Raw genomic sequence first — 57,671 nt, forward strand, 5'->3', positions numbered from 1 at the left:
CAAGCGCCATTAATCGGGTTGGACATCGATTTTGACCTGACCATTATCCAAGAGCTTGTTGATGCTCTTGAGCAGCACCAGCATAGTGAAATGCCTAAAACGCAAGATAACGGCCGTGGTGTGGCGGTGACGAAAATCACCCCTGGTATCAGAGATTGCATTTGCCGTTTGTTAGGCTGCTTGAAAGATCCTTTAGATGCCCGTGTATTAGGCAAGCAATTACTGCGCGAGTTTTATTTTCATTTACTGAAGAGTGAGCAGGGGCATTTACTCGCACAATACTGTAAGCAGGATAGTGCATTATCGAGGGTGTCACGGGTGATCACCCACGTACAATCGCACTACGACCAGAAGCTGGCGATTAATGATTTGGCCGATATGGCAGGGATGAGCGTGTCTGCTTTTCATCGAGCCTTCAAGCAAGTCGTAACGGATCCGCCTTTACAGTACATCAAAAAAATCCGACTGAATAAGGCCAAAACCCTGATGTCGCAAGATGGTATGCCGGCAAATGTCGCTGCCTTGAAGGTGGGTTACGAGAGTCCAACCCAGTTCAGCCGCGAATTCAAGCGCTACTTTGGTGTGCCACCAAGCAGGGTATCTCATATAGGAACATTCTAAGCGTGTTAAGTATTTTCTTATCCTCTGAAATGAAACGTTACAAATAAAACAGTGTTTTCTATTTTAAGGTTGTGTTCGGTTTGTTGGTGGCGGTATTGGTTATCAGAATGATGCGATTAAACAGGATATTGTTGGCAATAAGTCATCGAAAAATGCAGAAGATATGACGTATCAACTACGTGGTGGTGTGGTCATTAACGAACAGCACCGTTTGATGGGTACTTACAGCTACTTTAGCGATGATATTAATGGTTTGCTAGGTGAGCGAAAGCAAACACAAAATATGTTCCTTGCCTCTTATGATTACTTAATCCCAGTTCATCAGAAAATCAATCTATTTGCTGGTGTGTCAGCAGGTTTTGCTGACAATGAGTTCAAAAACAAGATTAGCGGTATCACTGTAGACTCAACGGATTTTGTTTGGGGAGGGCAGGTGGGTGCACAATTTAAGATCAGTAATAATTGGTCGACAGATCTAACTTACCGACTGCTTGATCAAGACTATGACAAGATTGGTAATGAAGTTGACTATACCCAGCAGGTTGTTTGGTCTGTTGATTACAAATTTTAATCTATTCTGAATGGATATTGAAAAGAGGACATATTGTCCTCTTTTTTTATTTTTAATGTTTATTTTGTTTTCTATTCAGCTTACGTTTTGCTTTGTGAAAATTAATATAAAAGAATGGTTTTGATTAATTTGCATTTAGTTGGATTAATAACCTTATTGAGCAAAACATTGGTTGTTCAGCATGAGTTAAGATAAAAAACGATGTTTTATATCTTAAGTTCCCGTTCAGCAAATAGGCGTATAGTGATTGGCAAGCAGAAGATATTATATAAGACTTATCCGGCGCATTATAAAAGTTATGAATAATGAAGCTTGGGAGTCCAAGGAGAAATACATGAAAAAGATCACAGCAATTTCGACGTTAGTACTGGCAGTAATGGCCGCTTCACCAGCATTCGCCGCTGATACACAATGGTTTGTCGGTGGTGGTGTAGGTTATCAAGAAGACAACGTGAAAGGTGCAAACGCCCAGAATGGTGAAGATGCCACGTACCAGCTGCGTGGTGGTGCAATCATGAATGACCATCACCGTGTTATGGGTACCTACAGTTACATGGACAAGTCATCACAAAACATGTTCCTAGCTTCTTATGATTACCTTGTACCTGTACATCAGAACGTAAATCTATTCGCTGGTGTTTCAGCGGGTGTGGCAGACAGCAAGATCAGCGGCAGTAGCTCCACTGATTTCGTTTGGGGCGGCCAGGTTGGTGCGATGTATGAAATCAATGATAACTGGTCAACGGATTTGACATACCGCTACCTTGATCAGGACTACAGCAAAAACGATACTAAGATTGACTACTCTCAGCAGGTTGTTTGGTCTGTTGACTACCGTTTCTAATCGTTTACTCGATAAAGCGCTAGTACGAACATCAAAAGGGAAAGCGATTGCTTTCCCTTTTCTGTACTCTAATTACCGCTGAGCAACAACACCGGGCGAATATAAATTCACTGTCTTGTTGTCATAGATACTGCTATAACTAATTGTATTAGAATTATATAAGTCAGGATTCAAGGATGAAGCTACAGATTATAGGGTTAATGCTAAGTAGCATGTTGGCAGCGCCAACGTTCGCGACCCAATTGGAAGGTGGTACTTGGTTATGTAAAAGACCTGATACTCCGGAGAATATGTTGGAGACCACGTCGTATCAATTTATGTCTGATGGCACAATTCACTCAGAAGAGTGGCTAAGGCGTTCTGAAAACAATCAAGTACAATTAGAGTTTAAGTTGGCGGTAGACTATAGCTACTTTCATAACGGGTTAGATTATGTATTGAAGCCGATAAACTTGACTCGAGATATTGTGGTCGATAAAAACAATGTTAATCCATTTAATAGCGATGCCCGGCGAGACTTGCTAGGCTACCGTATATTCTTTCAACCCCAGTTCGAAAGCACCAATCGCGCAGCTTTTGTGATGCGCCACCATATCACTCCCGATGAACGTTTTACCCTGAATTGTTCTCGTCAAACATAGCGTTTTTGTTGTTCAATTATATGGGGCTGCGATGACTGCGTTCCAGTAGTTTTTCCTTATATTGGGTGGGGGTTTGTCCCCTTTGGCGCTGAAAGGCCTTGCTAAAACTCTGGACACTTTTATAGCCGAGTTCTTCGGCAATGTCTTTAACACTCAGATCGGCCTGCATATATTTTATTGCTTGGTTACACAAGACATAACTGGTAATTGAACTGAAACTCCAGCCAAATCGGTGGAGCCGGCGTTGGAGTTGCTGTCTTGATAAGTTGAATTTGTCCGCCACAAAGTCCAAGCTGGGGTATCCATAGAAGCGGGAGTAATTGATCATTTCGTACATCATCTTCGCCACATCATGGGCCTGAGGCATATTGAGAAATTCATCCAACTCGAGATTTGATAGCATCATTGGACGTGTGAGCTCAAAAGGGAAGTTATTGCCATGCTCAAGAATAGAAATATCTAACCATACTCGGGTAGAGGCACTATTCCAGCGAATATCACAGCCAAAAAACAGCTCGAATTCCCCGTTACCACAAGGCGGTCCACTTAACTCTATCCTCAGTGGGTGGTAATTCTCTCCCATAAAGTAGCGTAGGGTATTGGTGAACATGATGGCCATGCGCACACTGTCTTGAAAGCGGCCTCTTCCTGATGAGAAATGATTGTTATAGGTCCACTTGATGATTTTGCCTGACAATTCACCGTGAAATGTTGCTCCTGATTGCAAACAGGAAGTGCCATAATTGATGCGTCGGAAAGTCAGTGCTAACTCAGGGGTGGATAGAAACCAACCACCAAGTTTATCCATATTATCAAAGCTAATATCTTTCGCCATCTTACTGAGATAAGCACGATTGCCAATCACGTGCTCGAGATCTTCCAGCCATTGGTTGAAATCAGAATAGGGTACCAAGGTCATAGGCTCTTCGAGCAACTTTGGTGGTACGCCCAACTCACTCAACGTGATCCCGTAATGTTTTTGTAAGGCGCGAACAAAAGGTTGGAAAAAGATTGATCGCACAAAGGCAGCCTGAAATTGAGAGTCTGGAAATGGCATCGCTGCTGCTCGCTCTGGTGTGGTCTGATTGTGTTGATATTGTACTTATATTGAATCAATCTATCCGATGTTGTGATGTTTGTCACTTTTTCTTACACAATCTCATTAACAACAATAAATTTTAAAATGGCCAATGCCTTCCAGTTCTTTGACGTGTGGCTGTGTATTGGCTTACTGATTATGCGTTAGTGAATTGGGAAACTGTTATGAGTCTCGTCAGCATGCCTTTCGTCGACAGTGGGGTTGATACCGCGCTGCATGTCGTCGCCGCCGTTATTTTGTTTGGATCCATCGCTGCAGCTGCTTTCGGTTTTTGGCGTATCCATGAATTGCCGATACAAAAAGCCCACAAGAGTGAGCACCATCAATTGGGGTTGATAACCGCCCTGACCTGGATTGGTTTTATTTGGCATTGGGTTTGGGTCGTGGCCGTAATTATCGCTTTCGTCGATGGGGAGCAAGCGCTTCGCCATATTCGTAATATCTGGAGGGAGAAAGAGGTGCCCTCAGGATCTGAGCCGGTGATCATGAGTAAAGAGGAGGCTGAAAATGCTTGAGGGTTTGGCGGTATGGTCACTCTTTATCTACCTGCTGCGATTAGTGGGGATGCCATGGAATAAATTCACAAAAATGTTTTCCTATCTTGGCGGTTTGGGGTGGTTGGTATTTGTCTGGATTGGTTTGATCACCTTCGCTCCGATGGATATGTCCGGTGGCTCACTTGTGCAATCGCCACACATTCAGCTGCGTCCGGGGTCGACCAACATTAAAGGCCATGTCGACGAGATTTTGGTTCGTCCGAATGAAAAGGTGAAAAAAGGCCAGCTGGTTTACACCTTGGATGACGAACAATACCAGATCGCGCTCAAGAAGGCGGAAACACTGCTGGACTCGGCAAAGGTCGCGCTGTCGATTTCACATGAAGATGTACTCATTGCTAGGCAAAATCACCATGCAGCGATGAAAGACATTGAGATCGCAGAGAATGAGATTGAAGCGGCCAGGGAAGATTTGGAGTGGAAAGAAACGACACTACGCCGTTATCAAGAGCAAGATAGGGTGGTTAAGCACACCATTACCGAAACACAAATGGATGAGCAACAAACGGCCGTTGATGTCGCTCGGGCTAGGCAAGTGACCCTCAAGTCGCAGTTGGATAAAGCGAGGGTGTCAGCCCAACGTGCCCAGCTGGATGTTGAAAAGTCTGAATTGTCTGTTGAAAGCCGTAAAGTGGATGTTGCTAACAAGAAAGAAGATGTCGCCCAAGCGCAGTGGAATTTGGACAATACGCGGGTATACGCGCCTGCCGATGGGTATCTGACCAACTACATTATGCGTGAAGGCCAATATGTTGGCGTCATGCCGCGGATTCAGATGTATACCGACGAGAAGTATGTCTTGATGCGAGTAAACCATCAGGCGATCCGCAATGTAAAAGTCGGACAACAGGCTGAGTTCGCCTCACCGGTCTATCCGGGGAAGGTTTTTAGTGCTGAAGTTGAAGGCATTATTGAAGCTACGGGCGAATCTCAGGGCAGCTTGCTGGCAAGAGATGACAATGTTCGTCAAACCACTGGCCAGAATGCACTGAACAAACACCACTTTGTTCGCTTGAAATTGACGGAGCCCGGCGACTATGACATCCCTGTTGGCTCCGTAGGCCTAGCGTGGATCAGTGCAGAGAAGCCGATTAGTTTCTTGGCATTTTTAGATGTGATTCGCGGCATTATTATTCGCATGAAGTCCCAGATATTCTTTATCTGGTCGATGTAAGACAAACCGGGAGCTCAAAAAGAAATACCCGACGAGTTCTCTACCGAGTACCGCTCTGGGATAACAAGGTTCTCCGAAGCTGAGTTATCCCACTTTTACTACGACAATGCTGACCGTAGTTGGCTGCAATTCTGCTAGGCTAAGGAATTGCAGCTTTTTTTTTGCTTATCATCCCAGTATTTCTAACCAAACCAAACCAAACCAAGCTCTGCCTCCTAAATCCTATAACTTGATATATAATCGTGGATTACATGGAGTGTTGATCATGCCTTTTGTATTCCCGATAACTCAAATCTATCCTCGAGCGCTTTCCTGTCCCAAGCGATCATCTTACTTGCTTGTCTTCAGTGTCATGACAGCGCTGTTTTATCCTGTTGCCAGTACGGCGGCTCTGCAACAAGAGTTTGAGTTTGGTGACTCAGCAGACTATGTCCGCTCACTCCCTGATGCCTTTGACTGTTCAGCCCTCTATCAAGCGGATGTAGCAGAAGAAAGTGAGCAAGAGGGAGTCGCCTTTTGTTTTGATGAAGCGAACTTATTTCATACTGAAGGGGGGATGCTGACCGCGTTTATGGCTGACGGTGCTGTGGGTAAAGTGGCGTATACCCTTGAGATGTCACCGTCCAACTACAGTGCCGTGCTGTCTGGTCTGCGTCGCCTGAATTACGTATTCACCCAAGTTACCGTTGGTAATGAAACTTTGGATGTACTATCAGGACTTAAGCTATTGGACAGGCAAACACTTGATGACCAATTGTTTACCTTAGCCAACCACGCTGATTTCTCTGTTCCGCGAGAATTTATCCTTCTCGATCACCGTAGTTTCAAAAGAGCTCTCAAGGCCGGAATTAAGAGTGTCGACAGTTTGTTGAACGACAAGACGGCTCAGCGTGGGTTTGAACGCTTAACCATGGTGCACATAAGGGTGAGCAGTGATGAAATCCTGCTGCAGGCAAGCCAACCATTTGCGGGCTAGTGCCTGTGGCGCAAGGTCGAGTGATAGGGCGTTAATCCTTCCGCAGTTTGTTGATCGTCGATATAGGTGTCGGGAAGCGGTTTACCACCCAATAGGTCGAGATGATAAAAGTCGTAATCGTCGCCATTTGAATAAATAGGGTTGCTTCGACCGATAATAGCCCACTGCTCATAGCTGCGTAGGCAACGAGAAAGGAAAACTCACTGGCTTGACTGAGCCTTGCACTTAGCTCATGTTGCATCGTGGGCTTTTCTTTGGCGATCTTTAGGGCAATGGAGAATCCCCAATACTTGATAACAACCAGTAAACCGCCAAACGCCAGACCAAAGAAGGTATAGGTATTCCAATCACTGAAGTCCATTCTTGCACCAATGGCGAAGAAAAATAAGATCAGAAAGAATTCACGCAGTGGTTTTAAGTGGACTGAGATGGCCTGTGACACCCGACTGGTGGCAATCGAGATCCCTGCGATAAACGCCCCGCTTTCATAAGATAACCCCATCTGATGACTGAGTTCAGCCCAGAAGAAACACCACGCCAAGGTGGTGAGGAAGCTGTACTCCTGAATGACGTCAAATCGCTGGAAAAGAGGCAATATAATGTAGCGTACACCGATAAACGCGAGAGTGCATATTGCGACAAACTTACCCAGCATCAGCAGGAAACCGATCAATATGGCATTGCCACCGTCCATATTGAGAAAGATGATCACAGTGATCGCGATGATGTCTTGTACCAGTAAAATACTGGTGATTACTTCCCCCATACGTTGGTGGTGAAGCGTTGTTGTGGGGATCAGTTTTAAGCCAATGACAGTGCTGGAAAACATCAGTGCAGCCGCACAGATCACGGCATCTAGGAGCGATAGTTGAATGGCTAAGGAAAAAAGAAGAGCGGCGGTAAAAAAGAAAGCACAGGTGCCAAGGGTGATAATGGCACTCTCTTTGAATAAGTTGAGTAACTTGTTGGGCTGTAAGTTCAAACCGATAAGAAATAGCAGCAAAATAACGCCAATATTACCAAACTGAGTGATGTGTTCGGGATGGGGGACTAGGTTAAGACCATAGGGGCCAATGATAATACCGGCTGCAATATAGGCCAAGATGATCGGCTGGCTAGCGTATAAAAAAAGCGTACCGAGGATCGCAGCACTGATAATAATCGCGCATAGTTCAAAGATGAACGGTGCTAAATCAATTGGCATCCCATTAAACCCCAATAAGGAACCCTTGCAAAATGGTGTCACATAAGTTTGGCCTAAGTTGTTATGATGCGCCTAGCGTTTGGTCTGTATCTCGACAATGCCACGTTTGGTTATTCCGGCCAGGTCTGTTTTTGTATTGCCGACACTTTTGTACCTGAAGGTAATCTGTCTTAGGTTGCGGGCCTGGTGGCGGGGGACGGATATGGCGCGACTGGTTTTGCCCTTGAGAAGAATACCCAAGTCATCGGTGACTATTTGACTGCCGTCACGAAAGTGCAACGAGATCGATTCCATATTAATAATGCCTTGCTTTGACTTGAGGCGCACTTGCCGGATATCGCGATTATGCCGGTTGATATTTACCCGGTCGGTATCCTCCTTGTAGGTAACACGGCGCTCGGTTAAATGCTCCCAGTCTTTGGCGAAGGCTGGTTGGCTGAAAGTAAGAATCAGGGTAAATAAAAGTAATAAACTTCTCATTGAAAACACCTTAATGCTTGCATGTAATTTAATGATTTTAATGGGTATTGTGTAACTTGCACTCACTCTATATATGTTGGTGTGGATTGAACAGGCAGCCCTGTCAGAGTTTGGTTAAACCGTATTTTTCTGGTGTAAATGTGGTCGGTTATCGTGCACCTAGTTGTTTGTTAAGCTCTCAGCAATCCCAATGATGGGAGGATTACTGACAGTTCTTCTAATTATATTTATTGGCGCTTAGGATGATGGATATGCCCGGTTCAAATGTCTCAGTTTTCGACTCAACCCTATACTCTCCACTATTTACCCAACATGAAATGAAGGGGATATGGTCTGACGATAACCTTATCCAATCTTGGCTAACCTTTGAAATCACAATAGCCAGAGTTCAGGCCATACAGGGGCTCATCCCACAGCAAGCCGTTGTGTCTATAGAGGCGGTCTGTAATGCCAGCAATATCGATTGGCCTCGCTTGGCGCAAGATACCCAAACCGTTGGTATGGCGATCAAACCTTTGGTTGATCAATTGACAGAGCAGGGCGATGATCACGTTAAGAAATACCTGCATTGGGGCTGTACCACCCAGGATTTGCTTGATACCAGCTTGGCAATGCGGGTAAAACAAACGCTGGACTTGGTGCGCACTCAGCTAGTTAGCTTGGGCAATCAACTTGAAAAAATGGCTATTGCCCATAAGCACACCGTGATGGTCGCGCGAACCAATTCGATGGATGCCCTACCGACAACGTGGGGGTTGCAGGTAAGTAGTTATCTTCAGGAAATAACTCGCCACATTGTGCGCCTTGATAATCTGTACCCTAGGGCAACTACCGGCATGTACGGCGGGGCGGTGGGGAATTTGTCATCCATTGGCCCACAGGGACTGGCTGTCCGTAAGGGGCTATTTGCTGAACTTGGCCTGACAGAGCCGAAAGGTTTGGGGAATGCCAGTTTGGATAACATTGCCGAGTTGATCCAGTTCTTTGCATTGGTGCACGGTACCCTGTGCCGAATCGCCAACGATACCGAAACCATGGGACGAGCCCCCATGGCTGAAGTGCGAGAAGGCGAATCAGGAGGAGGTTCGAGTACCATGCCGCACAAAGCCAACCCGCGTGCAGCCAATATGATCCAAACCCTGTCACGTATGGGCTGGATGTACGCCAGCAGTGCGCCGAACCTGATGGATCAGCATGATGTGCGTTCTGCCTCAATGCGGGTATTGAACTGGAGTCTGGTGCCGGAGTCGTCATTGGCGGTCTCCACGGCATTAGAGCGGGCCCAGCGGCTGGTAGCCAACCTTGTTGTCAACAAGCCGCGGATGCGTGACAACTTCGAGGCCTCCCGCAACTTTATCATGTCGGAAGCGGTGATGATGAAAGTGGCCGATAAAGTCGGCCGAGGTGAAGGATATAGCAAAGTCAAAGCGGCCATTGCTAACGCGCATGATACCGGCAGCCTGGCAGATGTACTTAAGCTGGACGGTGAGGTTTCAGCTATTTTGTCGCCAGACGAGATTGATGACGCTTGCAACCCGCAGCTTTACCTCGGTTGCAATGATGCACTTATCGACGAGACAGTTGCGCAATATCGACAACTGCTGAGTTAGTTTGCGTTGCGCGAATCTGACCTCTAATCCTCCTCAGAGCGAGTGTGCTTACACTCGCTTTTATTTGCCATATCAAGGCAACACTCTACCCTTATTGTTTATGGCATAAGACTTTTCACTGACGCATATTACTAGCCAGCTAGGTTATTTACATATCGCTCATTTTCCCGAGCTTCAATTTGCGTGATGTACACCACAGTTATTGATTTTTAGAGTTATTACTCTAAAATTAGCACATCAAGCCAAATAACAGGCATATAGGTATTTTCACAATGAAATTAACGCCAGCTGCTGTGCTCACCTGCTGGGCGATGGTGGTTATACCGGCATCTGCAGGTGCCAATAACATTATTGTTAATAACCCACATGGCGCTTCCTTTAGTACCGAGACTGCACCTTCGGCTCAACATCTGGTCAGTTTCCTCGATGCTTGGCAGGTTGTGGTTAGCCAAAATGATGGCCTTGCTGCTGAGCGTGCCAACATTGAGCGCCGCCAAAACATGCAAGATGCCGCGCGGGATTTGTATCTACCCTCCATCAGCGCAACGGCGAAGTACACCCGGCTCGATAAGCCGGTAGAAATTAAACCTTCCGATTTAATAGATAGTATGCCCATAGGTGGTGTTGTCCCTACTTTGCCACTTATCGACCAGCTTTTTACATCCCAGCTGACTAAGCGGGAGGTGTTCACCAGCTCGATTCGAGCTGTATGGCCGATTTTTACCGGTGGACGTATCACCGCGGCGCAGGATATAGCGAAAGGCCAAACTGAAGAAGCAACCCAATTGCTTGCCATGAAGCAGCAGGCAACCTTTGAGGATCTCTCCAAGTTCTATTTTGGTGTTGCCTTGACCCAGCAGGTTCTGGACACGCGTATCGAGGTTGAAAACGGGCTGAAACAGCACTTTGAGCGCGCGCAAAAATTAGAGCAGCAAGGTCAAATCGCTAAAGTTGAGCGCCTACAGGCGCAAGCCTCTTACGATAAAGCACGGGTCGATCGCCAGAAAGCCCAGCGAGATATGGAAATTGCCCAAGTTGCATTGACTAAACTGTTGAAAGTAGAGGCGCCTGCTGTGCCGAGCTCTTCACTGTTTGTGAACCCGTCGCTTCCTCCCATGTCTGCGTTTATCGATAAGACATTAGCGGGCTATCCGGGCTTGCAACTTCTGGATGCCAAGAAGAAACAAGCTCAGGGTTTGATGGCGGCAGAAAAGGGTAAATATTACCCAGAAGTGTACCTTTACGGTAACTACAACCTCCATGAAGACGATACGCTTGCAGCCAAAACGGCGCCGGATTGGGCGATTGGCGTAGGGGTGAATATTCCACTTCTCGACAGCTCTGGCCGCTCAGGCAAAGTGAAAGCGGCACACAGTGCCGTCACCCAAGTGAACTACCTTCGAGCACAAGCCGAGCAAGATCTCACGGTACTGGTCGAGAAAACCTACCGAGAGGCGATGCAGTCTTTAGAAGAATATAACGGGTTAGCATCAAGCTTGGAGCTTGCCAAAGAAAATGTCAGTTTGCGCGAAAAAGCCTTTAGCCAAGGTCTGTCTACGTCATTGGACGTTGTTGACGCTGAACTGTATCTGGCCAGCGTGAAAACGCAGCGAGCCGCTGCTGCTTATCAATATGTTATCTCTTTGGCTCGCTTGTTGGCAGTCAGCAGTGAAATCAATAATTTTAAACAATATCAGCAATATCAAGGGTTAGAGGTTCAGTCATGAGAAACGGCAAATCAAGTGCGAAGGTGTTCGCTGCTGCTGTGTCAGTTACCGCTGTGGTTGGATGGCTGGGCTATCAGTTTTGGTTAGCCTATCAACCAGCGCCTATTCGTATGCAGGGCCAAATTGAAGCCCAGCATTACAACATTTCTTCCAAGGTACCGGGTCGTATCGCTCAAGTGCTGGTACGCAAGGGCGATAAGGTGGCGAAAGGGGATTTGATTTTCACGCTATCGAGCCCGGAAATTGATGCCAAGCTTGAGCAGGCCCGTGCCGGCGAGCAGGCTGCCGATGCGATGTCACAGCAGGCACAAGCCGGTGCTAGGGAGCAGGAAATCGCTGCAGCGCAAGACCAATGGCAGAAAGCCAAAGCCGCCGCGACCTTAAGGCAAAAAACGTATCACCGGGTGGATAACCTTTACAAAGAAGGGGTGATGGCAGAGCAAAAACGCGATGAAGCCTATACCCAATGGCAAGCAGCACGTTACACCGAGCAAGCTGCCTATCAGATGTACACCATGGCTAAAGAAGGGGCGCGGGTAGAAACCAAGCGTGCTGCAGCGGAAAAAGTCCGTATGGCTGCGGGGGCGGTGGCTGAAGTCGAAGCTTATGCGGCCGATACTCAGATCGCCAGTTGGTTTGATGGTGAAGTAAGCCAAGTGCTTTTGCATGAAGGTGAGCTAGCACCTCAAGGTTTCCCCGTCGTGAGCGTTGTGGATATGGACGATGCCTGGGCGGTGTTCAATGTTCGCGAGGATAACCTTAAACACTACCAACAAGGCACCGAGTTTACAGCAAGAGTACCGGCGCTGGGTGAGCAGGCATACACCTTCAAGGTGACACATGTTGCTGTGATGGGTGATTTTGCCACATGGCGTACAACAGATGCGGCGCAGGGTTTTGATATGCGTACGTTTGAGGTAGAAGCCCACCCAACAGAACCGGTGGCAGGACTTCGTGTCGGTATGAGTGTGATTGTAAGCGAATGATGATTCAACTCGCTCGTGAATGGCGACTGATCCGCAATGAGCGCTGGCTGTTGTCAATGACAACATGGCTGCCCTTGATGCTGTTCGCAATCATTTGGGGGATCTTCTCAGCAGGTATCGCCAGAGACTTACCGATAGGTGTGGTCGACTTGGACCACAGCCAAGTATCGCGACAGCTGATACGTTATTACGATGCTAATCCAACTCTGGCGGTCTCCAAAGCCTATACCTCGGTGGCAGAGGGGAGCCACGCTCTCCGAGGCGGAGATATTTATGCGCTGGTGGTGATACCAACCAATTTGGAGCAAGACACTAAGTTGGGGAAATCACCGACGGCGACTGTGTTTTATAACAGCCAGTTTGTGCTGATTGGAAAATTGGTGAACTCTGCGGTTTTGCAGGCTCAGGGCACCCTGAACGCACAAATCGATACCATGAGAAATATGGTTTCTGGGAGCCGAGTTCCCCAGCAAGCTCTAGGACTGGCTGTTCCGGTCACAAACCAGATCACGCCGCTGTATAATACCAATAGCCATTATGGCCAATTTTTGGTGTCGGCCACGATTCCGGCTATTTGGCAAATCGCGATAGTGATCACCACGATTATGGCTTTGTCGGCAGAGCAGCGAAGTGGAGGACTTAACGCTTGGTTGGGGACAACGCCCAACAGCCACTTAATGGGTAAGATCATCCCCTATACCCTGCTGTTCTTGATCCAAGGGCTTATTTTCCTTGTGGCTCTGTATGGGGTACTGGGTTGGCCAATGCATGGGCAGTGGTGGATTCTGTTATTGGCCCAGTTGCTAATGGTGCTGGCATGCCAAGGTGTGGCCTGCCTGTTCTATTTGTTTACCCTTGATGCGACCAAAGCCATGAGTTTGGCTGCTGGCTTTACCGCCCCGGCTTTTGCCTTTGTGGGGGTGACCTTCCCCGCAACAGATATGCCTACCTTTGCGTTGGCATGGCGGGCTATGCTGCCAGCGAGCCATTATTTGGATGTCCAGTTACATCAAGTAAACCATGGAATGACCGCTCTACAAGCAATGCCGCAACTGCTGTGCCTGTTGGCTTTTCTGAGCACCTGGGTGCTGGCGACTTGGCGAGTAAACGTATTAAGCACAAAGCATGAGGGGGGCATATGAGTTGGCGTTCATTGTTTAAGTTTGAACTCAAGGCCATTTTCACCAACCCATCGATTTTGTTCACTGTGTTTGGCGGGGTACTGATTTACTCGTTCCTCTATCCGTTGCCCTATACCAACCAGCTGCCGCGAGAACAGCATATTGTGGTGGTCAATTTGGATCAGTCGGAATTAGGGCGCAAACTCGAGCGCATGGTTGATGCGACGCCGCAGGTGATGATCACCGCGCGGGCAGAGTCGATTGACGCGGCCAAAACGTTGGTGAATCAAGGTGCAGCCCAAGGACTGTTGGTGATCCCAAAGGACTTTCAGCGAGACGTCTTGCTCGGTAAAAGTCCAACCTTGGCCTATGGTGGTGATGCCGCATATTTTCTAGTGTATGGCACTATTGCAGAAGGGATAGCAACCGCTGCGGGGACGTTGGGGGCAACGGTAAAAATAACCCGTATGGTAATGGCGGGTAGCGATCTGACACTGGCTGCTGAGCATTACACGGCGATTAAGCTCAATGCCCAGCCGGTGTTCAACCCGACAATGGGTTACGTGAACTATGTGGTACCGGCCGTCTTTGTATTGATCCTTCACCAGACACTGTTGATTGCAGTAGGTTTGCTGGGTGGCGGACAAAATGAGTACCTGCGGGCGGGTCAAAGTGGCTACTGGCTGCATTATCCAGCCAGGCGGGTGGTGCTTGTCCGTGGCATAGTGTTTACCCTTATCTACTTACCTTTAGTGATGTATTACTTTGGGTTCAGTTTCAGCTATTACCATATCAGCCGATTAGCGTCGATCATGGACTTGGCTATGATCACTATGCCATTTTTGTTGGCCGTGATCTTTTTGGGGATGATTCTGGGCCAGTTAATCCCAAGGCGAGAGTTGGCAACGGTGGTGGTCTTGTTGAGTTCGCTGCCGTTGGTTTTTTCGACAGGGTTTATTTGGCCCGTTGAAATGATCCCGGCACCGATAACATGGCTCGCGCAATTTGCGCCATCAACACCGGCGATTAATGCTTTTTTGCGCATTAATCAAATGGGGGCTGACTTTGACCAAGTGCTGTCCTTGTGGGGGCAACTATGGTTACAAGCCGTTGTTTATGGTGTTATTGCAGCAAGGCTAATGCTAAAAGTTAAACGCAAAAATAAGCTGGCGATTGAACGGTAAGTCAAAAGAGTGCGACTATTTTTAGTCGCACTCTTTATTTGATAGGGGGGATTTTCCTACTACTCGACTTTAACCAAAATACTTGAGTCAGTGTGAGAAACAGACTGACCATAAATATCCAATAGTGTGGTTTGCGAATAAGTTAGCTTGTCATTATCGATATGAATGCTCATCGTGAAGTCTGTGGTTTTCGCGTTTTCTGTCATGAAGTTTGATTCAGCGATTCCACGGTCAGATGCTACCAGCGTCATTTGATCACCAGCCGCACCTTCGGCGGTAACACAGGTGTTCCTTGGTACACAAAATGAGTTATACACTTTTTGGTTAGCTTTATCATAGACAAAGTAGCCACGCTGATCGTGGAATTTCGAATCATCCGTTTTACGGAAAACTTCCTGCTTGTAATACAGTGCAACAAGGTACTGCTCACTGGCATTAGTGGCATCTGCAGCCACTTCAAAGGTAATGGTTTCATAGAAAGGTGTGACGGCGGGTGAACCAGCTAGTACATTTAAGTCTTTCTGGGCTGGTGCAATATCGACACCGCCAGCATCGGCAGAAATCCAGGTCCCGACCAACTGGGCGAGTGGACCGAAGTCCATACCATCGATAACTGTGTTTTGATTATCATCAGCAAAAGCGGGTAGAGATAAAGCCGCCGATACGCCAAGAGCAATAATTGTGTTTTTCATTTTGAGCTTCCTTTTGATTTTTTATTTGAGATGAATTCATTCTTGTTATGGCGGTTACTTTACATGAATTAATGCTGGCTAATTATTGATCTGTGTTAATTATTGTTTTTGTAGATAATATTCTGCGCTCTCATATGTAATAAAGGAATGCTGCAGGAATGATTCCTTACATTTTGACGTATGGCGAAATATTTTGTGAGGTTAAAGTCGATAGGAATGGGTAGAGGGGAATAATACTTGAGTGTTAGTAAAAGCCATCCAAGCGAGAGATGGCTTTATAGTTTGGTCTGTTGCTAGAATAATTCGACTTCGATTATTTGAGTAGAAGTGGCAAATATTGAAATATTTTTGCTAGATAGATCTGTGTTAATACTTTCTGATTTCGATGAGAAAAAGACTTCAACGGAACAGGTGCTAAACTCTGTTTTCAAATCGTCAATATTTGTGTCGAAAAGCAATGCGATATTTTTGTGGTAATCGTCAGTGAGCATCCCTTCACCATCGCGAGAGTCGATATGTTTTGCGAGTGCCGTTATATCATCAACATTATATTTGCATATGAGGCTTTCTAAAATATATTCATAGGTGTGGTTGGCGCTCTTATCAAGAGTGATTGAAACCTCTTCACCATTTACTGTGCCCGAAGCACCAAAAGTTTGTGGCAGTGAGTCTAGGCTTCCCTCTGAGACAAATTCATCGTTTCTGGTATATCTAAATTCATAACTGCTGGCATTATTGGGCAGGGTATAACTGTAACTGGTGCCAAAATTAATTGAAAAATCTTCAGTTAGTGTGACCTTTTTACCATCAGCGAAGAGCTCAATTTTATCCTTGTGATCAATGAATAACCCTTTCTGCGGGTTGCTATAATTGTATATTTTGGTCGTACCGTAAACCGAGTGATCACTGCTGTCGACAGTGATGTTCGTATTGAAATTCAATTGACTGGTATTGTGGCCGCTGCTTGCTTCTGAGTTTTGGGTTGTTGCAGGAAGACTAATGACACTGCCAGCGTTTGCCGTGTTGTCGTTAGTCCCTTCGCTTCCTCCTCCACCGCCGCCACAGGCAGTAATGAATAAGACAGGTAATGAAGCAATTAAGCCTTTTGATAATGTATTCATCTAAGTCCCTTTTGTTGATACCCTTATCTAAATATCAATACTAGCAGCCGCTAAAATGCATTTAACTGCTTGGTGTTTATTACGGTTTTATTTTCATGAAGTGCCTCGAAACTTTGCAAAATAGCAGCGGTAAGCACTAGGTGGACTTCACAAATCAATAAGCGCAGGAGCAGGAATTGAGTGTATTTTGACTGAATGATAAAAGGTTGAGCGAAGGATGAAATAACACCATTTCATCCCTCAATACTATACTAATTTATTCTACTGCAGTGGGCGCTTGATAAGCCTTGGTGCCCCATAATGGAACAGTTGAAAGGCTATGTTTGAAACTTCCCTCAGTTTCTTTAGTCGTGTAAGACAAGTAGAGCAGAGTTTGGCTATCAGCATCATAGATCCGTCTTACCTTCATCGTTTTGAAGAAGATACTCTTCGACTTTTTAAAGACCACTTCACCCGATTTTGACTTGTCAATTTGAGCGATCATTTCAGGGGTAATATCACCTGTTTGACGGCAGGAAATAGAGCTGTCACTTGGATCGGCAAGGCTTAAATTAGCTTCGACAGAGGCGATATGACAAGTGACACCTGTCACGACATCATCTTTTAAATGGCCGATTTTTATGTCCTTCATGGTGAACATACCCAGCGAGACATCTCCGACTTCGTCTCCAGAGCAACCGCTTAACATCGTAGAAGCAGCAAGCAGTCCAGCCAGCAGTAATTTGGATTTCATTATTATTTCTCCATCATTTTTTACCATGATAGCAGCAACTTGACGCTAATTTCTAATTCCGATAATAGATAGCCGTCATTATTCTAATCGCAACATGCGGGTTTGTGCTTCATCATATCGTCGTAATTCGCTCATTTTTTTGCCGTAAAAGTGCCACGGTTCGGTCATCTGCCTGTTTCATAATTTTCATTCACTTGTTGAATGAATAGACAGGAAAAAAGCATGGATGTGACAAGTCCTTTTCGGCTGCCTCGTAAAACGCCATTCGGTGTGGGGGAGCATGTTACTGAGTGGGCAACAGGGCTAAAGAAACTGAACCAGTTCTACGCGGCTCGCCCTGTTGGTGGTGATATGGGGGCTTTTCTCCGCTACGCCTTGGATACGCTAGGAATTCAATACTCGATTCAGCAAGGATCGCTTGCCCAATTCCCGGCTATTGGGGCGACTGTTGTTGTGGCTAACCATCCATTGGGCTGCGTGGAAGGCGTCATACTGGCGGAGTTGATAAGGTCGGTGCGCAAAGATATTAAAGTATTGGCGAATCATTACCTGAAAACGCTGCCTGAATTAGATGAGCTGTTCATCGGGGTGGATGTATTTGACGGACCGCAAGCGGTAAAGGCCAATATCAAAGCGCTGCGAGAAGCTCAAAGGCACCTTGCCAATGGTGGTTTACTGCTGATGTTTCCGGCTGGGGAAGTATCGGCATACAATCGCAAAACACGCAGTATTACTGATAAGGAGTGGAGTCATTCAGTTAGCCGTTTGATCAGCAAAAGTAAGGCGACAACGGTCCCTGTCTATATTGATGGCAAGAATAGCCGAAAGTTTTATATGGCAGGCAGGATCCACCCGTTGCTAAGAACATTGATGCTGGGGCGTGAGCTGCTCAATAAGCGTGACCGGCAAATCGACCTCGCGATTGGTGAAGCAATTAGCTACAAAGAGATCAAAGGGTTCGAGGACAGCAAGCAGCTGGTGAATTATTTAAGACTCAATACTTATTTACTGGGGAGTCAGCTGAAGAGCTTAAAAAGGCCGAAGATCTCAACGATTGATATTGACGCCGAACCTATTGTTTCACCCGTTTCGCCCGCGATACTGTGTCAAGAAATCAGCCAGCTTAATGAGGGTGAGCACCTGCTTTCATCTGGTTCATTTGACGTTTATTGTGCGTCGGGTCCGCGTATCCCTTCAGTCATGGCCGAGCTGGGCAGGCTGCGGGAGATTAACTTTCGTGCGGTCGGGGAAGGGACAGGAAAAGCGACGGATATTGATGGATTTGATCAGTATTACCATCATCTATTTGTCTGGGATCGTGACCGGCAATGTTTGGTTGGAGCCTACCGGTTGGGTTTGGTGGACAGGATCTTGGCTTCGGAAGGGGTGGGTGGCTTGTATTCTCGTACTTTGTTCAACTACGACGAGCGGTTTATTCACCAGCAGGGAAATGCGATAGAGTTGGGACGTTCGGTCATTGCTGCTGACTATCAAAAGAGCCTTAGTGCCTTGATGCTGCTTTGGAAAGGTATAGCGACGTTTGTCTATCGCCATCCACGCTACACTCATTTGTTCGGACCTGTGAGTATCAGCAATGATTACAGCCCAGAAGCGCGGCACTTATTGGCCGAGAGTATGGCTGTGCATCACTATGATATGAAAAGTGCCGAATTGGTCTCTGCGAGTAACCCTCTGGTGCAGACCGTCCCGTTATTCTGGCAAACCGAGATGCTGTCGTCGTTGGCAGACATTCAGCTGCTATCCAAGGTGATATCCCGTCTCGAGGGAGGTAAAGGCGTTCCCGTGTTGCTGAGGCAGTATTTGGGGCTGAATGGTAAGTTGGTGTGCTTCAACGTCGACAGTGATTTTAATGATGCACTTGATGGCCTGATCGTGGTGGATTTACGTGGAGTGCCTGCTAAAACGCTGGGCAAGTATATGGGCAAGTCTGAAGTGCACGCTTATTTTGCGCAGTGTGAATCAAGTCAATAGTGTTACTTACGCTATAGGCTGGGGGAAATGTTGCCTTTCCCCCGCTACGTTTCCAATTATGCGTCTTCATTTTCTTTAATATGGCTTAGCTGCCATAACTTTTCAGCTTTGGTGCCTATCAGCCAGAAGCTTAGTGCCAGTATGGCGAAGAAAACCGTTTTATGCATTGCGTCCCAGAAATACTCGAAGTAACGGGTGTAGAGGTTGATCAACAAGAAGGTGATACCAAAGCTACGGGTTAGCTTATCGGCATGTTTGATACCGTGGTAAAGCAAACCGATACATACCAAGCCAGATAGTATAGCCCAAGGCAAAAAAGAGACTTGCGACACCTTCGACCAGGCCGATGCACTGGTGTGGTTACCAAACAATGAAACCAGCCATAGCGCGAGCATCAGGTAAAACAATCCAATGAACCGTGTAGGATCTTGCAGATAGGCAAATTTATTAACAAGCGATAATGTCTTTGCCTGAACGCCAATTGCTTTTGTTGCTGCGGACTGTTTACGGCCGAACCACCATGCGGTAGCCAGCACCAGCAAGCCGATCACGACAAGTCGCCATGCCATATTAAGGCCCAAGAAATAGCCAGATGGCTCGGCAAAATAACTCGTCTGTTCTAATCCCCATCCAGCAAAACTCAGCAGGGCGAAGATCCAAACCAGCATGCTGGATAAGCGGAGTCCGACGACACCGTATACCACAGTTAGAATCAGTAAATAGATAGCGTCATGGACGTCGCTGAACCATGCGGTTTCTCTCAAGAACCCAACGGATACCGCTGTCCATAATACGCCAAAGAAATACATGGCTTCATTGCTAAAGTACTTCTCGGGGTAGCGATGTCGGCGTTTAATGCCAAAGGTAAATGACACGGCCGCTAAAATAGCGCTGATGACGGACAGGACACTGGCGGGTGTATCAATCAAGGTGGCCAATAAAGCCATGAGGTAGTCATCTGCCAGTAATATACCAATGGAGATAATGAAGCAGGTAATGGCAATCCAAAATGAGTAGACCGCCAGTAATTTCCAGTCAAAGCCTACTACTTGATAACTCCTGCGCAGTGATTTAGCCGTATCAGCGTTGATCTGCTCATCTTTCTCCCACTGAGTTATTGCCTCATTGAGGGTTTTGGCTTGTCGCTTATTAATTTTCATCATTAGACATAATTGGGTTCATGCAAAACACCGCGCAGCCAAATAGCTGCGCGGAAAGAGAGAAACCGGCAAGGGACTATTGGCTATCTTCGTTAGCTACTTCTTCTGGCGTGAACGTTAAAATATGCTGTTCTGATGTTAGGGTCAGAATATTATTTTCCAACGCGGCACTGTTCCACTCTTGAAGTGACTGGGTCATGATAGCTTCGATTGTGGCCTGATCATCTTGAATACAGGCCATTTTAGTGGAACCCATACCAGTAAGGCGAATACGGTTATTGTCTGCCAGTTCAATTTGGCCAAAGAACCGGTTACACCCACCAAACCCAGAGACCTTCATATCTGCATCGACAGCCATACCTGGTAAGGTGCGAGGTTCTGTAATGGTAATGTCTTTACCGTCAACCTTCGTCAGTACCCAGCTGTGTTGTAGGTTCCTGGCTGAAAAACCGAGCTCTGAATCTGTATCACAACCGGTTAGGGTAAATAACAAGGGTACCAAGATAAATAGCCACTTTTTCATATACATTACCTCAAAGGTTTGCCGTGTTAAGGGCTTAAATCAACGATATCGTTAAAGCGTTGTTTTGAATAATAGTAGCACTACCAATCAGTTATCTCGAAAGATCAATAGTGACCCCGGCCAAAAAAGTTGACTTCACCTTGCTGGTGATGGAATCCACTTTCTTTATCCATATCAAACTGTTGTAGTGCCTGCTGTGCGTCGCAATAGCTGCCATGTTGAGCAAAAGCTTCACGGCTAGTGTCTATGGCTCTTTCTGCCATTCTGCGTTCATCAGGCGTTGTCTGGCTATCACTGAACAGGATCTGCTGTTTTCCGAGTAAGTTTTCCATTTCTCTCATGCATATACGCTCGTTGTTGGCGAGTACGTTGCTCGCGACGACCAGCGGTGACAATGAAATAGAAATAACAACGAACAATACTCTTACAATGAACATTTCAGTGAGCCGAATTTGGAATGGGTGAATTATAATACACTGTTCATTAAATGCAAGTGAACTGATATTTGTCTGTTTTTAAACAGTATTACTAACTTGGTACCGACAGCTGGTGGACCGTGCCTGAAAGGGTTAGCGAAGCGGTAGTTTTTCTAGGCATTGGCGGCATAAGCATGTACTTGGCGGCAGCCCTGAGGTATCGCGCTTGGTCAACTCGAAGCACCAGCATGTGTCTTTACCCGCGCTGATTTCGCAATATGCTGGCTGGCCGCACTGACTGCAGGTATGTGTGAATTGTTGACCTTGGATCTCTTCTATTTTTTGTTCTTGCTCTGACTCGCTCATGGTACACCACGCTGTTAGTTCAGTCATCGTTCTGTGGCATCCACTGCAGATACCGTCATTGTTTTTACATTTTGCAACGCAAGGGGTTTTCACGGCTGCTATTACTTTGTTATTTGCTTGATGCGCACAACATAACATATCCCCAAGTGACTTCAAGTTACAGGATTCAGAGCCTCATCAATGGGTTCAGTGCCGTTGCTGAACCCAGTGCCCTTAAGTAATCAACGGTCCGTTAATGGTTACCGTTTCGCTTTCGCCAAATCGTCATCTCCGAGAGTGAGTGTTGGAACTTGCGTTTGGTTTCCCTGATCACGAACGGAATTTCCTTCACGGCGATGAGCTCAAAATGGGGGATCAGTGTTTCAGTGAGTCCGTCGAGGGTAGTGAAGTTTTCCCCATTTACTTTGACCCCGCCAAGCCAGTGCGCTTTCTCTGTATATTCTTCCAACCACGTATAGGGAGACGTTATGACAAGGTACCCGCCAGGATTTAAGCGTTGGTGGATAGTGCGGAGAAATTGCCGAGGATTGCCTAGGCGGTCAATCAGGTTCGACGCGTAGATCAAGTCATAGTGTGTGAACTGTGGCTTGAGGTTGCAGGCATCTCCTTGCACAAAATGGATTTTGTTGGCGACGTCCTGATAGCCCATTTCCGTTAAGGTGGCACATTTGAACTCGACTAAATCCCCTTCAGTTTTGATGGTATAACGTTTTTCCCCTTGCTCAGTGAGCGAGTAGGCTTGCTGTATAAAGCGCGCCGAGAAATCGATACCATCGACGTGATCAAATGTTTTCGCGAGCTCAAAAGATGCGCGACCTACAGAGCAGCCAATATCGAGCGCCCTCTGGTGTTGAGTCAGCTGGATCTCTTGCAAGCTGGCCTGGACGCCATGAATACAGAAATTGGGTACGGCAAAATATTCTGCCCCGTAATGAAACTCAAGATACTGTGAGATCAATTCGTCGGTTTCATAAATATTTAAGCTCGCCATTGTTTCGGGTGCCTGCCGAGACTCAACGTACCTGAATCCTGCATGCTGGTAGAAATGGCGTCGAAAGGCATATCGCGAGGCTTTGATCGATTCATTTCCTGTGGAAATCCAAGATCCGCCTTTTATGAGGTTATGCTTGCCATCAAATGTAGGGGTAGAAAAATCATCGTATAAGGGGTGGACCTTGAAGCCTTGAAAACCGTCGATATTGGTTTCTGTCCATTGCCATACGTTGCCAATGATGTCGCAAAACCCCTCGTGCTCAAAACGGTCGACAGGGCAGGAAGAGGCATAGTAACCGAGTTCAATGTTGCCCGGTGCTTCGTCCCATTGCGGCGAATCACTGTCTATGTTTTGTCGCAGCAGATACCATTCCGCTTCGGTGAGTAGGCGGATAGGGCGTTGCGCCTGCTCGGCTTTCCAGTTACAAAAAGCTTTGGCTTCAAGCTGGTTCACCTCGACAGGCCAGTTTAGGGGAAGTGGTACTTCAGACGTCAAGTTCCGCTGGTACCACTGCCCGTTTCGTTCTCGCCAAAAACGAGGCATCTTTGCTTGGGTATAGGCTAGCCATGCTTTACCTTCCTCATTCCAGTAGCGCAGATGGCGATAACCGTCTGCTTTGATGAAGGTGAGAAACTCTTGGTTTGAAACAAGGTACTTGGAAGCCTTGAAGTCCGCGACGTGATAGGTTTGGTTGCCGTACTCGTTATCCCAACCATAGGTGGCTTCATCTTCGTTTTTGCCTAGCGCCACATGGCTGCCAGCCACGCTGAGCAAACTGTTTTCCGGTGCGTTGCTGGTATCGCTGCAGGCTGGCCAGAGGGGAGAAGGGGTCACATCGTCAAGGGGTAATTGGCGAATGATGACTGACGAGGTTTCAAGGTGGATGCGCTCGTGCTCAATCCCCATCAAGATGATCCACGCAGGGTCATCCTCGTTGATCGGCAGAGTGAGCGGAAGTTTATCAATGACTTGATTGACAACAGCCTTCACACTGTTTCGATATTGTTTGACCTCAGTGACACTCGGCCATTGGTAGTGGGTGTCATCAAGGTCATCCCATGACATCTCATCGACACCAATGGCAAACATGGATTCAAAGTTAGGGTTGATTCGATGCTTGATGTACTTACCCAGTTTGAGCTTGTTGATGTAAAAGGTGGCAGTGTGACCAAAATAGAAAATCAATGGGTGACGCAGAGGTTCGGCTTTGACAAAAAAAGCCTTGTCATTATTGACCACACTAAACAGAGATTCATAAAGCTCCCAGGTGTGATTAAAGGCAAGTTTGAGCTCCTGACGCTTTTGTTCAGTGTCGTGACCAGTTAGCGGGACCGTACGGGTAGCATGCATTGGAATCTTATCCATTGAATCGCTTTCCTTTTCAATTGTTTTTTAGACAGCTAAAACTAAAGATAGTCAAAGATACCGTCGGCCATGAACTTAATATAAGTGAATGTAAATTATCGCCTTAGTAAGAATGTGTGGTGTTATTTTATCGGCATAAAAGTCTAAAAATTTTGCCATAATGATGAGTATATTGCTGGCAGCATGGGGGGGTAGATGGGACAGGTTTCTTCTAAGAAGTGGCAGATACCAACTTGGACACTGGTCGCTATCGGTTTAATTCTTAATATTGTTTCGGCTTTGCTAACGAATTTTTATATTGATGATTTAACAAGGCAGTCGAATGAGATCGCCCAGCAACAGCAAGATAATGAAAAGCTGATCCAGCTAATATGGCAGCAAGTTGAAACCGTCGAGCGTAAGCGAGAGCATGTCTTGGTGATCTTGAATGTTGCCGAGATGATGCAGTCTGCGCTGCCTCGCGAGGTAGCAGCGCAAATTGAACAGGATATTGCCTATTGGCTACCGGATAAACCTGTAGAGCTATCGGTTGAGAATGTCCCCAAGTTGATGGAGGCTCTTAACGATGTGCAAGGCGAACAACGGGATAAAATCAACGAGTTGTATTTGGCCAATCAAGAGCTGATCAATAACAATGCGCATAAGATGAAAGCTATCTCCCGGTTGAGGAATCTGGCACTGTTTCTTCAGGTCCTTGGCCTAGCACTGGTATTGGCAAGGGATCTTAACTGGAGGGATAAGCGGTAGTTTTGTGTGGGTGCTCACAAAACTAAAAGTCCTCCGAAGAGGACTTTTGCATATCAAGGGGTATTCAACTATTTGTTAGTGGAGTGGAAAGCGAATCGGGAAGATTTTTTTCCATCCTCTGTAGTTGCTTTATATTTGATTGAGCGAGAGTTTTCCAACGTTAATGGGATGAATACTCGACCATTTTCGTCAGTTTTATAACTCTGGCGTTGCTGAGGGACGTTGGCAACAGAAACAGACGCGTTTGCCGCTGGCTGTCCATTTTCGGTTACGGTTATCCATGCACCGTTGTGGGTATCTGCCACACGGATATCAGCAAAGGCTGAAGAAGACATTACAATCACAGCAGTTGCAGTTAGTACTTTCAAGCTAGACATAATCTTCACCTCGTTATCTATGGCTTCGGCCATATTGTTGTTAGTGTACTTATGAGTGTTACTAAGTTCACGTTCAACCTATAAGACCCGCCTTTAAATCGTATCTTTCATTCGATTTATTATTATTTTTCTAATTGATTAAAAATCAGTGCGTTAATACTTCAACTTTTTTTTCCATGAGCATTAAATGTAGCTCGTCGCAAAAGAGAGTTTGTGTTGCTTGTGCGAATCAGCCCATCTACCTCAATTTCATTATAGCTATTGGATTTCACTAAAAGGCACAATTTTTATACCTTTTGAGCCTACTGTTATGACAAATAAAGGAAAATAACGGAAAATTCGCTATTTATGAAAACCCTATACGCTAAATGTTTTCCTTAGGATCACTTGATAAATGAAATCAACAGTTAAATAATTCAATTATAAAATAAACTCAATCACACTGAATTTTATAAAAAAATTCGTAATAGGAGAGGCTCAACCGAGCAGAAGGTGAGGGCTTTCCCCTACGATGATCCTCCCTCCTTTGTTTGTGATAATAAAAATCACTTGTTTTTCATTTGTTTATGTGATTTTTATAATAGCTATTCAGGTTGAAGGATTACATATAAAGGGAGGCATATGTTGATTAAAATTAGGCATGTTGAGAAAGGGGATATTCCTGCAATTCGTAATATTTACGCTGGTCGAAGTGCTTACAGCGGTACATTACAGTTGCCTCACCCGTCGCTGGAAATGTGGCAGCAACGGCTGGAAAACTTACCTTCTAATGTATACAGCCTCCTTGCTGAAGTCGATGGTATCGTTGCCGGACAGGCTGGTTTTGCTGTTGAGCAAAACCCACGACGTCGTCATGTTGCCGGCTTTGGTATGGCAGTGCATGATGATTACCAAGGAAGAGGGGTTGGTACCCAACTGCTCAAGGAGCTGATAAACCTTGCTGAGAACTGGATCGGAGTGACCCGGTTGGAGCTCACTGTTTATACTGATAATGCGCCAGCCATCGCACTCTATGAGAAACTTGGCTTTGTTATCGAAGGGACATCGAGGAACTATGCCTTGCGTAATGGTGAATATGTTGATGTATACCAAATGGCAAGGCTGAAGAAGTGATTGAACGGAGAGTTATCAGTGGCTAACTGACGGGAAGTGCTTGTGGGCACTTCATTTCGTAGTACTCCATGTTTTCCGTGATCATATTTACCCTGACCCCGTTGTTTTTGGTCATGATATGTTTCATGCCAATCTTTTGCATTACCTTGCCGGAGTTGTCTTCGCGGCTGAAGTGTTGGCCATAAATGGTGTCTAGCTTAAATCTTTTGAAACCGAACTCAACAACGCGCTCAGCGGCTTCGGTACAGTATCCTAACCCCCAGTAAGGGACCCCAATCCAATAGCCGAGCTGTGCTTTACCCTCTTGTATGTTATGCAGGCCCACGCAGCCAATGAGTTGTTGGGTTGATTTGAGAGTAATCGCATAGATTGCTGACTGCCCTTGGTGCCAACCGGCTAAGTGCCTGCCGATCCATTGTCCAGCGACACCATCGCTGTAAGGGTGGGGGATATTGATTGTACCATTGGCTATTTGCTCATCACCGGCAAGTGCTTGAATCCGTTTTGCATCAGAGAGTTGCAGCGGGCGGAGTAGCAATCGCTGAGTGGTTAACAATGGTTGGTGCTGCATAGTCATCCTCTTGATTCGGTGTATTGAAGGTCTTAGTAAAACCTTAAAAGGCAGTCATGAATAGCGACCAGATCAAATTAGAGGATAAATATTAAACATTTAGAACATTCATATGATCATTTCACGCAAGCGACCTGAGTCGAGGTTATTTGGAGGAAATGCGGTTCTCAATTAGCCAGCTGTCCTCTCCATAGCTGGCTAAACTGTCGAGTGCCCGCTTGATCCGCTTTTCAAACAGGTACTTTATTAGCCAGCCAGTGCCTTTGACCTTGGGTGTGAACATGATTCGGTAGTGAATCATACTGTCGTGGGCATTTACGCTGTTGAATTTGATCCATCCACCATATTCGTTGACCGGAGCACCTTGGATAATCTTATAGTGTAAATGCTCATTTTCCTTGTAATCAATAACTTGCTCCTGGAAGGTCAGCAAGCCATTTGAAATTTCTCTGATCGCGCCGATCCCATTACTTTCTGGTTTCCCTTTTCTTATCAAGCTGTATTGACCATCAAAGAAACGGCCTAGATTATTGTGGTCGGTAAGCAGTCGGAACAGAACTTTCTTTGGGACTTTTGCTGTTTTCTCTAGTGTTATCGTATACATATCCATAACAACTACTCCGGGTGGCCTAATATGCTAGTCTATTTCCTGTTGCGAACATGTCAATATGAGGTTTTTGTTTTGTTGCGGGTGGTTTTTTTGTTATTGATTGGGATACGAATGTCTTGTTTCTGATAAATTTCTGATTGGGGCATTTCATTACGGTTGTAGATTTAAGTTAGTTAAATCAATGCTCTGGATTAGAATATCTAAAGCTAATGTATTTGAGCATAAAAAATAATGATGTTTATCACAAAAAAAATGCCAAAGAGTATTGCAAAAGGCTTGGTACCCTCTTATATTGGAGTCTGTTGATTGCAAAACAGAGGTGGAAATTCCATACAAGACTCCTTAAACCCTTTTTAAGGCCAAGTCATTCCCCCTCTAGCTATATCACAGTTCTTTAAGTCCTCAGTTAATCCAATATTGCTACGAAGTTAGCCTTATGTATTAGGAACTTTACTTATTGGAGGACTATGAGGATTGACGTTTTTCTTTTACTAAAGTGTCATAAGGATGTCACAGACTTTAGTCTAAAGTAAAACGGTTGGGATGAGTAAGAACGGTATTATTAAAGAGAAATATCAACCTTACTCGTTTAGGAAAATGAGAGGTGTATTATGTCAAATAGAAATCGCCGTCAATGGTTTTACCATCAGGCACAAACAAACAACCTAAAATCAAAAACTAAGTAATTTCGTTGCTGCGCAATCGCGCTAATTACTTGATTGTTAACAGGTTAAAATAGAAGTACAGCCAGAGGCACAAGTGATCCAGTGTTTCTGGCATATATTCCCTTCATCCATCAATAATAATCTTCTGATTGTTTTTTTTATTTCCTCTTTGAGCAAACGATTGCTTCTTTCTGGGATCTTTCTTCCTCCTTTATATTAATTCCTTACTATTTTTGAGAACGGCTTATTTTTATCTTGAGTCAATTAAGTTGTACTCGTTGACGAGTCTCTTTGTGTCGGTTGCTTATTTATGGTGCACACATGTCCCAACATTGAGGACCTGTTTTGAGGCGAGCGTGCCCCAATGTTGTTCGCACCCTAAATGACTTGGTGAGCACTGGTATCTCATCCTTTATTTTCTATTTTGATAGTTATATCAGTCATAAAATTTTCTATTGCTAGTGATTCTTTCTATTTCGATGCTAGATCTATTCCTTGGTGGGATGTTGGCATGCCTGTTGCAGATATTGGATTGTAAAATAAAACAAGAGCTTATCTCTAATGGTAGACAGGATGTCCAATATGAAGAAAGTTATAAATGGTGTTTCGGTTTCTTTGTTAGCTTCGGCGCTAATGATGTCAGGTAGTGTCGCTGCAGCTTCAAACACTGCTGGGGCGACATTGGAAAAAGTAAAAGAGGCAGGAGTCTTAAAGTGTGGAGTGAGTACAGGTCTGCCTGGTTTTTCTAGTACCGACGCGAAAGGTCATTGGGAAGGTATCGATGTTGAGTATTGTCGTGCGGTGGCTGCAGCAGTATTGAAAGATGCCAGCAAGGTACAGTTTGTACCGCTAACGGCTAAAGAGCGCTTTACTGCGCTCCAGTCGGGGGAAATTGATATTCTTTCTCGTAACACAACATGGACGATGCAGCGTGACAGTGCTCTTGGTATCAACTTTGTCGGCGTAAATTATTACGATGGTCAAGGTTTTATGGTCAGCAAAGATCTCGGTATTACTTCGGCTAAAGAATTAGACGGTGCCTCGGTGTGCATCCAGTCAGGTACAACAACGGAATTGAATTTGGCAGATTATTTCCGAGTGCATGGCATGGCGTTCAAGCCGGTTGTGTTTGATACATCAGATCAAACCGTTAAGGGCTTTGAAGCGGGTCGCTGTGATGTGCTGACGTCCGATCAGTCTCAACTTTACTCACTGCGTATCAAGCTTGCCGACCCAGCGTCAGCGGTTGTGTTACCAGAAGTGATTTCTAAAGAGCCATTAGGCCCAGTGGTTGCGCAGGGAGATGATCAGTGGTTCAACATCGCAAAATGGACACTGAATGTAATGGTAAATGCTGAAGAGTACGGTATCGAACAAGCCAATGTCGATAGCATGAAAAAGTCGTCCGATCCAAACGTATTGCGCTTATTGGGTGTTGATGGGCCGAAAGGCCAAGGCTTGGGGCTAGCCGATGATTGGTCGTATCAGGTGCTAAAGCAAGTCGGTAACTATAGCGATAGCTTCGAGCGAACAGTGGGTACCGGCTCACCATTGAAAATTGCCCGAGGTTTGAATGCATTATGGAATGATGGCGGCATCATGTATGCACCTCCAGTTCGATAACGATTAAATTGGCATGAAAGAGGACCAGTTCAGGTTGGTAAGCTGGCCTCTTTTTTATTTGTTATTGCACAGGGATTTAACTTGGTAGTAAAGGTGCATGGATGACTATAAGTGATTTTGAATTGGACTCGCGGCTTGGCCCTGAGCCAGTGGCGGACGGCACAAAACAAGCGTCGGCAACCGCCAGGCTGAAGCGATTGTTATATAACCCATCAGCGAGAGCACTGTTCTTTCAGATATTGTTGCTAGTGGGAGCGGGCTTTTTGATGTTTGGCGCTGTTAACAACGCGCTAGTGAACCTGGAGCAGAGGGGGATTGCTACTGGTTTTGACTTTTTGGGGCAAACGGCGGGCTTTGGTATCGGGATGACGCTGATCCCTTATGATGAGACCTACACGTATGGTGCGACGTTTGTGGTGGGTTTACTCAATACAGCCTTAGTTGCTGGCTTGGGGGTTGCTTTAGCGACGGTACTGGGTTTTTTGGTTGGGATAGCGCGCCTGTCGAAGAATTGGTTGCTCAGCCGTGTGGCCGCTGTCTACATTGAGGTTTTTCGTAACATTCCATTGTTATTACAGATCCTGTTTTGGTACACCGTCGTTTTGCAGACATTGCCTTCACCACGCAATAGTTTATCTTTTGCTGACACTGTCTTTCTTAATGTTCGTGGTTTGTTCTTTCCCGCACTTGAGTTCTACTCCGGTGCCGTATGGGTTGGTATATCGGTGCTAGTTGGCTTATTGGGTGTGGTGGCCATACACATTGTAAGCCATCGCAGGCAGTGCAAAACCGGGCACCCCCTTCCAGCGTGGCGATTAAGTGTCTTTATCATGGTGCTATTGCCCCTGCTGGCTTTTATCTTTGCAGGTAAGCCAATAGGCATTGAGTATCCTGAGTTAAAAGGTTTTAACTTTCGCGGCGGTATCGATGTGATGCCGGAATTGTTTGCTTTGCTTATTGCCCTGTCCATCTATACCGCGGCCTTTATTGCTGAAATTGTCCGCTCAGGCATCATGGCTGTTAGTCGTGGGCAAACAGAAGCCGCTAATGCACTGGGCTTACCGTCTGTTTCGGTGCTTAAATTGGTGGTGATCCCGCAGGCGATGCGAGTCATCATTCCTCCTCTTACCAGCCAGTATTTGAACTTGGTCAAAAACTCCTCTTTGGCGATGGCGATTGGTTATCCCGATCTCGTTTCGGTATTTGCCGGTACTACGCTAAACCAAACCGGGCAGGCGATTGAGATCATCACGATGACCATGGCCGTTTACCTGATGTTTAGCTTGTTAACCTCGCTGTTGATGAATATCTATAACCGTAAAATGGCCTTGGTGGAGAGATAATATGAAGGTTTTCCATTTTTCGTCCTCTGAAGCACCGCCATCTAAGATGGTCGGTATCTCGGCATGGCTCAGGGAGAATTTGTTCTCTTCAGCATTGAATACTCTTATTACCGGTCTTATTGCCAGTAGTGTATTCATTGTATTGGCGAGCATTATTCAATGGGCGCTCCTTGACGCAGACTGGGTCGGGGTTAGCCGTGAAGACTGCAGCCGTGAGGGGGCCTGCTGGGTATTTGTCCAAGCTCGATTCGAACAGTTCATGTTTGGCTTTTATCCGGGCGAACAGATGTGGCGACCCGTAACATTTATGCTGGGACTGCTCGGTATCATTGCAGGGATGCTGCTGGGAAATGCCACCGTCAAAAAAAGGCTGCTGCTTTTTTCGCTATCTGTTTTTCCCGTGTTGTCTGTGGTTTTGTTATACGGAGGTGTGGTTGGCTTGCCTGTCGTGGCAACACACTTGTGGGGGGGCTTACTCATTACATTGGTTATCGCCCTAACGGGTATTGTGGTTTCACTACCGCTCGGCGTGGTACTCGCGCTTGGCCGCCGGTCACAGATGCCAATTGTACGTAGCTTCAGCACGGTTTATATCGAGTTCTGGCGAGGCGTCCCTCTGATCACTGTATTGTTTATGGCGTCGGTTATGTTGCCGTTGTTCCTATCTGGCGGGACAGAAATAGACAAGTTGGTGAGGGCCTTGATTGGTGTGGTGTTGTTCAATGCCGCTTACATGGCTGAAGCCATTCGTGGGGGGCTGCAATCGATCCCCAAAGGGCAGTTTGAGGCGGCTGAAGCGCTTGGCCTGAGTTATTGGAATTCGATGCGACTGATCATTTTGCCGCAGGCACTAAAGATCAGTATTCCTTCAATCGTGAATACCTTTATTGCTCTGCTGAAAGATACCAGTTTGGTATTGATTATCGGTATGTTTGATGTGCTCGGTATTGCTCAGTCAGCCAATAGTGATCCGGCATGGCTTGGTTTTTCTACCGAGAGTTTTGTCTTTGCCGCTTTGATGTTTTGGATGATGTGTTTCGGTATGTCGCGATACAGCATTTACCTGGAAGGTAAGCTAAACACCGAACATCGACATTAACTTATACAAGGAAGTCAATATGTTTACAAAGACCGTTTATCAGTCAGTGCCGGAAGACTCGGTGATCCGCCTGCAGAAAGTTAACAAATGGTACGGCGAATTTCATGTCCTCAAAGACATTAATTTGAATGTAAAAAAGGGCGAGAAGATAGTGATCTGTGGACCATCAGGCTCGGGCAAGTCGACCATGATCCGCTGTATCAACCACCTTGAAGATCACCAGCGCGGTCAAATTATGGTGGCGGGAACAGAGCTGACGGATGATCTGAAAAATATCGAATTGGTTAGACGGGAAGTGGGGATGTGCTTCCAGCACTTTAATTTATTTCCGCATTTGACGGTGTTAGAAAACTGTACTCTGTCACCGATTTGGGTGAAAAAAATGCCCCAGCAAGAGGCGGAAGCCCTTGCGATGGAATACTTAAAGCGGGTTAGAATCGCCGATCAAGCCCATAAGTTTCCGGGACAGTTATCCGGCGGGCAGCAGCAGCGGGTCGCGATAGCCCGCTCCCTGACTATGCAGCCACAGGTGATGTTGTTCGACGAGCCGACCTCTGCACTGGATCCTGAAATGGTCAGGGAAGTGCTCGATGTGATGGTGGAACTGGCATCAGAAGGGATGACAATGATCTGCGTGACCCATGAGATGGGCTTCGCCCGAGAGGTGGCTGATAGGGTGATCTTTATGGATGCGGGAGAAATTATTGAAGAGAATGAGCCGGAAGCTTTCTTCAGTAACCCGCAGTTCGATCGAACTCAAGCTTTTTTGCAGCAGATTATTCATTAAGCAACCTTCCTTGTCGACCACAACGAAAGCATGTTGCTTTAAGTTTCACCTCCCCTGGCGCCCTTTTGGGCGCTTTTTTATTTTGCCGTAAACAAGTGCCTAGTTGCTGTATAAACGTTATTGGCGGGGGGAGTCCAGAACGCTTCTTGCTTAGGTTCATTATTGGTAAATCATTCCCTCAATTTGTGCATGCTCGGGAATATGGGTGATGGTTATGCCACCGAGATAGATATTGCCTTTGACAAACAGGAATTGTGGCAGTTCGGTAATCGTAGAATTGGCAAGGTAGAGGTTTCCACCAACATAGAGCCGGGCTGGTAGTTTGGTTAACTTGGTGCCCATGAGACTGAGGTCGCCATTGACTTGTAACCCTTCGTTGATAGCGACTATTTTCGAGTGGGCAAGGTTGAGATATCCACCGATACGTAGCTGGGCAGGCAAATACTCAATATTACTGTAGGCGAGGTTCAGGTTGCCGTTGACCGTTAGGCTATTGGGCAGTTGGCGGATCTGGCTATTTTCGAGATTAAGGTTACCGGCGACAACTAAAGGATCGGGTAAAACCAGTTCGGCTGATCTGCGCAGAGATACATTGCCGTAAGAGTCGGTATGGTTGAGTAACAGCTGGGGGACAGTGACAGACTTAGCGACGCTCTGGTTCATGGACAGCAAGGACAGGAGTAGCCATATGGCGATATGGCGTAATGCTGCTGTTGTGTTGACCTGGCCTGTTAAGGTTTTTGTCTTTAAACGAGTGCTGAGCGAGTTTGCATTTATAACCAACGCGTTATGGCTCCCTAATGATCGCTTTTGGTGCGTAGTGCACGCTTTGTAATCATCTGAATAATAAATAAGAGACAGATTATTACGATACAAAGCGTTTCTCCTAGTTTAAATGACAGATATTCCTGATTACAGCACGAATAAAGCTTGTTTTTTTGATGTTAGTACATGGATTATGAAACTTGGCATTACCCTTGCTTTATTAATAATGCGTTTCGGGAAACAAGTAAGGTCTATTTACCTCCCCTGGATATCTTAGATACCTCGCTTGGAAACGATGTAAGCAATTGGCACAACTTCCTTTTGGGCGCTCTTTCAGGCGCCCCTTTTTTTATTTGTCAGTCTACACTTATTGCAAAAGAGGTATCGCTGCTTCTTGAATGTAGGGCCTTGTCTTATCTATGGTTTTGTATATTTAGGGGCACGGTTAATCCGTTGTTTTTAGTTTAGCGCCCCAGAGTGAGGAGCTTTATGTCAGGGAAAAAGAACAAAGTACTGATCCTTTTCGCCCATCCATCCATCAACCGCTCTGAAATTAATCGGCCTTTGTTTCGATCATCCCTAGGTATCGATGGCGTGACCGTAGTTGATCTTTACCAGGAATACCCCACCTTCCGTATCAATATCGACAGGGAGCAGCAGCGACTTAGGGAGCATGACATCGTGGTCTTTATGTTTCCTATGTATTGGTATTCAACCCCCGCCATTTTAAAAGAGTGGCAGGACTTGGTATTGGAGTATGGATTTGCCTATGGCGCAGATGGTACTGCCCTGCAGGGTAAAAAGTTTCTCTGTGTCCTGACTGCCGGAGGGCCTGCTGCTGCATACTGCGAGAAGGGTTTCAATCATTACACTCTGCGTGAACTATTGCACCCTCTGGAGCAAACCGCAGTACTAACGGGGATGCACTATCTTGCTCCCTATGCGTTGTTCGGTGCTCGAACGGCGGTAGAAGAAAAGCGGGTAGGGCAGCACATCGAAGGTTGGCAGCGGCTGCTACTGGCACTGCGCGATGACCGCGTTGATGTCGAGAAGGCGGGCGGAGTCGCCAAACTCAATGACCACCTTGATGTGCTGATCCGGGAGGAGCAATCATGACCATCTACTTTATTCAGGCTTTCATTTACCTGTGTGCGGCAGTGGTTGCAGTTCCTATCGCCAAACGACTTGGTCTTGGTTCGGTGTTGGGGTATCTGATTGCCGGCGTAATCATTGGTCCGGTGGTGGGCTTGGTGGGTGAGGAAACTCTCGCTATCCAGCATTTTGCCGAGTTTGGTGTTGTCATGATGCTGTTTTTGGTGGGGCTGGAACTAGAGCCAAGAATGCTGTGGGATATGCGTCATCGCTTGATTGGCTTGGGTGGGCTACAGGTCGGGCTGACCACGGCCATTGTCATGGCGATTGCGATGCTGTTTGGGCTCGGCTGGACCATGGCACTGGCGATAGGCTTGATCTTCTCTTTGTCATCAACCGCGATTGTTTTGCAGACCTTCAATGAAAAGGGGCTCGGCAAAACCGAAGGGGGCAGAAATGCCTTTTCGGTGCTGTTATTTCAAGATATTGCCGTTATTCCAATGTTGGCCTTGATCCCATTGCTGGCCTTACCTGAGTTGGTAGAAAAAGCGCAGCAACTCGCTCAACAGGCCGCTGAACATCATGAGGAGCTGAGCCTTGTTGAAGGATTGCCCGGTTGGGGATATGCGCTGGTGATAATAGGGGCTATTTGTGCCGTGGTTGTCGGTGGTCATTTCCTCAGCCGTCCGCTATTCCGGTTTGTTGCAAGTGCTGGATTGAGAGAGATCTTTACAGCGACGGCACTGATGCTGGTGATAGGTATAGCCGCCTTGATGAGTTTGGTCGGCTTATCTCCTGCGCTAGGGACTTTTTTAGCGGGTGTTGTACTGGCGAACAGTGAATTCCGCCATGAGCTTGAATCAAACATCGAGCCATTTAAAGGGTTACTGCTCGGTTTGTTTTTTATTACCGTCGGTGCTGGCATCGACTTTTCCGTCTTGCTCAGTAATGCCGGTTTGGTATTGGCAATTACCTTTGGGGCGATGTTCATTAAGGCCGCAGTGCTGTTTGCTCTTGCGTTGATATTCAAAGTCAAGGGAAGCGATCGTTATTTACTGACATTGAGCCTGGCACAGGCTGGTGAGTTTGGATTTGTATTATTGAGCTATTCAATGCAAAACCATGTGTTACCAGCTGGCATAGCGCAGGTGCTATCTTTGGTTGTTGCCATTTCTATGTTTCTGACCCCGGGTTTGTTTATTTTCTTCGATAAAGTGGTCATGCCGAAATTTGAAGCGCAAATCAACGAGCGTGAAGCGGACAAAATTGATGAAACCGGGACGGTGATCATTGCAGGGATCGGTCGCTTTGGGCAAATCATCAACCGTTTATTGGTGGCCAATGGGGTAAAAACCGTTGTTCTCGATCATGAAGCTGGGCAAATAGATAATATGCGGGCGATCAAAATTAAAAGTTATTATGGAGATGCGACCCGCCCAGATTTGCTACATACCGCCGGTATAGAAGATGCCAAATTACTGGTGATTGCCATTGATGATCAGGAGCGAGCGGTAGAGTTGGCGGAGTATGTGAAACATACTTACCCCCGTGTGCGGATCCTGGCCAGGGCTTATGATCGGGGCCACCATTACGCGCTGCGGTTTGCCGGCGCAGATTTTATCATTAGCGAAACATACCATTCTGCCTTGACGATGGGGACCCAAGCCTTGAAAGATTTGGGGATCCACCCATTTAGGGCGGAGCAGTTACGGCAAACCTTTGTTGAGACGGAAGCCAACAGTAAGGAAGTGCTTTATCAAGCATGGAAGGATAATACTGAAGAGAGCAAATTTAATGCAACCTATCGTGATCTGTTTATGCAGTTAGAAGAAGCACTCAGTAAGGAGATGAAAACAGACAGGCATGATAAGCATGCTTCATCTGAGCGGGGATGGACACCGCCACCGAAAGATTACATTGATGTGATCACGCAAATGCAAAAAGATCAAGATTAGCCTTTATGGATACTGATGCCGCATGCTGGCATTCAAGCGCAGTTGGATAAGCTTGTTACTTGGTTGCGCTTTGCTTTATCAGAATAAAAAACAGAAATAAAGCGATAAAAAATTAGTAATCGTTTGCTATTTCGTGGCTAAAATTGACAGTTGGAAATGTTTTCTTACGTTTGTTTGATTTTTGTTCGATCAAACTGAGATCACAAAAAAAAGACCCTTTCGGGTTTTTAATGTGATCCATATCTCTATATACTCCGCTTCCGGCCAGAACCATAGAGTTCAGCCACCTTAGTTACAAGCTGTCACCATGGACATGTGAATGACCCACGGAGTTGGACCGGCATTACTTAGCTTGTTAATTAGGTGACTTGTATGTTTTACAAATGGACGGACAGTTCCACATTTTCTGAGCATTACTGCTTAGGACCTTCCTGTTTAGCTTTCTCCCCGAAGGCGATGTCCCCATTGGTATTGCAGGCAGTAACACCTTCATTTTTCGATTTCCCAACATATAGACAAAGCAACAGGACGAAATAATGCAGTTGTTAATTAGTTTGGCCGGTATTTTGATACTGGTATTGTGCGCGTACGCGCTATCTGAAAACCGTAAAGCAATCAACTGGCGAACGGTGGGTGGGGCGTTGTTATTACAGGCCTGCTTTGCCGCTTTGGTCTTGTATATCCCCGTTGGGCAAAAGATGCTGGGAGCAATGAGTAGTGGTGTTGCTAGCGTATTGGGTTTTGCCGATGAAGGAATAAAGTTCCTGTTTGGTGATCTAGCGACTTCCGGCTTTATTTTTGCAATTCGCGTCCTTCCTCTTGTTATCTTCATTAGTGCTCTTATCTCCCTTCTTTATTACCTTGGCGTGATGCAATGGATCATCAAAGTGATCGGTGGTGGTATTCAGCGTGCGTTGGGTACAAGCCGTGCTGAATCCTTGGTTGCGACCGGTAATATCTTTCTATCACAAGGTGAATCGCCACTGTTGGTGAAACCATTCCTACCACAGATGACACGTTCAGAGCTGTTCGCAGTGATGACAGGTGGTATGGCATCGGTTGCCGGTAGTGTACTCGGCGGTTACGCTGGCTTGGGTGTGGAACTGAAGTACCTAATCGCTGCAAGCTTTATGGCGGCACCAGGTAGTTTGATGATGGCGAAGTTGCTGGTCCCAGAACAGAGTGTCGCGGTCGAGCAAACTGATATTGAAATGGCAACAAGTGATCACAGCAATGCTATTGATGCCCTTGCCGCAGGTGCCATGAACGGTATGAAAGTGGCTGTAGCGATCGGTACCATGCTAATTGCTTTTGTCAGCGTGATTGCGATGGCTAACGCAGGTCTAGAAACTGTGGGTTCTTGGGTTGGCTTTGAGCACCTGACCCTGCAAGGTATGCTTGGCTACCTATTCTCACCGCTAGCGTTTGTTATTGGTGTGCCGGCTTCAGAAATGCTACAGGCTGGTGCATTCATTGGTCAGAAAATGATCCTGAATGAGTTTGTGGCCTTCCTTGATTTTGTCAGCATCAAAGAGACGCTATCTCAAAACAGCCAAGTCATCATTACGTTTGCATTGTGTGGATTTGCCAACATTGGTTCCATTGCAATCCAGATTGGCTCGATCGGTGTAATGGCACCTGAGCGTCGTGGTGATGTTGCTAGCCTCGGCATTAAGGCGGTAATGGCAGCGACACTGGCCAACTTGATGAGTGCTGCTTTAGCGGGTATTTTCATTAGTCTTTAATATCTCGCCATATTTCATACATACAAGGCCGCCCAAAAGGGCGGCTTTTTTGTATAGGTTGTTTATGTTGACTTCCAGAGGGTGTATCAAAACTGAGACCCGAAGATAAAAAAGTCTGTTATTGAATATTTTTAGCTTTTTCCCCAATGAAGGCTGAATACGACTAGCTACACTCATCATGTCGTTTAGGAGGTTAGCATGAAGAAGGTTTTTGATAAGTCATGTCACGTTGTAGTCTTTGGGGCTGTACTCGGCTTTCATTTTAGCGCACATGCCAGTGAGCTCGGCGCTCCCTTTCGAGCCGGAGAAGTGGTTGTTGCTGCCTTACCCGAGGAGTTAAGTGGAGAAACGTTAATTCGCCATTATCCTAACGCGGGGCTCTCGGTGATTCGGGCCGATAAGGGAAAAGAGTTAGATAAGATCAAACAGCAACAATCAAAAGGTAGAAAGGCAGGAAAAAACTTTGTTGCTGAACATTTTGTCCATTCGACCAATGATCCTTTGGCAAGTTATCAGTGGCATTTTGATAACGTTCAAGCGGACACTGCGTGGACAATAAGTGCAGGTGCCAACGTTATCGTTGCTGTGTTGGATACCGGTCTTGCGGAAAGTAATGACGATGGTATTGGGTGCACTGACGCACCGAGAGATATTGTCAATAATGATGGCCTCCCGTTAGACGGTAATGGGCATGGAACCCATGTGGCAGGCACGATTGCCCAACGTACCAATAATTCAATTGGCGTGTCAGGGTTAGCATATGAGAGTTGCATTATGCCGGTTAAAGTACTGAATGACTCTGGGTCGGGTAGCTTTGCCGATATTGCGGAAGGCATATATTGGGCTGTAAATAATGGCGCTAAGGTTATCAATATGAGCTTGGGCGTAAATGCAAGATATGGAATAACCAACGATAGCGTCATGGATCCTGCATTAGACTACGCAGCGACGAATGAGGTCGTTGTTGTTGCCGCTGCTGGCAATGATGGTTCCAGGAAAAATGTCAGCTACCCTGCAATTTATCCCTCAGTCATCGCTGTCGGGGCGACGGATTATAATAATGGGCTGGCCAGTTATTCCAACAGAGGTCAGGGACTCGATATTGTCGCACCTGGCGGAGACACGCGAGTCGATGCTAACAATGATGGTTATGCTGATGGTGTCCTGCAAGAAACAACCATTGATAATGTAACGGGTTATTATTTTTTCCAAGGTACTTCCATGGCGGCACCGCATGTGAGTGCGATTGCGGCGATGCTGTTCGCTAGTGGTAAAACCTATCAAGGCGTGATAGAGGCAATGCAGGCGTCTGCCTTGGACTTGGGGAGTCGAGGGTACGATAGTAGTTTCGGGCATGGATTAGTGCAGGCTTATTCTGCATTACAATGGGTACCGGGAAATGATGACGGTGTAAACCCCATTTGTACCGATATTGATGGGGATGGGTACTGCCTAGAGGTTGATGATTGTGATGATGAAAATGCACAAGTTAACCCTTCTCGAAATGAAAAAGGTCCAAGGCGAAATGATGGCTTAGATAACAACTGCAATGGTATTATCGATGGTTAATCTCTAGTAAAAACCTCGTTCATTTGAATGAGGTTTTCTCTTGATTGATAGCTAGTCATTACTCAAGTACTTCTGACGATAAGAAGAGGCTTTACTGAACAAGGTTACCATAATACCCACGAAGAAGAGCCCTAGCCCAAAAGTAACCTTCTCATTAGCAAGTAGTTGGTAACAGCAAAAAGCGAAAATAAGAAATGTTAACGTTATGTTGAGTTTGTGGATGTGCGGTTTGTTTTTAGACAAGTATGCGTAAGCTCTAATCATATTGTTCTCATTATTATAATAAAAATCCTTTTTAATAATCCTCATTATTGGTGGTGTTATTGTTTCAGGGTAGTTTGAAAATGCTAAATTGTGAATTGAATAACAATAAATGATTAAGCACTGGAACTATATTGGGCTATTTATTGATTTTTTAGTTGTTTATCATTTTGTTAGCATTCGGACATTAATGTGAATTAAGCAAGTTTCACTACGACTTTCGCATTTTCATCCGTATCTTTGAATTCTGTTTTCAAACGGTTTTTTTAGTGGTGGTAGCGCAGGTTACAGCATTTTCAACGGTTCAGATAATGACTGGAACGTAGGTGTGCAAACAGGTATTCAGTACTCGTTGAATGGTAAATACAGTATTGAACTTGGCTACCGTGTTATTGATACTTGGGATGACTGGAAAGAGCGCAATATGTATCAATTAGATTCATTTTACTTTGCTGTAGATATCAAGCTGTAAAGTACGGGTGTTGTAAAAAACGAAAAGCATGAGGCTGGTTAGCAGCCCATGTATTTTCTGCGGCCCCTACTTTATTTTTGGTGTGCAGCTTATTTTTTAGTTATTTTCGAGGGGACTTAGACCGTATTACTAATAGCCTAATATGGGACTTACTCATCCGTATGAGGTTGTGGTAGAACCAAATTCAGCAGGACAGTGACCAGAGTACCCGTAGTAATGCCAGAATGGAAAAAGGTGTTGAGCTCTGAGGGAAAATGCTGGAGCAAGCGGGGCTCGAAGATAACGGCCAGGCCGGATGCCAGTCCGATACAGACGATGAGCGCATTGCGTTTGTTGTCCTGCGTCTTGCTCAGCATCCTTATCCCGGTATAGGCAATCATCCCGAACATAACCAGGCCGACGCCGCCGATAACTGGCTTGGGAATTGTGACCGCCAAGGCGGCAAGTTTAGGGAGTAGGCCGGAGAGGAGCAGCAGTCCACCGGTCACTGCCACGACAAAGCGACTGGCCACGCCGGTGAGGCTCACAATGCCGACATTCTGGCTAAAAGAAGCAAGCGGCATCGCCGTTAAAAGTGCAGCCAGGCTACTACCCAGTCCGTCACCTAGCAGGCCGCGCTTGAGATCATTACCGGAGACATCGGTATGGCAGTTGTTGCCAAGTGCAATAAAATCGCCAGTGGCCTCAGCAATCACGACGATATACACCAGACTGATACTGACGATCGCACTCCATGAGAAGCTCAGACCGTACTTCAAGGGAGCGGGTTGGCCAAACCATGGGGCATCGGCGACAGGGTGCAGATCCACCAAGCCCAGTAACAAGGCGAGGAGGTAGCCGCCAGCAAGGCCCAAGAATATCGCGGCGGCTGCCAGATTACCTCGTCCGTAGACGCTGACGACCACCACAATAGCCAATGATACAGTGGCCAGCAATAGCGGCATCAAACTGGCAAACTCAGCATCGGTTTCTGCCACCCCGCCGATCCACTTGATGGCTACTGGCAATATGGTCAGACCGATCAGGGTGACAACTACGCCGCTAACCACTGGTGGGAAGAGTTGGCGTATCTTGTCCATGTAAAAACTCGATGCGATGACCACCAGTGAACCGACGAGTGAGGCTCCCATGATGCTGGCAATGCCCCCTTCCTTGCCAACGGCAATAGCGACGCCGAGAAAGGCAAAGCTGGAGCCCATGACGACCGGTAAGCGGATACCGACCGGACCGAACCCGAGGCACTGGACAATGGTTGCGATACCGGAAACCATCAGCGAGGCATTGATCAAGGCGACAATGTCCACAGTGGGAAGCCCGATGGTGGTGCCGACGATGAGCGGTACGGTGACGATCCCGCCGATAGAAGCCAGCAGGTGCTGTATGGCCAGCAGTAAGGCGAGGCCTGTTGGCGGTTGTTGGTTGAGCGTGTAGAGCAGCTTCATTGTGGCTGTTCTGCCGTAGGCGGTGGCGACGTCTGATAGCTGGCGACAACCTGGGCGGCAATGGAAATTGCAATCTCGGTGGGATGCTTGCCTTTGACTTCGCTTAAGCCGACAGGGCAGGTCATCCGCTGGATGGTATCTTGGCTAAAGCCTTGTTGGTCGAGCCGGTAGGTGAATCTTTTGCATTTGGTGGCTGAGCCGATCAGGCCGAAATAAGCAAAATCGCCCCGCTTCAGAATGGCCTGCGCCAATGTGAGATCGAGCTGGTGGCTATGGGTCATGACGAGGTAATAGCTCCCGTCGGGGATTTGCCGTACTTCACTGACCGGATCGTCACTGACGATTGGATTAACACCGGGAGGAAGCTGGGCCGGAAACATGTCGCTGCGCTGGTCAATCCAGCTGATATTGAAGGGCAGGGAAGCGATGATTTTCACCACGGCCTTTGCGACGTGGCCCGCCCCGAAGAGGGCAAGGTGGTATTTTGGTTGCACTATGGGTTCGAGGCAAAGTGTGGCAATCCCACCGCAGCATTGGCCGAGCCGTGCGCTGAGGTTGAAGCGCTCGGTTCTCAATTGGGTATCATCGGCAACAAGCATTTCCCGCGCTATCTGGATGGCTTGATATTCGAGATGCCCGCCACCGATGGAGGCAAAGATCTCATTATGGGTGACCAGCATTTTGGTGCCGGTATTGCGTGGGACCGAGCCTTGCTGCTCCAGGACGGTGACCATGATGCAGGGCTCGCCCTGTTCATCAAGACGGGCCAGTGCATGGATCCAGCTATCGTCATTCATATCAAGAGCCCGAAGATGAACAGCCAGGTGTTTTGCTACTGAGCGCTTTGATCGCCTGCAGCACCCGCTCCGGGGTGGCCGGTGTATCGAGCCTAGGGGCAATGCCGCTTTCCGAGGTCGAGGAAATGGCGTTTTTCAGTGCCCCCAGCACCGAAATCGCCAGCATGAACGGTGGCTCGCCGACAGCTTTGGAATGAAAGATGGTTTGCTCCGGGTTGCGGTTGTTTTCCAGCAGACTGACGCGAAAGTCTATGGGAATATCGGCAATCGTTGGCACCTTGTAATTGGACGGGCTGTCGGTGACCAGCCTTCCTTGTTTATCCCATATCAGCTCCTCGGTGGTCAGCCACCCCATCCCCTGCACAAAGCCGCCTTCGACCTGTCCTTGGTCGATAGCCGGGTTGATAGATGAACCAACATCGTGGCAAATATCGACCCGCAGGACCTTGTATTCGCCGGTCAGGGTGTCGATGATGACCTCGCTACAGGCCGCGCCGAAGACGTAATAGTAGAAGGGGCGGCCGCGGGCTTGTTCTTCGTCGTAATAAACATCGGGGGTACGGTAAAACCCGGTACTGGAGAGCGAGATCTGGTTGAAGTACGACAGTTGGACAAGCTCTTCAAACGATAGCGTTTTGTCGCCGATATCAACCGAACCGTTGCGAAATACAATTTCATCCTCATTGGTTTGGAAATGTTCGCTGGCGAAGGTGATCAGCCGTTGTTTGAGGATCCGGGCGGCATTTTGCGCCGCTTTGCCGTTCAGATCGGCCCCTGAAGAGGCGGCGGTCGCCGAGGTGTTAGGCACCTTGTCGGTTCGGGTGGCGCTGATTTGGATCCGCTCGATGCCGACTTGAAACTCCTCAGCGACCACCTGGGCAATTTTGGTATTTAGCCCCTGTCCCATTTCGGTGCCGCCGTGGTTGAGGTGGATACTACCATCGGTATAGAGATGGATCAGAGCACCGGCTTGGTTGAGAAAAGAGGCGGTAAAGGAGATACCGAATTTTATCGGGGTGATTGCCAGACCTTTTTTTAATATCGGACTGCGGCGATTGAATTCCCTGATAGCCTTGCGGCGTGCATGGTAGTTGCCGCTGGTCTCGACCTGTTCGGTAACGATTTTCAGCAGGTTGTGTTGAACCGTCTGGTAGTAGTGGGTGGTATTGCGCCCGGCATCGTCATCGTAGAAATTGACTTTGCGTACTTCTAGCGGATCTTTGCCGAGATAACTGGCTATCTCGTCCATGACAGTCTCGATGGTCACCATGGCCTGAGGTGCGCCGAAGCCGCGGCAGGCGGTATTGGAGGCAATATTGGTCTTGCAGCAGTACCCGTTGATGCTGACATCACCGAGGTAGTAGGCATTATCGGAATGGAACATGGCCCGATCCATGATAGCCGCCGAGAGATCCGGCGAGTAGCCACAGCTGCTGGCCAAAGTGATCTCGATACCTTGAACAGTACCGTTATCGTCAAAGCCAACGGTATAGCGGTTATAGAAGGGGTGGCGCTTGCCTGTCATGATCATATCATCATGGCGGTAAAGGCAGATCTTGGCTGGCCGCCCGGTGAGGTGGGCGACTACTGCTGTCATGCAAGCCGGACCGGCAGCCTGGGTCTCCTTGCCGCCGAAGCCACCGCCGATGCGGCGGGTATCGACCACCACATTACACATCTGGGTTCCGAGTACCTTGGCGACCAACCGCTGGACATCGGTCGGGTTTTGAGTGGAGGCGTAAACTATCATGCCGCCATCTTCGGTGGGGACGGCACTGCTGGCCTGTGGCTCCAGATAAAAATGCTCCTGACCACCGATATTGATCTCTCCATGGATGACATGGGGGGCGTTGGCGAGCGCGTGCTTGGCGTTTCCCCGCTTTTGCCAGCGCTTATCGTTGACAAGCTGGTTTTTCGCCAGCGCCTCCTTGATGTCGAGCGTGGCCGGTAAAGGGTCATAGTCGATGTTTGCCGCCTGAGCGGCCCGGTAGGCGGTGTCCGGATCATCGGCGGCCACGATCAGTACGGGCTGGCCGGCATACTCCACCTTGCCGTCGGCGAGCAGGAGATCGCCGGGGAAAATTGTGCCGATATCAAGCTCGCCGGGAATCTCCTTGCTGGTTACCACCAGTGCGACACCGTCGACATCATAGCAGGGGCCGGTGTCCAGTCGGGTGATCTTGGCATGGGCATGGGGGCTCAGCCGGACATAGAGGTGAAGTTGGTTCCGCAAAGTGAGGCGGTCATCGACGAAGACGGCTTCACCGGTAACATGCTTTCTGGCACTTTCATGCGGCAGGCTGCGGTCGACACCCGACGACTGCTGTGGCTCTGTCTTCGCGGCATGATCACCAGAATCGGGAGACGGGGGATTGAGATTAGCCATAAGTGGTCACCCTCGTTTCGATTTGTCCGTTTTGTTGTTCGATGAAATAACGGTAGAGCAGGTTGGCGGCTATCTGACTGCGATAGACGTTGCTGGCACGGCTATCAGACAACGGGGTGAAATCCGATTCAAGGGAGGCCATCGCGCCGTCGATGGTGGTGCTGTCCCAGCGCTTGCCGAGCAGGTGCTGCTCGCAGTGAGTTGCCCGTCTGGGGACGTTGGCCATACCGCCGTAGGCGATCCGCGCAGAGGCGACGATGCCATGGTCAATCCCGATGTTGAAGCCGGCACAGACGGTCGAAATATCATCGTTGAGGCGTTTGGACACCTTATAGCAGCGGAATAATTCACGGCCATCCGGTTTGGGGATACTGATGGTTTCGACAAATTCACCGGGGCGCAGTGCGGTTTTGCGGTAGCCCAGAAATGCCTTTTCAATCGCCAGTTCGCGGGTGGTATCGCCTTTGCGCAGGGTGAGTGTGGCACCGAGGACAATTAGTGGCGGCAGGGTATCGCCGATCGGTGAGGCTGTGGCGATATTACCGCCCATGGTGGCATGGTTGCGTATCTGCTGCGAGGCGAAGCGGCCGAGCAGGTCGCCGAAGTCCGGGTAGGTGCGGGCGAGGTGTTCACGGCAATCGCTGAGCGGGACGTTGGCCCCGATCACCAGCCGATCATCGGTCTCGACGATAGTTTTCATATCTGACACGTGGCTGATATCGATGAGGCTCTCGACCCGGTTGTGTTGCTGGGTTACCTCCATAGCCACATCGGTGCTGCCGGCGATAAGCCGAGCGTGCGGGTTGATCAGTAGTTGCTTGGCCAGTTCATCGCTCGTTGCGGGGATATCGCAGTTGAGGTTGCCAAGAGCCAAAGCGCCCGGCTCATGACGCAGGCCCTTGAGTTTGCTGATTGTTGATTGCCTTTGTTCGCCGAACGGATCCCGGATTGGATAGCGACCTCCCAGTGACAGCGCGGCATCAAGGATAGGGCGGTATCCGGTGCATCGGCAAAGGTTACCGGAGAGCGTCTCGGTTGCCTCCCGGCGGCTAGGCTGCGGGTTGTGCTTGGTAAGGGCAAACAGCGACATGATGATCCCAGGGGTGCAGAAACCACATTGCGAGCCGTGGTGATCAACCAGCGCCTGTTGGACAGGATGGAGTGAACCGTCCTGCTCCTGCAGCGCTTCGACGGTAATTAACTGCTTACCATGAAGGGCCGAGACAAAAACTGTGCAGGCATTGATTGCACGATAGGATAGTTGGTCATCGTTGGTTAATTCTGCCAATACGACAGTGCAGGTTCCGCAGTTGCCTGAGCCGCAGCCCTCTTTTGTGCCGGTTTTGTTGACGACAGTGCGTAGGTAATTGAGCACCGTCATATTCGGCGAGAGTCGCTCTTCCTGACGCAGTTCCTGATTGAGTAAGAATTTTATCAAGGCAACTCCCTAATTTGGCTCGGGTGAAAAGGAGGTTGATGTAAGTATGGCAGGGGGGGGGAAAATGGGTAAAGATCTTATGGCGGGAAGGAGCTAGCGCAGCCAACTCAGGTGAACTCGCCTGAGTTGCTGTATAGGATCATGGCGAGTTTTGCCACATGTGAAAGGAGATTTATTTATCAAATTGCTTGATAAGTACCGAGGTATCGGCCCGGTTGAATCCCCGTTGTTGCAGTTCAGCATATTTTTGGTCGACTTGCTTGGCGAGTGGCAGCTCAACACCAAGTTTTTCTGCGGCTTCAAAGCAGATACCCAGATCTTTGCGCATCCAGTCAATGGCAAAGCCGAAGTCGAATTTATCTTCTGCCATGGTTTGCGCGCGATTTTCCAACTGCCAAGATCCTGCCGCACCGTGCTTGAGCACTTCGGTCATTTGCTCGATATCAAGCCCTGCAGATTTCGCTAATGTAATCGCTTCTGACAACCCTTGCAGAATACCGGCAATACAAAGCTGGTTAGCCATTTTGGTAACTTGGCCGTAGCCGACCCCACCCATCAAGGTGGTGGCTTTGGCAAAGCAGTCTATAACCGGCTTGGCTTGTTCAAAGACCTTGCTATCGCCGCCAACCATGACGGTAAGGCAGCCATTCACTGCACCAGCTTCGCCACCGGAAACCGGCGCATCAAGGAAGCTGAGTTGGCAATCGGTGGCTTGTTCTGCAATTTCTTTGGCGACCTCTGCTGAGGCGGTAGTGTTATCAATAAGTATTGCACCTGGCTTTGCCGATGCGAGGATACCATCTTCACCACAATATACTTGGCGCAAATCATCATCATTACCGACGCAGGTAAATATAAAGTCAGCCCCTTCCGCCGCAGCGGCTGGCGTTGTGGCGTAGCTGCCGGCATAAGTTTCTACCCACTTCTCTGCTTTTTCGGTGGTACGGTTGTATACGGTTACATGATGACCAGCATTAGCAAGGTGACCTGCCATCGGGAAGCCCATGGTGCCCAGTCCGATAAATGCAATTGTATATGATGTCATGATTTGCTTCCCTTAGCATAAGCGCTACAGTGTAACGGTGAAGGTGATAATGATTATGTGGTTTTTCAGTATCTTGGAAATAGGCTAGAAATACCATGGATTTGCTTCGATATATAGCACATATGGACTTGTCAAAAAATAACTAAAAAAATGTGGGCAAACGCATTCTTTTCTTGTGAATCACTGGCACAGCCCCTATGATGCAGAAAGTTATTCTGTAATGGCTATTTTATGCTGGCTTCTGTGTTAAGAGTTTTGATGCTGATAGTGTGTTTGGGATTTGTATGGCCTAGCCATGCAGGTTCAATCATGTCTGTATCAAATGCTACCGCAGAACAGCAGCATAGTGTTTATAGCGGTGTTGACAATGACGTTGATCGTTATATGCCGATGGCGTTTTCACAACCGTTAGCACAATCCACCTCTTTTGATCGCTTTATTGCCACCGGAAGCCAGAACTTACCTTTTGACGCTTCTCAAACAGATCTGAATGCACTGTTTAAGTTGGATCAGACCGACTTAGTTGATGCAATAGACGTTCACCGCAATTCCCAATCGAATAACAATCAACACTCCAACCATGACCGCAGTCTTGACCTTGCTATTGTAACCTCTAGCCGTTTTGCAAGCTTGCTGCGCCATGATCCAGAAGAGGTTGAACCTGCTTATCAATTGGCGATTGAGTTGCCTATCGACCCTGTCCCGAGCTTTGCCAAAGGCTTCCGGGTCGACATGCAGCCAGCGCTAGATTGGACACTGAACACCTCCCCCCCTTCAGGCCGTATTTCCGGCTGGAAAGAATCTAACCTGATATACACCGTTTACCACCACCGCCTCCCGTTGGCCTAGCCTGACATCGTTTTATTCCTTGCCCGTTAAAAGGTCAGGATATGTAAACCTTGCTTGTTATTGCTTCGCTTAGGGTATCGCTGCTTTGAGCACTGCGACTTAGTTTTTTAGCTCATGGCTTTGAAGCGATTAACTCGTGAGGGCGGTATTGATACTGCTTTTCAAATTGATTGAAAAGCAGTGAGTTGTGCTCTCGTAACGGGGGCAACAAAACAGTGGTAAAAATATGAGAAAAAAAGCCCCTCAGCGGTTATTGAACCATTACCCCGCTTGGAAATATGTCGTTCTTATCGTCACCTTGGTGGTGATGACGCTAAGCGCAATCCCAACGTGGTATGGTGAAGATGCTGCCGTACAAGTTTCAGCCAAAGGCGTGCCTGTTCCCGATGTTGTGCAACTACAGAACACGTTGAAGCAGCATGATATTGCGATTAAGCGTATTGACCAGCAGCCTGATAGTACGTTGGTTGTGCTTGCCGATGAGTCCCAGCAAACACTGGCCCGCACAGTGTTGGCGGAAAAAATGGGACCTAAAAGTGATTCGCAATTAACGTTAGCGATGACACCGGCCGCGCCAGCATGGTTGCAGGGGATGGGATTTGCACCCATCAAGCTAGGTTTGGACCTTCGCGGCGGTGTGCAATTCTTGTTAGATGTGGACATGAACCAGGTGTATCAAGCACAGGGTGATTTACTTCAAGATGAATTGCGTCAGGAGTTTCGCACGCAAGGTATTCGAAATACCCGGATTGAATCTGTGGCTTCTGATACTTTGGTTGTCCGCCTGCCTAATAGCGAAGCCAATGGTAAAGTTCGCCAGTTCATTCGCCAAAACTATCCTCAGTGGCAAGTGACCAATGACTCAGGCCATGGTGTGAAACTGGCGCTAAAAGGCGATGAGCAAGCGCAGCTTCGAAACCTGACCGTTCAGCAAAACCTGCAAACCATGCGCAGCCGAATTGAAGAGCTGGGTATCACCGAAGCCTTGGTGCAGCGCCAAGGTGAAAACCGCATCCGTATCGAATTACCAGGTGTTCAAGACCCTGCGGCAGCCAAAAGTGTTATCGGTGCAACAGCCAGCTTGGCTTTTTATCCGGTTCGTGAGCTGGGCAGTGGCAGCACAATGATCATCAATGATGAGCATGGGCAGCCTGTGCGCGTAGCACGTAAGCCTATTTTGAGTGGTGATCATATCGTCGATGCCCGTGCCAGCTTTGGCGAGATGGGCATGGCTGAAGTGAACATCAACCTTGATAGTGCTGGTGGCAAGATTATGTCTGACTTCTCACGCCAGAACATCGGTAAGCCAATGGCTACAGCTTTTAGCGAATACAGCCGTGACAGCGACGGTAATGCGGTTCAAGAGAACAAGATCATCAGTGTGGCAACGATTCAAAGCCAACTGGGTAACCGCTTCAGAATCACCGGCGCTGGCTCAATGCAAGATGCTCAAGAGTTGGCGTTGTTACTGCGCGCAGGTTCTCTAACAGCACCAGTAACAATTGTTGAAGAGCGCACGATTGGCCCAACACTGGGTGCAGAAAATATTGAAAACGGTTTTGCCGCATTGGCATTGGGTCTGGGCCTGACATTGATCTTTATGGCTTTGTGGTACCGACGTCTTGGCTGGGTAGCAAATGTCGCACTGGTCTTCAATATGGTGATGCTGTTTGGCCTGCTTGCTATGATCCCAGGGGCGGTACTGACGCTGCCGGGTATTGCCGGCTTGGTGTTGACTGTCGGTATGGCCGTAGATACTAACGTACTTATTTTCGAACGTATTCGCGACAAGCTAAGAGAAGGCCGCAGTTTATCTCAAGCAATCGACCGGGGCTTTAGTAGTGCCTTTAGTACGATTTTCGATGCTAACTTCACCACCATGATCACTGCGGTTGTTCTCTACGCGATTGGTAATGGCCCTATTCAGGGATTCGCCCTGACATTGGGGCTGGGACTGATGACCAGTATGTTTACCGGTATTTTTGCTTCCCGCGCCATTATCAATTTGGTGTGGGGCCGTGATGCTCGACGTGAGGTGCGAATTTAATATGTTTATCACTATGAAAAATGCAACAAAATGGCGTCACGTTACGAGTGTCATTTCTATTATTTTACTGATTTGCTCTATAGCGGCTATTGCGGTCAAAGGCTTGAACTGGGGATTAGACTTTACGGGTGGTATTGTCACTGAAGTTCAAACCAACAGTGCGTTAACTAGCCATGAAATCGATCAACTGTTGGACGATCAACTGGGTCAGGATGCCAGCGTGATTGCGGCCGGTGAGCCGGGGCGCTGGGTATTACGTTATGCGATTCCAGATCAAGGTGAAGCGCCGGATATTGCTGCTGCATTGCAGACTATTGATTCACAAGTACAGGTGCTAAATACCAGTATTGTAGGCCCACAAGTGGGGCAGGAATTGGCAGAGCAGGGCGGTTTGGCACTGTTGGTTGCTGTGCTGTGTATTCTCGGTTACCTGAGTTACCGATTTGAATGGCGCTTGGCGTCGGGGTCGGTCTTCGCATTGGCGCATGACGTGATCTTTGTTCTGGGTTTCTTTGCACTGACTCAGATGGAATTCAATTTGACGGTGCTGGCGGCTGTGATGGCTATTTTGGGTTACTCGCTGAATGACTCAATCATCATTGCAGACCGTATTCGTGAGTTGTTGATTTCGAAACCAAATAAAGCGATTGAAGATATCAACAATGAAGCGATAGCGGCGACGATTTCCCGTACTATGATCACATCCGGTACGACGTTGCTGACCGTTGGCTCTCTATGGCTATTAGGTGGTGGTCCACTAGAAGGATTTGCCATTGCGATGTTTATCGGTATTTTGACCGGCACCTGGTCTTCCGTATCGGTGGGTACGGCCTTGCCGGAGTTATTTAAGCTGAATTCTTCACACTATAAGTTGCAGCCGGTATCACAAGAGCCATAGGGTGGTAGCTGTATGAATAGTTAAAAGGGCCTTCGGGCCCTTTTTTGTTGTCTTTTTTTCATGGCTACCCATTTAGCGGCCAACTGTGATAACGTCAAATGAATGGAGACTAGCGCCGAAAATGAAAGGAAAGAGACGTAACATGGGAAAGAAATCATTAGAGACCAAGATCGTTACTGCAGGACGTTCTGCTAAGTGGACACAGTCGTTGGTTAACCCGCCTGTTAGCCGAGCTTCGACCATAGTGTTCGAGTCGGTGAAAGAGATGAAGCAGGCAACGGCTAACCGCAAGAACAAGGCCCTGTTCTATGGCCGCCGTGGTACCAATACTCACTTTGCTTTTCAAGATGCCATGGTTGAGCTAGAAGGCGGTGTAGGCTGCGCCGTGTACCCTTGCGGGACGGCAGCGATTACCAGCGCTATTTTGTCGTTCGTCAAAGCGGGAGATCATATTTTGATGGTCGACGGTGTTTACGAACCGACCCGTGATTTCTGTGACAAAATCCTCGATAAGATGGGCGTAGAAACCACATATTATGATCCTATGATTGGTGAAGGGATCCGTGACCTGATCAAGCCGAATACAACAGTGCTATTCCTTGAGTCGCCATGTTCTATCACCATGGAAGTTCAAGATGTTCCTACCTTGTCCCGCATTGCCCATGAACACGATTTGGTCGTGATGCTGGATAATACCTGGGCATCACCGATTAACTTCCAGCCTTTTGAGCATGGTGTTGATATCTCGATTCAGGCTGCAACCAAATATATTGTGGGCCACTCTGATGTCATGCTGGGGACTGCCGTCGCCAATGAGCGCTGTTGGGAGCAGTTGCAAGAAAACAGCTACCTGCTTGGTCAATGTACCTCGGCGGATGATATCTATCTTGCCATGCGAGGGCTTCGTACCTTAGGCGTACGTTTGAAACAGCATGAGCAAAACAGCCTTAAGGTCGCGCAGTGGCTGGCAGAGCGCGAAGAAGTTGATCACGTTCGCCATCCGGCTTTTGAAAGCTGCGAGGGTCACGAATTTTATAAGCGTGACTTTAAAGGCTGCAACGGCCTGTTCTCTGTTGTGTTGAATCGCGGTAATACCGAGGCGCTGACGGCATTGCTTGATGGTATGGAGCACTTCAGCATGGGGTATTCTTGGGGCGGCTTTGAAAGCTTGATCCTCGCCAACGAGAACATCAACTCGCTCCGCACGGTTGCCAAGAAAGATTTTGCAGGCCCGTTATTGCGATTGCACATTGGCTTGGAATCGGCAGACGATCTCATCGCTGATCTGGAGCGCGGTTTCGAGCGTTTGAATGCGGTATTGAACAAGTAACCAGCACGGAACCTGTTGCAATGAAAAGGCCAGCAATGCTGGCCTTTGTTATATTACTGAGGATGTTAAGGAGGAGGTCCGTTCTATCGGTTGCCCTACTTGTCGTCAGGGATCACCTGACCGCTCTCATCAATCGCTTGTACGTTGAAGTGATACTCGACGCACTTCTCATAATCACCTTGGAACAGGGCGTTAAAGGTATATTGGTAAGGAACAAGTTTACACATGAAGCTCTTATTGCCCGGGGTATTGGCGTTGTAGCCCCAGTCTTTGTCCCACGTGATCATGAGCGCACCGGCACCATCGGTATTGAATGGTTTCATATTGGCACAGCCCAGTTTCTCGCCTGAAATATCCAAGCTAAGCGCTTTAGCAATCAACTGGTAGTAGTCGATACGATTTTGCGCCCGGAAGTCTTCTGCGCCCTTGTTACATTCAAATGCACCATTGATGATTTGTATGGTCGCTCCGAATCCAAGTTCGATACCTGCGGCTTTGTCTGCTGCATTTGGCTGCCAAGTACCGTCAATGACATGCAACATGCTAGGTTTGGGTGGCTGCGGGTAGACGTAGAAAAATATTGCAGAAGCGAGGTTTAACCAAGTATCAGCAACCAGTGCAGGATTCTCCAGCAGTACTTGCTTGTCACCGAACATGGCTTCGGAAAACGGGCCGTAGTTGTAGTTCCAGCTTAGCTGTTTAGCCCCACGACCAAAGTAGCTCTTGCTGGGCGCACAGGGCCAGCGTTCACCCTGCCAGCCCGAACATTTACTGTATGTCATGTCATGAACGTTTTCGTCCTTGTACATTTCACGTAAGTAATAGAGGCCTTGACGCCAGCGAGGCACTCCCTTGCTGGTTTCCCAATTTGGCGCATTAGCGCCCGTTTCCTGTACAAAATGAGCAAACATGGTCGCCAGCGAACGGCGACAGATGTCATCAGAGTTTCGGCCGTCGGTATAGGTACGGCAAAATGCAGGGAACTTGGCGATAGACTGCAAGAAGCGGGTATAGGTGTACTGCTCATTTCGCAGCGGGAAAAGGAATTCCCAGGTGGCTTCATCCACGACCATCTCTGCACGCTGAACATTTTCAGGGTTGCTTGACTTCATTGGCGCAACCGCATCAACAATGACGTTGTCACGGGTCTCGATGTCTGAGCGTACCCAGTTGAACAGCTCGGTATTTGTCTGGCTGGTTTCATAGGCTGTCAGTTCGGATCGTGGCATTAGGTAACCCCCGTTACCATCCGGAATGATGGTAAATTCTCCCGGAGCAGGGTCTGGGTCAGGATTGGGGCCTGGATCGGGGTCGGGATCAGGGTTGCTTCCTGTTGGGCAATCGGTGACATCCCAAAACCAACTACTGGCAGACGGTGACTCCCATTTGCCAGGAGTGTTTTTGGCGGTATAACAGGTATTGCCATAGATAACGATATCACCGTCTTTGACCGTAGTCTGCCCGGGGACCCAAGGGATTGCGGTGGTTGGGTCCGGATCTGGATTCGGGCCAGGATCGGGGTCTGGGCTCGGACCCGGATCGGGGTCAGTTATGCCACTGCAGGCCACACCGTTCCAAAACCAGCTACTTGGTCCTGGTGTCTCCCATGTTCCCGGACTGTTTTGGGCTTGATAGCATTGAGACTGGTAAATCACAACGTCACCGTTGTTCACTGTTGTTTTCCCTGCTATCCATTCAATGTTGCTGGCACTTGCTTGGCTGCTGTACATGGCGCCAAGCGCCAAACCAACCACAATGCTAAGCTCTCTCATCGTTAGTGAAATTTGCATGGTAATAGTCCTTATTGAGCTAATGTCCATTTATTATTCGTACCTAAGGACGTTCACCCAGTCTATTTTGCGATGGTTACGAGTTTATTCACGGATAGAGGTGCACTAGGAGTAATCGCTTGCGTCAGAATGCCGTGCAGGGTCGCAGTTCTGATGACGGCATTGGCTGGTTGATGTCTGAGTTTTTTTATTATCTTTCTTGAGCATCACGGTACGCAGCTTTTAGCTACTATTTAGTAAACGCTCTACTAAAGGGGAAGTTATGAAAAATACAGGGTATTGGGCCGCTATTGTCATGCTCCCAATGACAATGTTGGGCTGTTCAAGCTCCGATCTGGAAAACTATCAGCTTTTTCCTGATGATTATGTTTACGATGTGCCTTACGACAGTATTTACCATTACGGTTATAACCAAGGGTGTGACAGTGCGTTGGGTATTACAGGTAACTATGGCAATGTCGTTGGTAAGGACGAGACGCTGGATGGCAGTGACACTAAATTCAATCAAGGCTGGGATGATGGCAATAAAGCCTGCCAAGGTGGTAGACGGGTGCTGATGCAGACATCTTTTATTAATCCATATCAGAGCTTTAGATACGGTTACGAGTGAGAGAAAAGTGGTTTGTCAAAGCCGTAAAAAAAACAGACCATGAAGGTCTGTTTTTGGTTAAGCGACTATCACTTTGTGTTTAAGATTGACCTAGCCAGGTATCGTTCTTAATCGTTTGTCACAAAATGCTACGGCTTATTTAGTTTGGTCGTGTCAGTGATTGTACTTGACCGTCTCGAAACGAAACAGGCACAGCAGCATGAACTTCTGGCAGCAATAAAAATGCATCATCGTCTGATTCATTATTCATTTCTACCACAACTTGTAGGTATCTGTTCAACGCACGCTGAAGAGCCGGAGTTGAAATCTTGTTACCTTGCTTGCCGAACTGACTGTATTGACCTTTACTGGAGTAGACCCAAACATTAAACGGGTCATCTTCTTTTTCTAGTTGCTCGATAAAATCGGCGATATTTCTCATAAAAGTCCTTTTCCCTAATCAATAACTATGTATTGATTTCCCCATTATGGAACTAAGTTGCTATTTTTCAATTTTAATTGCATGACCTATCTGGGTTTATGTGATGCTGATAACAGAAAATTGAAACTCGAATGCGTATTTGAAAATAAAATTCACTGTTACTAGCACTTTTCCCTAGATAATTGATTTGTTAATCAGTAAGCGTTTACAGGTTAATTCCCTAGGAGAATATAATCAAGGGGGAACGCATTCACAAACTAACACTTTAGAGGTATGCGGATCGAACTGCATTAGTGTTCAATATGTTGTGGTGAATATCATTGTTGTAACTAATTTTTACGATGGAAAATTAATCAGCACATAAGAGGTGGCAATGGAAAAAAGTGTATGTGCATGGGCAATGAAGCAGCCCATTGAGCGCGAATATCACGACAGAGAGTGGGGGAGAGTGAATAAATCTGATACATATTTATTCGAATTTCTGGTTCTGGAAGGGGCGCAGGCTGGGTTGAGTTGGTACACCGTTTTAAAACGCCGGGAAGCATATCGGGCCGCTTTTGACAATTATAATCTCGAAAAGTTAGCTTCTTATGAGGATAGTCACATAGAGGCGATTATTGGCAATTATGATGTCATAAAACACCGAGGAAAAATAAGCTCGGTATTCAATAACGCTCGCTCTGCTCTGCAGTTGATTAATGAGTATGGCAGTTTAGAAAACGCCTTGTGGCAATTTGTCGAACACCAACCGGTAAATAATCACTGGAAGACAATGTCCGATATTCCAGCTAGCACTCAAACCTCAAAGGAAATGAGTCTCTTTCTCAAAAGAAAGGGATTTAAATTTGTCGGTGAGACGATTTGCTATGCTTTCATGCAAGCCGTTGGCATGGTCAATGACCATTTAGTGACTTGCTACTGCCATCAAGAAATAATAGAAGGGAATGCCCTGTAACATTGTATTGATAGCTGCTACCTATTGTTGCAATAGATGAGAGTAACTGGTTTGTCTGGCTGATGAAGCGTATTATATGCCATTCATTTTTCCCTCGTATGTTAAGTGGCGAGGGTGTTTTAAACTAGTCATAAGTTGGGATAATGGCAGATAACCCGGTAAAAGTAATCCATAGAGCAACCTGGATTGGCTCAATTGCTAACGTCAGCTTGGCGGTATTAAAGATCACGGTAGGCAAAATTACTGGCAGCCAAGCATTGGTTGCCGATGGTGTCCACAGTTTTTCGGATCTGATCACCGACACCGCTATCTTGATTGGTTCACGTTACTGGACAGCCCCAGCTGATAAAAGCCACCCTTATGGCCATGGCCGTTTCGAAACCTTTACCAATATATTTATCGGCATTTTGCTGCTTATCGTCGGTATCGGAATTGGTTGGGATTCATTATCATCATTGGGGCATGAGTCATCCGCTGTTCCTGGAATGCTGGCTTTCTGGGCCGCACTCGCATCGATTGTGGTGAAAGAGGTGCTGTACCAATGGACCGTTATCCAAGCGAAGAAAATTAACAGTCGCTCTCTTCATGCTAATGCTTGGCACCATCGTAGCGATGCGTTGAGTTCTTTGCCCGTTGCGGTTGCAGTCGTGGCGAATTATGCCTTCCCTGATTTGCATTATCTCGATCAAGTTGCAGCATTGATCGTAACAGC

General features: G+C 47.3%; 52 protein-coding genes and 1 pseudogene (2 of these 53 only partly in view). 31 read left to right on the forward strand and 22 right to left on the reverse strand.

Annotated features, from left to right (window positions below):
• The 4 genes from C9I99_RS01010 to C9I99_RS01025 all read left to right on the forward strand — a co-directional run.
• Nucleotides 1–621, forward strand: partial view of an AraC family transcriptional regulator gene (locus C9I99_RS01010; protein ID WP_107346986.1) — the 3' portion only. The gene continues 300 nt to the left of window position 1, outside the view; 621 of the gene's 921 nt are visible here — the last part of the coding sequence; its start codon lies off the left edge, out of view; its stop codon occupies nt 619–621.
• A gap of 94 nt (nt 622–715) precedes the next feature.
• A complete protein-coding gene (locus tag C9I99_RS01015; RefSeq protein WP_107346987.1) occupies nt 716–1,192 on the forward strand; it encodes a porin family protein in 477 nt (158 codons plus the stop codon).
• A 334-nt stretch (nt 1,193–1,526) separates the two neighbouring features.
• Entirely contained in the window at nt 1,527–2,036 is a 510-nt protein-coding gene (locus tag C9I99_RS01020; protein ID WP_107346988.1) for a porin family protein, read from the forward strand.
• 176 nt (nt 2,037–2,212) lie between these two features.
• Nucleotides 2,213–2,677 carry a hypothetical protein gene (locus tag C9I99_RS01025; protein WP_107346989.1) on the forward strand — a complete coding sequence of 155 codons (465 nt, stop codon included), beginning with the start codon at nt 2,213–2,215 and terminating at the stop codon, nt 2,675–2,677.
• Between the two features lie 16 nt (nt 2,678–2,693).
• On the opposite strand, the gene C9I99_RS01030 is transcribed toward C9I99_RS01025, so the two are convergent.
• Complete coding sequence (locus C9I99_RS01030) at nt 2,694–3,698, reverse strand: AraC family transcriptional regulator (protein ID WP_243734267.1); 1,005 nt, start codon at nt 3,696–3,698, stop codon at nt 2,694–2,696.
• A gap of 242 nt (nt 3,699–3,940) precedes the next feature.
• Here C9I99_RS01030 and C9I99_RS01035 point away from each other — a divergent pair, with 242 nt between their 5' ends.
• From C9I99_RS01035 to C9I99_RS01045, 3 genes are all read left to right on the forward strand, one after another.
• Complete coding sequence (locus C9I99_RS01035) at nt 3,941–4,291, forward strand: MFS transporter (RefSeq protein ID WP_107346991.1); 351 nt, start codon at nt 3,941–3,943, stop codon at nt 4,289–4,291.
• A complete protein-coding gene (locus tag C9I99_RS01040) occupies nt 4,284–5,507 on the forward strand; it encodes an HlyD family secretion protein (RefSeq protein ID WP_107346992.1) in 1,224 nt (407 codons plus the stop codon). The genes C9I99_RS01035 and C9I99_RS01040 overlap by 8 nt, the downstream gene beginning before the upstream one ends.
• Nucleotides 5,508–5,772: 265 nt before the next feature.
• Nucleotides 5,773–6,483 carry a hypothetical protein gene (locus tag C9I99_RS01045; RefSeq protein ID WP_107346993.1) on the forward strand — a complete coding sequence of 237 codons (711 nt, stop codon included), beginning with the start codon at nt 5,773–5,775 and terminating at the stop codon, nt 6,481–6,483.
• Nucleotides 6,484–6,514: 31 nt separating this feature from the next.
• Here C9I99_RS01045 and C9I99_RS01050 read toward each other — a convergent pair whose 3' ends face one another.
• Together C9I99_RS01050 and C9I99_RS01055 are read right to left on the reverse strand one after the other, a co-directional pair.
• Nucleotides 6,515–7,687 carry a cation:proton antiporter gene (locus tag C9I99_RS01050; protein WP_107346994.1) on the reverse strand — a complete coding sequence of 391 codons (1,173 nt, stop codon included), beginning with the start codon at nt 7,685–7,687 and terminating at the stop codon, nt 6,515–6,517.
• 72 nt (nt 7,688–7,759) lie between these two features.
• Nucleotides 7,760–8,167 carry a hypothetical protein gene (locus C9I99_RS01055; RefSeq protein WP_107346995.1) on the reverse strand — a complete coding sequence of 136 codons (408 nt, stop codon included), beginning with the start codon at nt 8,165–8,167 and terminating at the stop codon, nt 7,760–7,762.
• A gap of 251 nt (nt 8,168–8,418) precedes the next feature.
• On the opposite strand from C9I99_RS01055, the gene C9I99_RS01060 reads away from it, so the two are divergent.
• The 5 genes from C9I99_RS01060 to C9I99_RS01080 all read left to right on the forward strand — a co-directional run bounded on the left by C9I99_RS01060 (nt 8,419) and on the right by C9I99_RS01080 (nt 14,795).
• On the forward strand, nt 8,419–9,777 hold the full coding sequence (locus tag C9I99_RS01060; protein WP_107347810.1) for a class-II fumarase/aspartase family protein: 1,359 nt from the start codon (nt 8,419–8,421) through the stop codon (nt 9,775–9,777).
• 272 nt (nt 9,778–10,049) lie between these two features.
• Nucleotides 10,050–11,504, forward strand: a complete 1,455-nt coding sequence (locus tag C9I99_RS01065) for a TolC family protein (RefSeq protein ID WP_107346996.1) — start codon at nt 10,050–10,052, stop codon at nt 11,502–11,504.
• A complete protein-coding gene (locus tag C9I99_RS01070) occupies nt 11,501–12,490 on the forward strand; it encodes an HlyD family secretion protein (RefSeq protein ID WP_107346997.1) in 990 nt (329 codons plus the stop codon). Before C9I99_RS01065 ends, C9I99_RS01070 begins: the two co-directional genes overlap by 4 nt.
• On the forward strand, nt 12,487–13,632 hold the full coding sequence (locus C9I99_RS01075; protein WP_107346998.1) for an ABC transporter permease: 1,146 nt from the start codon (nt 12,487–12,489) through the stop codon (nt 13,630–13,632). Before C9I99_RS01070 ends, C9I99_RS01075 begins: the two co-directional genes overlap by 4 nt.
• Entirely contained in the window at nt 13,629–14,795 is a 1,167-nt protein-coding gene (locus C9I99_RS01080) for an ABC transporter permease (RefSeq protein WP_107346999.1), read from the forward strand. The genes C9I99_RS01075 and C9I99_RS01080 overlap by 4 nt, the downstream gene beginning before the upstream one ends.
• Before the next feature lie 59 nt (nt 14,796–14,854).
• Here the strand turns inward: C9I99_RS01080 and C9I99_RS01085 are convergent, their stop codons facing one another.
• The 3 genes from C9I99_RS01085 to C9I99_RS01095 form a co-directional block, all read right to left on the reverse strand.
• A complete protein-coding gene (locus C9I99_RS01085) occupies nt 14,855–15,487 on the reverse strand; it encodes a heme-binding beta-barrel domain-containing protein (protein WP_107347000.1) in 633 nt (210 codons plus the stop codon).
• Between the two features lie 293 nt (nt 15,488–15,780).
• The gene (locus C9I99_RS01090) at nt 15,781–16,608 is read right to left on the reverse strand and encodes a hypothetical protein (protein ID WP_107347001.1); all 828 of its coding nucleotides are present in this window, start codon (nt 16,606–16,608) and stop codon (nt 15,781–15,783) included.
• A 256-nt stretch (nt 16,609–16,864) separates the two neighbouring features.
• Entirely contained in the window at nt 16,865–17,341 is a 477-nt protein-coding gene (locus tag C9I99_RS01095; RefSeq protein WP_107347002.1) for a CreA family protein, read from the reverse strand.
• Between the two features lie 222 nt (nt 17,342–17,563).
• On the opposite strand from C9I99_RS01095, the gene C9I99_RS01100 reads away from it, so the two are divergent.
• Entirely contained in the window at nt 17,564–19,333 is a 1,770-nt protein-coding gene (locus C9I99_RS01100) for a bifunctional lysophospholipid acyltransferase family protein/GNAT family N-acetyltransferase (RefSeq protein WP_107347003.1), read from the forward strand.
• Nucleotides 19,334–19,389: 56 nt separating this feature from the next.
• On the opposite strand, the gene C9I99_RS01105 is transcribed toward C9I99_RS01100, so the two are convergent.
• From C9I99_RS01105 to ovoA, 5 genes are all read right to left on the reverse strand, one after another.
• On the reverse strand, nt 19,390–20,496 hold the full coding sequence (locus C9I99_RS01105; protein WP_243734268.1) for a hypothetical protein: 1,107 nt from the start codon (nt 20,494–20,496) through the stop codon (nt 19,390–19,392).
• 73 nt (nt 20,497–20,569) lie between these two features.
• A complete protein-coding gene (locus C9I99_RS01110; protein WP_107347004.1) occupies nt 20,570–21,016 on the reverse strand; it encodes an META domain-containing protein in 447 nt (148 codons plus the stop codon).
• Nucleotides 21,017–21,120: 104 nt separating this feature from the next.
• Complete coding sequence (locus C9I99_RS01115; RefSeq protein WP_133638196.1) at nt 21,121–21,453, reverse strand: hypothetical protein; 333 nt, start codon at nt 21,451–21,453, stop codon at nt 21,121–21,123.
• Nucleotides 21,454–21,585: 132 nt separating this feature from the next.
• Complete coding sequence (locus C9I99_RS01120) at nt 21,586–21,891, reverse strand: DUF1289 domain-containing protein (RefSeq protein WP_107347812.1); 306 nt, start codon at nt 21,889–21,891, stop codon at nt 21,586–21,588.
• 139 nt (nt 21,892–22,030) lie between these two features.
• Nucleotides 22,031–24,157 (reverse strand): 5-histidylcysteine sulfoxide synthase, encoded by a 2,127-nt coding sequence (ovoA, locus tag C9I99_RS01125; protein ID WP_243734269.1) that lies wholly within the window; start codon nt 24,155–24,157, stop codon nt 22,031–22,033.
• 195 nt (nt 24,158–24,352) lie between these two features.
• Between ovoA and C9I99_RS01130 the strand changes: the two genes are divergently transcribed.
• The gene (locus tag C9I99_RS01130) at nt 24,353–24,904 is read left to right on the forward strand and encodes a hypothetical protein (RefSeq protein ID WP_107347006.1); all 552 of its coding nucleotides are present in this window, start codon (nt 24,353–24,355) and stop codon (nt 24,902–24,904) included.
• Between the two features lie 68 nt (nt 24,905–24,972).
• On the opposite strand, the gene C9I99_RS01135 is transcribed toward C9I99_RS01130, so the two are convergent.
• Nucleotides 24,973–25,281 carry a hypothetical protein gene (locus tag C9I99_RS01135; protein WP_107347814.1) on the reverse strand — a complete coding sequence of 103 codons (309 nt, stop codon included), beginning with the start codon at nt 25,279–25,281 and terminating at the stop codon, nt 24,973–24,975.
• A gap of 621 nt (nt 25,282–25,902) precedes the next feature.
• Here C9I99_RS01135 and C9I99_RS01140 point away from each other — a divergent pair.
• Nucleotides 25,903–26,394 carry a GNAT family N-acetyltransferase gene (locus tag C9I99_RS01140; RefSeq protein ID WP_107347007.1) on the forward strand — a complete coding sequence of 164 codons (492 nt, stop codon included), beginning with the start codon at nt 25,903–25,905 and terminating at the stop codon, nt 26,392–26,394.
• A 22-nt stretch (nt 26,395–26,416) separates the two neighbouring features.
• On the opposite strand, the gene C9I99_RS01145 is transcribed toward C9I99_RS01140, so the two are convergent.
• Nucleotides 26,417–26,965, reverse strand: coding sequence for a GNAT family N-acetyltransferase (locus C9I99_RS01145; RefSeq protein ID WP_107347008.1), 549 nt, complete (start codon nt 26,963–26,965; stop codon nt 26,417–26,419).
• A gap of 145 nt (nt 26,966–27,110) precedes the next feature.
• Entirely contained in the window at nt 27,111–27,575 is a 465-nt protein-coding gene (locus tag C9I99_RS01150) for an SRPBCC family protein (RefSeq protein WP_107347009.1), read from the reverse strand.
• Between the two features lie 1,247 nt (nt 27,576–28,822).
• Here C9I99_RS01150 and C9I99_RS01155 point away from each other — a divergent pair.
• The 4 genes from C9I99_RS01155 (at nt 28,823) to C9I99_RS01170 (ending at nt 33,092) form a co-directional block, all read left to right on the forward strand.
• A complete protein-coding gene (locus C9I99_RS01155; RefSeq protein WP_107347010.1) occupies nt 28,823–29,863 on the forward strand; it encodes an amino acid ABC transporter substrate-binding protein in 1,041 nt (346 codons plus the stop codon).
• A 101-nt stretch (nt 29,864–29,964) separates the two neighbouring features.
• Nucleotides 29,965–31,206: an amino acid ABC transporter permease gene (locus C9I99_RS01160; RefSeq protein ID WP_107347011.1), complete on the forward strand. Its 1,242-nt coding sequence runs from the start codon at nt 29,965–29,967 to the stop codon at nt 31,204–31,206.
• A 1-nt stretch (nt 31,207) separates the two neighbouring features.
• Nucleotides 31,208–32,305 carry an amino acid ABC transporter permease gene (locus C9I99_RS01165; protein ID WP_107347012.1) on the forward strand — a complete coding sequence of 366 codons (1,098 nt, stop codon included), beginning with the start codon at nt 31,208–31,210 and terminating at the stop codon, nt 32,303–32,305.
• 19 nt (nt 32,306–32,324) lie between these two features.
• On the forward strand, nt 32,325–33,092 hold the full coding sequence (locus C9I99_RS01170) for an amino acid ABC transporter ATP-binding protein (RefSeq protein WP_107347013.1): 768 nt from the start codon (nt 32,325–32,327) through the stop codon (nt 33,090–33,092).
• A 159-nt stretch (nt 33,093–33,251) separates the two neighbouring features.
• Here C9I99_RS01170 and C9I99_RS01175 read toward each other — a convergent pair whose 3' ends face one another.
• Nucleotides 33,252–33,875, reverse strand: coding sequence for a hypothetical protein (locus tag C9I99_RS01175; protein ID WP_243734271.1), 624 nt, complete (start codon nt 33,873–33,875; stop codon nt 33,252–33,254).
• A 471-nt stretch (nt 33,876–34,346) separates the two neighbouring features.
• On the opposite strand from C9I99_RS01175, the gene C9I99_RS01180 reads away from it, so the two are divergent.
• The 5 genes from C9I99_RS01180 to C9I99_RS27100 all read left to right on the forward strand — a co-directional run bounded on the left by C9I99_RS01180 (nt 34,347) and on the right by C9I99_RS27100 (nt 40,951).
• The gene (locus C9I99_RS01180; RefSeq protein WP_107347014.1) at nt 34,347–34,973 is read left to right on the forward strand and encodes an NAD(P)H-dependent oxidoreductase; all 627 of its coding nucleotides are present in this window, start codon (nt 34,347–34,349) and stop codon (nt 34,971–34,973) included.
• On the forward strand, nt 34,970–36,904 hold the full coding sequence (locus C9I99_RS01185; RefSeq protein WP_107347015.1) for a monovalent cation:proton antiporter-2 (CPA2) family protein: 1,935 nt from the start codon (nt 34,970–34,972) through the stop codon (nt 36,902–36,904). The genes C9I99_RS01180 and C9I99_RS01185 overlap by 4 nt, the downstream gene beginning before the upstream one ends.
• A gap of 536 nt (nt 36,905–37,440) precedes the next feature.
• Nucleotides 37,441–38,649, forward strand: a complete 1,209-nt coding sequence (locus C9I99_RS01190) for a NupC/NupG family nucleoside CNT transporter (RefSeq protein WP_107347016.1) — start codon at nt 37,441–37,443, stop codon at nt 38,647–38,649.
• Nucleotides 38,650–38,847: 198 nt separating this feature from the next.
• Nucleotides 38,848–40,218: a S8 family serine peptidase gene (locus C9I99_RS01195; RefSeq protein ID WP_107347017.1), complete on the forward strand. Its 1,371-nt coding sequence runs from the start codon at nt 38,848–38,850 to the stop codon at nt 40,216–40,218.
• A gap of 589 nt (nt 40,219–40,807) precedes the next feature.
• Nucleotides 40,808–40,951 carry a hypothetical protein gene (locus tag C9I99_RS27100; RefSeq protein WP_166645342.1) on the forward strand — a complete coding sequence of 48 codons (144 nt, stop codon included), beginning with the start codon at nt 40,808–40,810 and terminating at the stop codon, nt 40,949–40,951.
• A gap of 167 nt (nt 40,952–41,118) precedes the next feature.
• Here the strand turns inward: C9I99_RS27100 and C9I99_RS01205 are convergent.
• From C9I99_RS01205 to C9I99_RS01225, 5 genes and pseudogenes are all read right to left on the reverse strand, one after another.
• Nucleotides 41,119–42,393 (reverse strand): annotated as a pseudogene (locus tag C9I99_RS01205) (nucleobase:cation symporter-2 family protein); the annotation flags it as partial.
• Nucleotides 42,390–43,190: a xanthine dehydrogenase accessory protein XdhC gene (xdhC, locus tag C9I99_RS01210; protein ID WP_107347020.1), complete on the reverse strand. Its 801-nt coding sequence runs from the start codon at nt 43,188–43,190 to the stop codon at nt 42,390–42,392. The pseudogene C9I99_RS01205 and the gene xdhC, both read right to left, overlap by 4 nt.
• Nucleotide 43,191: 1 nt before the next feature.
• Nucleotides 43,192–45,576 (reverse strand): xanthine dehydrogenase molybdopterin binding subunit, encoded by a 2,385-nt coding sequence (gene xdhB / locus C9I99_RS01215; protein ID WP_107347021.1) that lies wholly within the window; start codon nt 45,574–45,576, stop codon nt 43,192–43,194.
• Complete coding sequence (gene xdhA, locus C9I99_RS01220; RefSeq protein ID WP_107347022.1) at nt 45,569–47,014, reverse strand: xanthine dehydrogenase small subunit; 1,446 nt, start codon at nt 47,012–47,014, stop codon at nt 45,569–45,571. Before xdhA ends, xdhB begins: the two co-directional genes overlap by 8 nt.
• Nucleotides 47,015–47,186: 172 nt before the next feature.
• Complete coding sequence (locus C9I99_RS01225) at nt 47,187–48,059, reverse strand: NAD(P)-dependent oxidoreductase (RefSeq protein ID WP_107347023.1); 873 nt, start codon at nt 48,057–48,059, stop codon at nt 47,187–47,189.
• Nucleotides 48,060–48,368: 309 nt separating this feature from the next.
• Here C9I99_RS01225 and C9I99_RS01230 point away from each other — a divergent pair, with 309 nt between their 5' ends.
• From C9I99_RS01230 to C9I99_RS01245, 4 genes are all read left to right on the forward strand, one after another.
• Nucleotides 48,369–48,908, forward strand: coding sequence for a hypothetical protein (locus C9I99_RS01230; protein ID WP_133638198.1), 540 nt, complete (start codon nt 48,369–48,371; stop codon nt 48,906–48,908).
• A gap of 226 nt (nt 48,909–49,134) precedes the next feature.
• A complete protein-coding gene (gene secD / locus C9I99_RS01235) occupies nt 49,135–50,955 on the forward strand; it encodes a protein translocase subunit SecD (protein WP_107347025.1) in 1,821 nt (606 codons plus the stop codon).
• 1 nt (nt 50,956) lies between these two features.
• Complete coding sequence (secF, locus tag C9I99_RS01240) at nt 50,957–51,853, forward strand: protein translocase subunit SecF (RefSeq protein WP_107347026.1); 897 nt, start codon at nt 50,957–50,959, stop codon at nt 51,851–51,853.
• 142 nt (nt 51,854–51,995) lie between these two features.
• Nucleotides 51,996–53,183: a cystathionine beta-lyase gene (locus C9I99_RS01245; RefSeq protein ID WP_107347027.1), complete on the forward strand. Its 1,188-nt coding sequence runs from the start codon at nt 51,996–51,998 to the stop codon at nt 53,181–53,183.
• 95 nt (nt 53,184–53,278) lie between these two features.
• Here C9I99_RS01245 and C9I99_RS01250 read toward each other — a convergent pair whose 3' ends face one another.
• A complete protein-coding gene (locus C9I99_RS01250) occupies nt 53,279–54,973 on the reverse strand; it encodes a glycoside hydrolase family 19 protein (protein ID WP_243734272.1) in 1,695 nt (564 codons plus the stop codon).
• A gap of 262 nt (nt 54,974–55,235) precedes the next feature.
• Between C9I99_RS01250 and C9I99_RS01255 the strand changes: the two genes are divergently transcribed.
• Nucleotides 55,236–55,583: a hypothetical protein gene (locus C9I99_RS01255; protein WP_107347028.1), complete on the forward strand. Its 348-nt coding sequence runs from the start codon at nt 55,236–55,238 to the stop codon at nt 55,581–55,583.
• 139 nt (nt 55,584–55,722) lie between these two features.
• On the opposite strand, the gene C9I99_RS01260 is transcribed toward C9I99_RS01255, so the two are convergent.
• Nucleotides 55,723–56,004 carry a hypothetical protein gene (locus tag C9I99_RS01260; protein WP_107347029.1) on the reverse strand — a complete coding sequence of 94 codons (282 nt, stop codon included), beginning with the start codon at nt 56,002–56,004 and terminating at the stop codon, nt 55,723–55,725.
• 373 nt (nt 56,005–56,377) lie between these two features.
• Between C9I99_RS01260 and C9I99_RS01265 the strand changes: the two genes are divergently transcribed.
• Both C9I99_RS01265 and C9I99_RS01270 read left to right on the forward strand, forming a co-directional pair.
• Nucleotides 56,378–56,959, forward strand: coding sequence for a DNA-3-methyladenine glycosylase I (locus C9I99_RS01265; RefSeq protein WP_107347030.1), 582 nt, complete (start codon nt 56,378–56,380; stop codon nt 56,957–56,959).
• A 143-nt stretch (nt 56,960–57,102) separates the two neighbouring features.
• Nucleotides 57,103–57,671: the 5' portion of a cation diffusion facilitator family transporter gene (locus C9I99_RS01270; protein ID WP_107347031.1), read on the forward strand. The gene runs 355 nt beyond the window's last position; only the first 569 of its 924 coding nucleotides appear in the window; it begins with the start codon at nt 57,103–57,105; its stop codon lies off the right edge, out of view.

The sequence above is a fragment of the Photobacterium lutimaris genome (assembly GCF_003025555.1).
GTDB lineage: Bacteria > Pseudomonadota > Gammaproteobacteria > Enterobacterales > Vibrionaceae > Photobacterium > Photobacterium lutimaris.

Coding starts and splice junctions, on each gene's coding strand:
- C9I99_RS01075 (WP_107346998.1), top strand. CDS start 12,487: ATGATGATTCAACTCGCTCGTGAATGGCGACTGATCCGCAATGAGCGC.
- C9I99_RS01110 (WP_107347004.1), bottom strand. CDS start 21,016: ATGAAAAAGTGGCTATTTATCTTGGTACCCTTGTTATTTACCCTAACC.
- C9I99_RS01250 (WP_243734272.1), bottom strand. CDS start 54,973: ATGCAAATTTCACTAACGATGAGAGAGCTTAGCATTGTGGTTGGTTTG.
- secD (WP_107347025.1), top strand. CDS start 49,135: ATGAGAAAAAAAGCCCCTCAGCGGTTATTGAACCATTACCCCGCTTGG.
- C9I99_RS01070 (WP_107346997.1), top strand. CDS start 11,501: ATGAGAAACGGCAAATCAAGTGCGAAGGTGTTCGCTGCTGCTGTGTCA.
- C9I99_RS01225 (WP_107347023.1), bottom strand. CDS start 48,059: ATGACATCATATACAATTGCATTTATCGGACTGGGCACCATGGGCTTC.
- C9I99_RS01190 (WP_107347016.1), top strand. CDS start 37,441: ATGCAGTTGTTAATTAGTTTGGCCGGTATTTTGATACTGGTATTGTGC.
- xdhB (WP_107347021.1), bottom strand. CDS start 45,576: ATGGCTAATCTCAATCCCCCGTCTCCCGATTCTGGTGATCATGCCGCG.
- C9I99_RS01100 (WP_107347003.1), top strand. CDS start 17,564: ATGGATGTGACAAGTCCTTTTCGGCTGCCTCGTAAAACGCCATTCGGT.
- C9I99_RS01095 (WP_107347002.1), bottom strand. CDS start 17,341: ATGAAATCCAAATTACTGCTGGCTGGACTGCTTGCTGCTTCTACGATG.
- C9I99_RS01105 (WP_243734268.1), bottom strand. CDS start 20,496: ATGATGAAAATTAATAAGCGACAAGCCAAAACCCTCAATGAGGCAATA.
- C9I99_RS01065 (WP_107346996.1), top strand. CDS start 10,050: ATGAAATTAACGCCAGCTGCTGTGCTCACCTGCTGGGCGATGGTGGTT.
- C9I99_RS01230 (WP_133638198.1), top strand. CDS start 48,369: ATGTCTGTATCAAATGCTACCGCAGAACAGCAGCATAGTGTTTATAGC.
- C9I99_RS01165 (WP_107347012.1), top strand. CDS start 31,208: ATGAAGGTTTTCCATTTTTCGTCCTCTGAAGCACCGCCATCTAAGATG.
- C9I99_RS01265 (WP_107347030.1), top strand. CDS start 56,378: ATGGAAAAAAGTGTATGTGCATGGGCAATGAAGCAGCCCATTGAGCGC.
- C9I99_RS01185 (WP_107347015.1), top strand. CDS start 34,970: ATGACCATCTACTTTATTCAGGCTTTCATTTACCTGTGTGCGGCAGTG.
- C9I99_RS01150 (WP_107347009.1), bottom strand. CDS start 27,575: ATGGATATGTATACGATAACACTAGAGAAAACAGCAAAAGTCCCAAAG.
- C9I99_RS01260 (WP_107347029.1), bottom strand. CDS start 56,004: ATGAGAAATATCGCCGATTTTATCGAGCAACTAGAAAAAGAAGATGAC.
- ovoA (WP_243734269.1), bottom strand. CDS start 24,157: ATGGATAAGATTCCAATGCATGCTACCCGTACGGTCCCGCTAACTGGT.
- C9I99_RS01085 (WP_107347000.1), bottom strand. CDS start 15,487: ATGAAAAACACAATTATTGCTCTTGGCGTATCGGCGGCTTTATCTCTA.
- C9I99_RS01245 (WP_107347027.1), top strand. CDS start 51,996: ATGGGAAAGAAATCATTAGAGACCAAGATCGTTACTGCAGGACGTTCT.
- C9I99_RS01060 (WP_107347810.1), top strand. CDS start 8,419: ATGCCCGGTTCAAATGTCTCAGTTTTCGACTCAACCCTATACTCTCCA.
- C9I99_RS01145 (WP_107347008.1), bottom strand. CDS start 26,965: ATGCAGCACCAACCATTGTTAACCACTCAGCGATTGCTACTCCGCCCG.
- C9I99_RS01050 (WP_107346994.1), bottom strand. CDS start 7,687: ATGCCAATTGATTTAGCACCGTTCATCTTTGAACTATGCGCGATTATT.
- C9I99_RS01130 (WP_107347006.1), top strand. CDS start 24,353: ATGGGACAGGTTTCTTCTAAGAAGTGGCAGATACCAACTTGGACACTG.
- C9I99_RS01045 (WP_107346993.1), top strand. CDS start 5,773: ATGCCTTTTGTATTCCCGATAACTCAAATCTATCCTCGAGCGCTTTCC.
- C9I99_RS01195 (WP_107347017.1), top strand. CDS start 38,848: ATGAAGAAGGTTTTTGATAAGTCATGTCACGTTGTAGTCTTTGGGGCT.
- C9I99_RS01140 (WP_107347007.1), top strand. CDS start 25,903: ATGTTGATTAAAATTAGGCATGTTGAGAAAGGGGATATTCCTGCAATT.
- secF (WP_107347026.1), top strand. CDS start 50,957: ATGTTTATCACTATGAAAAATGCAACAAAATGGCGTCACGTTACGAGT.
- C9I99_RS01025 (WP_107346989.1), top strand. CDS start 2,213: ATGAAGCTACAGATTATAGGGTTAATGCTAAGTAGCATGTTGGCAGCG.
- C9I99_RS01155 (WP_107347010.1), top strand. CDS start 28,823: ATGAAGAAAGTTATAAATGGTGTTTCGGTTTCTTTGTTAGCTTCGGCG.
- C9I99_RS01080 (WP_107346999.1), top strand. CDS start 13,629: ATGAGTTGGCGTTCATTGTTTAAGTTTGAACTCAAGGCCATTTTCACC.
- C9I99_RS01255 (WP_107347028.1), top strand. CDS start 55,236: ATGAAAAATACAGGGTATTGGGCCGCTATTGTCATGCTCCCAATGACA.
- C9I99_RS01160 (WP_107347011.1), top strand. CDS start 29,965: ATGACTATAAGTGATTTTGAATTGGACTCGCGGCTTGGCCCTGAGCCA.
- C9I99_RS01170 (WP_107347013.1), top strand. CDS start 32,325: ATGTTTACAAAGACCGTTTATCAGTCAGTGCCGGAAGACTCGGTGATC.
- C9I99_RS01040 (WP_107346992.1), top strand. CDS start 4,284: ATGCTTGAGGGTTTGGCGGTATGGTCACTCTTTATCTACCTGCTGCGA.
- C9I99_RS01055 (WP_107346995.1), bottom strand. CDS start 8,167: ATGAGAAGTTTATTACTTTTATTTACCCTGATTCTTACTTTCAGCCAA.
- C9I99_RS01115 (WP_133638196.1), bottom strand. CDS start 21,453: ATGTTCATTGTAAGAGTATTGTTCGTTGTTATTTCTATTTCATTGTCA.
- C9I99_RS01135 (WP_107347814.1), bottom strand. CDS start 25,281: ATGTCTAGCTTGAAAGTACTAACTGCAACTGCTGTGATTGTAATGTCT.
- xdhC (WP_107347020.1), bottom strand. CDS start 43,190: ATGAATGACGATAGCTGGATCCATGCACTGGCCCGTCTTGATGAACAG.
- C9I99_RS01090 (WP_107347001.1), bottom strand. CDS start 16,608: ATGAATACATTATCAAAAGGCTTAATTGCTTCATTACCTGTCTTATTC.
- C9I99_RS01035 (WP_107346991.1), top strand. CDS start 3,941: ATGAGTCTCGTCAGCATGCCTTTCGTCGACAGTGGGGTTGATACCGCG.
- C9I99_RS01180 (WP_107347014.1), top strand. CDS start 34,347: ATGTCAGGGAAAAAGAACAAAGTACTGATCCTTTTCGCCCATCCATCC.
- C9I99_RS01020 (WP_107346988.1), top strand. CDS start 1,527: ATGAAAAAGATCACAGCAATTTCGACGTTAGTACTGGCAGTAATGGCC.